Origin of the sequence: Paracoccus onubensis (genome assembly GCF_003591515.1) — a bacterium.
Lineage (GTDB): Bacteria > Pseudomonadota > Alphaproteobacteria > Rhodobacterales > Rhodobacteraceae > Paracoccus > Paracoccus onubensis.
The window spans coordinates 55824-113332 of the sequence record NZ_QZCG01000005.1; the positions used below are offsets into that span (position 1 = coordinate 55824).

Annotated in this window: 52 protein-coding genes (1 of these 52 only partly in view); 35 read left to right on the forward strand and 17 right to left on the reverse strand. The window is 61.6% G+C overall.

The genetic code is table 11. The features are described from left to right. The 4 genes from D3P04_RS08320 to prfB all read left to right on the forward strand — a co-directional run. Positions 1-465: the 3' portion of an NADPH-dependent FMN reductase gene (locus D3P04_RS08320; protein ID WP_119747785.1), read on the forward strand. Its footprint begins 75 nt before the window's first position; 465 of the gene's 540 nt are visible here — the last part of the coding sequence; its start codon lies off the left edge, out of view; it ends in the stop codon at positions 463-465. Between the two features lie 28 nt (positions 466-493). Further along, on the forward strand, positions 494-1258 hold the full coding sequence (locus D3P04_RS08325) for a VOC family protein (protein WP_119747787.1): 765 nt from the start codon (positions 494-496) through the stop codon (positions 1256-1258). Positions 1259-1453: 195 nt separating this feature from the next. Then, positions 1454-3841 (forward strand): phenylalanine--tRNA ligase subunit beta, encoded by a 2388-nt coding sequence (pheT, locus tag D3P04_RS08330; protein ID WP_119747789.1) that lies wholly within the window; start codon positions 1454-1456, stop codon positions 3839-3841. A gap of 188 nt (positions 3842-4029) precedes the next feature. Next, positions 4030-5157 (forward strand): peptide chain release factor 2, encoded by a 1128-nt coding sequence (gene prfB, locus D3P04_RS08335; protein ID WP_119747791.1) that lies wholly within the window; start codon positions 4030-4032, stop codon positions 5155-5157. Positions 5158-5296: 139 nt separating this feature from the next. Here prfB and D3P04_RS08340 read toward each other — a convergent pair whose 3' ends face one another. Continuing rightward, on the reverse strand, positions 5297-5908 hold the full coding sequence (locus D3P04_RS08340) for a GNAT family N-acetyltransferase (RefSeq protein WP_119747793.1): 612 nt from the start codon (positions 5906-5908) through the stop codon (positions 5297-5299). Between the two features lie 200 nt (positions 5909-6108). Here D3P04_RS08340 and hslV point away from each other — a divergent pair, with 200 nt between their 5' ends. From hslV to purU, 5 genes are all read left to right on the forward strand, one after another. Then, entirely contained in the window at positions 6109-6666 is a 558-nt protein-coding gene (gene hslV / locus D3P04_RS08345) for an ATP-dependent protease subunit HslV (RefSeq protein WP_119747795.1), read from the forward strand. 78 nt (positions 6667-6744) lie between these two features. Further along, on the forward strand, positions 6745-8052 hold the full coding sequence (hslU, locus tag D3P04_RS08350; protein WP_119747797.1) for an ATP-dependent protease ATPase subunit HslU: 1308 nt from the start codon (positions 6745-6747) through the stop codon (positions 8050-8052). Between the two features lie 128 nt (positions 8053-8180). Then, positions 8181-9599, forward strand: coding sequence for a M16 family metallopeptidase (locus D3P04_RS08355; protein ID WP_119747799.1), 1419 nt, complete (start codon positions 8181-8183; stop codon positions 9597-9599). Continuing rightward, positions 9596-10942 (forward strand): M16 family metallopeptidase, encoded by a 1347-nt coding sequence (locus tag D3P04_RS08360; RefSeq protein ID WP_119747801.1) that lies wholly within the window; start codon positions 9596-9598, stop codon positions 10940-10942. The genes D3P04_RS08355 and D3P04_RS08360 overlap by 4 nt, the downstream gene beginning before the upstream one ends. A 136-nt stretch (positions 10943-11078) precedes the next feature. Further along, complete coding sequence (gene purU / locus D3P04_RS08365) at positions 11079-11963, forward strand: formyltetrahydrofolate deformylase (RefSeq protein ID WP_119747802.1); 885 nt, start codon at positions 11079-11081, stop codon at positions 11961-11963. Positions 11964-11994: 31 nt separating this feature from the next. Here purU and D3P04_RS08370 read toward each other — a convergent pair whose 3' ends face one another. Next, positions 11995-13305 (reverse strand): aspartate aminotransferase family protein, encoded by a 1311-nt coding sequence (locus tag D3P04_RS08370; protein WP_119747804.1) that lies wholly within the window; start codon positions 13303-13305, stop codon positions 11995-11997. Between the two features lie 86 nt (positions 13306-13391). Further along, positions 13392-14702 carry an MFS transporter gene (locus D3P04_RS08375; protein ID WP_119747806.1) on the reverse strand — a complete coding sequence of 437 codons (1311 nt, stop codon included), beginning with the start codon at positions 14700-14702 and terminating at the stop codon, positions 13392-13394. Positions 14703-14916: 214 nt separating this feature from the next. On the opposite strand from D3P04_RS08375, the gene cyoA reads away from it, so the two are divergent. From cyoA to D3P04_RS08400, 5 genes are read left to right on the forward strand one after another with little or no spacing between them, the layout of a single operon-like run. Next, positions 14917-16107: a ubiquinol oxidase subunit II gene (cyoA, locus tag D3P04_RS08380; protein ID WP_119748186.1), complete on the forward strand. Its 1191-nt coding sequence runs from the start codon at positions 14917-14919 to the stop codon at positions 16105-16107. 13 nt (positions 16108-16120) lie between these two features. Then, entirely contained in the window at positions 16121-18124 is a 2004-nt protein-coding gene (cyoB, locus tag D3P04_RS08385) for a cytochrome o ubiquinol oxidase subunit I (protein WP_119747808.1), read from the forward strand. A 3-nt stretch (positions 18125-18127) separates the two neighbouring features. Beyond that, the gene (cyoC, locus tag D3P04_RS08390; protein ID WP_119747810.1) at positions 18128-18724 is read left to right on the forward strand and encodes a cytochrome o ubiquinol oxidase subunit III; all 597 of its coding nucleotides are present in this window, start codon (positions 18128-18130) and stop codon (positions 18722-18724) included. Further along, complete coding sequence (gene cyoD / locus D3P04_RS08395; protein WP_119747812.1) at positions 18724-19092, forward strand: cytochrome o ubiquinol oxidase subunit IV; 369 nt, start codon at positions 18724-18726, stop codon at positions 19090-19092. The genes cyoC and cyoD overlap by 1 nt, the downstream gene beginning before the upstream one ends. Next, the gene (locus tag D3P04_RS08400; RefSeq protein ID WP_232844932.1) at positions 19089-19808 is read left to right on the forward strand and encodes an SURF1 family protein; all 720 of its coding nucleotides are present in this window, start codon (positions 19089-19091) and stop codon (positions 19806-19808) included. The genes cyoD and D3P04_RS08400 overlap by 4 nt, the downstream gene beginning before the upstream one ends. Here the strand turns inward: D3P04_RS08400 and D3P04_RS08405 are convergent. Continuing rightward, entirely contained in the window at positions 19777-20706 is a 930-nt protein-coding gene (locus D3P04_RS08405) for a LysR family transcriptional regulator (protein ID WP_119747814.1), read from the reverse strand. The genes D3P04_RS08400 and D3P04_RS08405 overlap by 32 nt on opposite strands. A 116-nt stretch (positions 20707-20822) precedes the next feature. On the opposite strand from D3P04_RS08405, the gene D3P04_RS08410 reads away from it, so the two are divergent. From D3P04_RS08410 to D3P04_RS08425, 4 genes are read left to right on the forward strand one after another with little or no spacing between them, the layout of a single operon-like run. Further along, on the forward strand, positions 20823-22022 hold the full coding sequence (locus D3P04_RS08410) for an acyl-CoA dehydrogenase (protein WP_119747816.1): 1200 nt from the start codon (positions 20823-20825) through the stop codon (positions 22020-22022). Between the two features lie 2 nt (positions 22023-22024). Beyond that, complete coding sequence (locus tag D3P04_RS08415; protein WP_119747818.1) at positions 22025-23173, forward strand: CaiB/BaiF CoA transferase family protein; 1149 nt, start codon at positions 22025-22027, stop codon at positions 23171-23173. 59 nt (positions 23174-23232) lie between these two features. Beyond that, positions 23233-23796 (forward strand): DUF4202 domain-containing protein, encoded by a 564-nt coding sequence (locus D3P04_RS08420; protein WP_119748190.1) that lies wholly within the window; start codon positions 23233-23235, stop codon positions 23794-23796. Then, positions 23796-24476 carry a cobalamin biosynthesis protein CbiX gene (locus D3P04_RS08425; RefSeq protein WP_119747820.1) on the forward strand — a complete coding sequence of 227 codons (681 nt, stop codon included), beginning with the start codon at positions 23796-23798 and terminating at the stop codon, positions 24474-24476. The genes D3P04_RS08420 and D3P04_RS08425 overlap by 1 nt, the downstream gene beginning before the upstream one ends. Before the next feature lie 2 nt (positions 24477-24478). Here D3P04_RS08425 and fmt read toward each other — a convergent pair whose 3' ends face one another. Both fmt and dapA read right to left on the reverse strand, forming a co-directional pair. Then, on the reverse strand, positions 24479-25372 hold the full coding sequence (gene fmt / locus D3P04_RS08430) for a methionyl-tRNA formyltransferase (RefSeq protein WP_119747822.1): 894 nt from the start codon (positions 25370-25372) through the stop codon (positions 24479-24481). A gap of 79 nt (positions 25373-25451) precedes the next feature. After that, positions 25452-26327 carry a 4-hydroxy-tetrahydrodipicolinate synthase gene (gene dapA, locus D3P04_RS08435; RefSeq protein ID WP_119747824.1) on the reverse strand — a complete coding sequence of 292 codons (876 nt, stop codon included), beginning with the start codon at positions 26325-26327 and terminating at the stop codon, positions 25452-25454. Positions 26328-26437: 110 nt separating this feature from the next. Between dapA and D3P04_RS23860 the strand changes: the two genes are divergently transcribed. Beyond that, a complete protein-coding gene (locus D3P04_RS23860; protein ID WP_119747826.1) occupies positions 26438-28504 on the forward strand; it encodes a lytic transglycosylase domain-containing protein in 2067 nt (688 codons plus the stop codon). Here the strand turns inward: D3P04_RS23860 and D3P04_RS08445 are convergent. The 6 genes from D3P04_RS08445 to D3P04_RS08470 form a co-directional block, all read right to left on the reverse strand. Then, positions 28470-29444: a DMT family transporter gene (locus D3P04_RS08445; protein WP_269902623.1), complete on the reverse strand. Its 975-nt coding sequence runs from the start codon at positions 29442-29444 to the stop codon at positions 28470-28472. The two genes, D3P04_RS23860 and D3P04_RS08445, sit on opposite strands and share 35 nt — an antisense overlap. A gap of 260 nt (positions 29445-29704) precedes the next feature. Continuing rightward, a complete protein-coding gene (uvrC, locus tag D3P04_RS08450; RefSeq protein WP_119747828.1) occupies positions 29705-31555 on the reverse strand; it encodes an excinuclease ABC subunit UvrC in 1851 nt (616 codons plus the stop codon). Between the two features lie 283 nt (positions 31556-31838). Beyond that, entirely contained in the window at positions 31839-32630 is a 792-nt protein-coding gene (locus tag D3P04_RS08455) for an SDR family oxidoreductase (RefSeq protein WP_119747830.1), read from the reverse strand. Then, positions 32627-33553 (reverse strand): calcium/sodium antiporter, encoded by a 927-nt coding sequence (locus D3P04_RS08460; protein ID WP_119747832.1) that lies wholly within the window; start codon positions 33551-33553, stop codon positions 32627-32629. Before D3P04_RS08460 ends, D3P04_RS08455 begins: the two co-directional genes overlap by 4 nt. Before the next feature lie 105 nt (positions 33554-33658). Next, the gene (locus tag D3P04_RS08465; protein ID WP_119747834.1) at positions 33659-34468 is read right to left on the reverse strand and encodes a S49 family peptidase; all 810 of its coding nucleotides are present in this window, start codon (positions 34466-34468) and stop codon (positions 33659-33661) included. A 96-nt stretch (positions 34469-34564) separates the two neighbouring features. Next, the gene (locus D3P04_RS08470) at positions 34565-35620 is read right to left on the reverse strand and encodes an NAD(P)/FAD-dependent oxidoreductase (protein ID WP_119747836.1); all 1056 of its coding nucleotides are present in this window, start codon (positions 35618-35620) and stop codon (positions 34565-34567) included. 227 nt (positions 35621-35847) lie between these two features. Between D3P04_RS08470 and mnmD the strand changes: the two genes are divergently transcribed. Beyond that, positions 35848-36525: a tRNA (5-methylaminomethyl-2-thiouridine)(34)-methyltransferase MnmD gene (mnmD, locus tag D3P04_RS08475; RefSeq protein WP_119747838.1), complete on the forward strand. Its 678-nt coding sequence runs from the start codon at positions 35848-35850 to the stop codon at positions 36523-36525. Positions 36526-36834: 309 nt separating this feature from the next. On the opposite strand, the gene D3P04_RS08480 is transcribed toward mnmD, so the two are convergent. From D3P04_RS08480 to D3P04_RS08495, 4 genes are read right to left on the reverse strand one after another with little or no spacing between them, the layout of a single operon-like run. Continuing rightward, a complete protein-coding gene (locus tag D3P04_RS08480) occupies positions 36835-37560 on the reverse strand; it encodes a rhomboid family intramembrane serine protease (protein ID WP_119748194.1) in 726 nt (241 codons plus the stop codon). A 7-nt stretch (positions 37561-37567) separates the two neighbouring features. Next, positions 37568-38200, reverse strand: coding sequence for a glycosyltransferase family 29 protein (locus D3P04_RS08485; RefSeq protein WP_119747840.1), 633 nt, complete (start codon positions 38198-38200; stop codon positions 37568-37570). Further along, positions 38197-39234 carry a glycosyltransferase family 4 protein gene (locus D3P04_RS08490; RefSeq protein ID WP_119747841.1) on the reverse strand — a complete coding sequence of 346 codons (1038 nt, stop codon included), beginning with the start codon at positions 39232-39234 and terminating at the stop codon, positions 38197-38199. The genes D3P04_RS08485 and D3P04_RS08490 overlap by 4 nt, the downstream gene beginning before the upstream one ends. A gap of 1 nt (position 39235) precedes the next feature. Further along, complete coding sequence (locus D3P04_RS08495) at positions 39236-40876, reverse strand: MFS transporter (protein ID WP_232844933.1); 1641 nt, start codon at positions 40874-40876, stop codon at positions 39236-39238. A 365-nt stretch (positions 40877-41241) separates the two neighbouring features. Between D3P04_RS08495 and D3P04_RS08500 the strand changes: the two genes are divergently transcribed. The 3 genes from D3P04_RS08500 (at position 41242) to D3P04_RS08510 (ending at position 43983) form a co-directional block, all read left to right on the forward strand. Next, complete coding sequence (locus tag D3P04_RS08500) at positions 41242-42030, forward strand: L,D-transpeptidase (protein ID WP_119747845.1); 789 nt, start codon at positions 41242-41244, stop codon at positions 42028-42030. A gap of 126 nt (positions 42031-42156) precedes the next feature. Then, on the forward strand, positions 42157-43026 hold the full coding sequence (locus D3P04_RS08505) for a hypothetical protein (protein WP_119747847.1): 870 nt from the start codon (positions 42157-42159) through the stop codon (positions 43024-43026). A gap of 30 nt (positions 43027-43056) precedes the next feature. Further along, the gene (locus D3P04_RS08510) at positions 43057-43983 is read left to right on the forward strand and encodes a lytic transglycosylase domain-containing protein (protein ID WP_119747849.1); all 927 of its coding nucleotides are present in this window, start codon (positions 43057-43059) and stop codon (positions 43981-43983) included. A 162-nt stretch (positions 43984-44145) separates the two neighbouring features. On the opposite strand, the gene D3P04_RS08515 is transcribed toward D3P04_RS08510, so the two are convergent. After that, a complete protein-coding gene (locus tag D3P04_RS08515; RefSeq protein ID WP_119747851.1) occupies positions 44146-45225 on the reverse strand; it encodes an alpha/beta fold hydrolase in 1080 nt (359 codons plus the stop codon). A gap of 310 nt (positions 45226-45535) precedes the next feature. Between D3P04_RS08515 and D3P04_RS08520 the strand changes: the two genes are divergently transcribed. The 12 genes from D3P04_RS08520 (at position 45536) to D3P04_RS08575 (ending at position 57475) form a co-directional block, all read left to right on the forward strand. Further along, positions 45536-46453 carry a LysR family transcriptional regulator gene (locus tag D3P04_RS08520; RefSeq protein ID WP_220475291.1) on the forward strand — a complete coding sequence of 306 codons (918 nt, stop codon included), beginning with the start codon at positions 45536-45538 and terminating at the stop codon, positions 46451-46453. A 217-nt stretch (positions 46454-46670) separates the two neighbouring features. Further along, the gene (locus D3P04_RS08525; RefSeq protein WP_182912783.1) at positions 46671-47651 is read left to right on the forward strand and encodes a TRAP transporter substrate-binding protein; all 981 of its coding nucleotides are present in this window, start codon (positions 46671-46673) and stop codon (positions 47649-47651) included. Positions 47652-47656: 5 nt separating this feature from the next. Then, on the forward strand, positions 47657-48424 hold the full coding sequence (locus tag D3P04_RS08530) for a maleate cis-trans isomerase family protein (protein ID WP_220475292.1): 768 nt from the start codon (positions 47657-47659) through the stop codon (positions 48422-48424). Further along, positions 48417-48908, forward strand: coding sequence for a TRAP transporter small permease (locus tag D3P04_RS08535; RefSeq protein ID WP_182912784.1), 492 nt, complete (start codon positions 48417-48419; stop codon positions 48906-48908). Before D3P04_RS08530 ends, D3P04_RS08535 begins: the two co-directional genes overlap by 8 nt. After that, on the forward strand, positions 48908-50188 hold the full coding sequence (locus tag D3P04_RS08540) for a TRAP transporter large permease (RefSeq protein WP_119747859.1): 1281 nt from the start codon (positions 48908-48910) through the stop codon (positions 50186-50188). The genes D3P04_RS08535 and D3P04_RS08540 overlap by 1 nt, the downstream gene beginning before the upstream one ends. A gap of 306 nt (positions 50189-50494) precedes the next feature. Beyond that, positions 50495-51745, forward strand: coding sequence for a flavin-containing monooxygenase (locus tag D3P04_RS08545; RefSeq protein WP_119748198.1), 1251 nt, complete (start codon positions 50495-50497; stop codon positions 51743-51745). A 180-nt stretch (positions 51746-51925) separates the two neighbouring features. Beyond that, positions 51926-52372, forward strand: a complete 447-nt coding sequence (locus D3P04_RS08550) for a type II 3-dehydroquinate dehydratase (RefSeq protein ID WP_182912785.1) — start codon at positions 51926-51928, stop codon at positions 52370-52372. Beyond that, on the forward strand, positions 52369-53304 hold the full coding sequence (locus tag D3P04_RS08555) for a 2-hydroxyacid dehydrogenase (protein ID WP_119747861.1): 936 nt from the start codon (positions 52369-52371) through the stop codon (positions 53302-53304). The genes D3P04_RS08550 and D3P04_RS08555 overlap by 4 nt, the downstream gene beginning before the upstream one ends. A gap of 309 nt (positions 53305-53613) precedes the next feature. Then, a complete protein-coding gene (locus D3P04_RS08560) occupies positions 53614-54639 on the forward strand; it encodes an ABC transporter substrate-binding protein (RefSeq protein WP_119747863.1) in 1026 nt (341 codons plus the stop codon). Between the two features lie 58 nt (positions 54640-54697). Next, positions 54698-55549, forward strand: a complete 852-nt coding sequence (locus D3P04_RS08565) for an ABC transporter permease (protein WP_119747865.1) — start codon at positions 54698-54700, stop codon at positions 55547-55549. Positions 55550-55551: 2 nt separating this feature from the next. Next, positions 55552-56361: an ABC transporter permease gene (locus D3P04_RS08570; protein ID WP_119747867.1), complete on the forward strand. Its 810-nt coding sequence runs from the start codon at positions 55552-55554 to the stop codon at positions 56359-56361. Next, positions 56351-57475, forward strand: coding sequence for an ABC transporter ATP-binding protein (locus tag D3P04_RS08575; protein ID WP_119747869.1), 1125 nt, complete (start codon positions 56351-56353; stop codon positions 57473-57475). The genes D3P04_RS08570 and D3P04_RS08575 overlap by 11 nt, the downstream gene beginning before the upstream one ends. Positions 57476-57509 lie beyond the last annotated feature (34 nt).

Sequence of the window (57509 nt, forward strand, 5' to 3'; positions counted from 1 at the left end):
GACGTCGCGCCCGAAGGTGTCAGCCTTACCATCGGTTCGATTGCGGATGTACCGCTTTACGATGGCGATGCCGAGGTAGCGCAAGGCACGCCCGCTGCCGTGGCCGAATTGAACCGGCAACTGGCCGATGCGGATGGGCTGTTGCTGGTATCGCCGGAATATAACAACGGCATCCCCGGCGTATTCAAGAACGCCATCGACTGGATGTCGCGCGGCGAGGGCGGCAAGAATTTCCGCGGCAAGCCCGTTGCCGTCACCGGCGCCTCGCCCGGCAATTTCGGAACGGCTCATGCTCAAAGCCACTGGCTGCCGGTGCTGCGCACGCTTGGCGCAAGGCAATGGCATGAAGGGCGGCTACTGGTGTCCCGCGCGGGCGATCTGTTCGACGCCGACGGTAATCTTACCGACGACAAGACCCGCCAGAAGCTCGCCGATTTCATTTCGGGCTTCGCAGCCAGCCTTTGACGGATCGCAATTGACCAGGAAAGATGCCATGAGCACGAAAACCATCGATCATATCGCCTTGACGGTGCGCGACCATGCCCGCATGGCGGATTTTTACCGCACCGCGCTGGGCCTCGAGCCACTGGACGAAGAAAACGGAATAACCCGGCTGGGTGCCGGATCGCATGTTCTTCTGGAACTGCGCCATGATCCCGCCGCCACCCCACGCGATCCGCATCAGGCAGGACTGTTCCATACCGCTTTCCTGTTACCCTCGCGCTCCGATCTGGCCGACTGGATGCGCCACGCCGCAGAAAGCGGGCTTCGCCTGACCGGCGCGTCGGATCACGGCGTCAGCGAAGCGATCTATCTTGACGATCCCGAGGGCAATGGAATCGAGATCTATGTCGACCGCCCGGAAACGGAATGGAACCGCGACGGCGACCGGGTCGAGATGTATACCCGGCGACTGGACCTGCAGGAACTGTTGGCGAATGCGACCGGCGCGAACTGGAATGCCGCGCCTTCCGGCACGGTGATCGGCCATGTCCATCTGCAGGTCGGCGAACTCGATACTGCCGATGATTTCTTTCGCAGCGAACTGGGCCTGACCCGCAGCTTCGACGCGCCGGGCGGAGCATGGTACGGCTGGAACGGTTATCATCACCATCTGGCCGGGAATATCTGGAACAGCCGGGGCGCGGGGCCACGCGATCCGAATATGACCGGATTGGCGGAAATCGTGGTGAACAGCCCGGATGCCTCCGGGCAGTTCCTTCAGGATCCTTGGGGCACCCGCTTCCGCATGATTTAAGCGGAAGCGCCCCACCTCCTTTGGCCGGAGATTCTCGTTTCTCCGGACGTATCCGGTATTTCTTCTTTGCCCAAATACCTGAAAACCTCTGCCGGCCGGCGATCGGGTCATTCTCTCGCGGCGATATCAGCCTGCCCCCTACCAATCCCCGCGGCCTTGCGCTAGGAGACCAGGGCAAAACATGACGGTTGCGATATGAAATTCACGCTTTCCTGGCTCAAAGAACATCTCGACACCACAGCGACGCTGGATGACATCACCGAGGCACTGACCGATCTCGGACTTGAAGTCGAAGAGGTCTCCGATCCCGCCTCGAAACTGGCGGCGTTTACGCTGGCCCGCGTCACCCATGCGGAACAGCATCCCGATGCCGACCGGCTGCGGGTTTGCCGCGTGCTGACGGATGAGGGCGAAAAGCAGATCGTCTGCGGTGCGCCGAATGCGCGCGAGGGAATCACCGTCGTGCTGGCCAAGCCCGGCGATTACGTGCCCGGCATCGATGTAACGCTTGGCATCGGCAAGATCCGGGGCGTCGAAAGCCACGGCATGATGGCCTCGGAACGCGAGTTGGAACTGTCGGACGAGCATGACGGCATCATCGAGCTTCCCTCGGGCGAGATCGGGCAGAAATTCGTCGACTGGCTGTCCGCCAATGCGCCGGAAAAGATCGACCCGATGATCTATATCAAGATCACGCCGAACCGGCCCGATGCGCTTGGCGTGCGCGGGATCGCCCGCGATCTGGCTGCGCGCGGTCTCGGCCGGATGAAGCCCCTGCGCGATGCAAAGATCGAACCGGCTTTCCCCTGCCCCGTCAATATCAGCATTCAACCCGAGGTGGCGGACAAGGCACCGTTCTTCTCGGGCCGCACCGTTCGGGGGGTCAAGAACGGTCCCAGCCCGGAATGGCTGCAGAAACGCCTGACCGCGATTGGCCTCAGGCCGATCAGCATGCTGGTCGATATCACCAATTTCTTCACCTATGACCTGAACCGCCCGCTGCATGTCTTCGACGCCGCAAAAGTGAAAGGCGGCCTCACCCTGCGCCCCGCGCGCGAAGGCGAAGAAATCCTTGCGCTTGACGACAAGACCTATCGCCTGCCTGCCGGCGCGGTTGTCATCTGCGACGAGAACGGCCCCGAAAGCATCGCGGGCGTGATGGGCGGCGCGGCCTCCGGCTCGGATAGCGACACCACGGAAGTCTTCATCGAAGCGGCCTATTTCGACCCGATCAGTACCGCCGCCACCGGGCGGGCCCTGAAGATCAATTCCGATGCCCGCTACCGCTTCGAACGCGGCATCGATCCCGAATTCACCCTGCAGGGGCTGGAGCTGGCCACACAGATGGTCATGGAGCTTTGCGGAGGCGAACCCTCCGAGGTGGTGACGGCGGGCGCGGTGCCCGATACGTCCCGCGCCTATCGCCTCGATCCTTCCCGGACCTCCAGCCTCGTCGGGCTCGAGATCCCGGAAGAAACGCAGCGCGCCACGTTGGAAGCCCTGGGTTTCCGGCTCGAAGGCGATATGGCCCATGTCCCGTCCTGGCGGCCCGATGTGTTGGGCGAAGCCGATCTGGTCGAGGAAATCGCCCGCATCGCCAGCCTTTCCGGGCTGGAAAACAAACCCCTGCCGCGTCTCGATGCCGGAGTACCCAAGCCAATTCTGACGCCCTTGCAGATCCGCGAGAATGCCGCCCGGCGTCAGGCGGCCGCGCTTGGCTATAATGAATGCGTCACCTACAGCTTCATCGATCAGGCTTCGGCGGCCTTGTTCGGTGGCGGGCAGGATGCGGTCAGGATCGACAACCCGATCAGCAGCGAGATGACCCATCTGCGCCCCGACCTGCTGCCCGGCCTTCTTGCCGCCGCCGCCCGCAATCAGGCGCGCGGCTTCGCCGATCTGGCGCTGTTCGAGATGGGGCCGGTTTTCTCCGGCGGCGAACCGGGCGAGCAGGCGATCCAGCTTTCCGGCCTTCTGGTCGGCGCGAATGCCCCGCGCGATCCGTTCGGCAGCCGCCGCAAACTCGATCTTTACGACGCCAAGGCCGATGCCGAAGCGGTTCTGGCCGCCATCGGCGCCCCCGCCAAGGCGCAGATCAACCGCAAACTGGATGGCTGGTGGCATCCGGGCCGGGCAGGCAATATTGCGCTTGGTCCCAAGGTGCTGGCAACATTTGGTGACATCCACCCCCGCATCCTGCGTGACATGGATGTCAAAGGCCCTGCGGTCGGTTTCACCATCCGCATCGCCGAGATTCCCTTCCCCAAGACGAAAACCGCAACCCGGTCCGCGCTGGAGAACTCGGAACTGCAGGCGGTCGAGCGCGACTTTGCCTTTGTGGTCGATCCACAGGTCGAGGCCCTGACGCTGGTGAATGCCGCGCAGGGCGCAGACAAGGCCCTGATCGAACAGGTGACGGTCTTCGATCAGTTCACCAGTCTGGAGGACGGCCGGAAATCCATCGCCATCACCGCCCGCCTGCAACCGCGCGACAAGACCCTGACCGACGCCGAGATCGAGGCCGTCAGCCAGAAGATCATCGAAAAGGTCCAGAGGGCGACCGGCGGCGTGCTGCGAAGCTGATGGCGCCCGCGCCTCCTTCCGGCGCGGCGCCTTCCATCAGAATATCCGCCCCCTCCCTTCTTCTTTGTTCAAATACCTCGGGGTTTGGGGGCTGGCCCCCAATTGCCACCGCCCGGGCTATCCCCTTGCCGTAAGCCTTGCCGCGCGGTAACACCCTTGACCTGATCCTGATGAATTGGAGCCTGCCCATGCGCGCCGAGACGCAGTCCACGATCGAAGCGATCCAACGCACCCTGACCCTTCTGGGGCAGCGGATGGACGTGGACACGGCCCCGCACCGCCTGGAAGAGATGAACGCGATGATCGAGGCGGGCGATCTGTGGTCCGATCCCGCGCGGGCGCAAAAGCTGATGCGCGAAAGGCAGGCTCTGGTCGACGCCATCGAGACATTCAAGCGGATCGAAACCGATCTGGCCGCCAATGCCGAGATGGTCGAACTGGCCGAGGAAGAGGGCGACGAGGAACTGGTCTCCGAGGCGGAATCCAACCTGAAATCGCTGGCCGAACTGGCCGCGCAGAAGGAACTCGAAGCCCTGCTGAACGGCGAGGCCGACGCGAATGATACCTTCCTTGAAATCAACGCGGGCGCGGGGGGCACCGAAAGCTGCGACTGGGCCTCGATGCTGGCGCGGATGTATGTCAGATGGGCCGAGAAAAAAGGCTATGACGTCGAACTGATGAGCGAAAGTCAGGGTGAAGAGGCGGGGATTCGCAGCGCGGCCTACAAGATCACCGGGCATAACGCCTATGGCTGGCTGAAATCGGAAAGCGGCGTGCATCGTCTGGTGCGGATCAGCCCCTTCGACAGCTCGGCCCGGCGGCATACCTCGTTCAGCTCGGTCTGGGTTTATCCGGTCGTCGATGAGAATATCGAGATCACGGTGCCCGATAATGAAATCAGGATCGACACCTATCGCTCGTCCGGGGCGGGCGGCCAGCATGTGAACACCACCGATTCGGCGGTGCGGATCACCCATATTCCCAGCGGCATCGTCGTCACCAGCTCCGAGAAATCGCAGCACCAGAACCGCGCCAATGCCATGGCGGCACTGAAATCCCGCCTGTACGAGATCGAGCTGCGCAAGCGGACCGAAAGCATTCAGGCCCAGCATGACGCCAAGGGCGACGCGGGCTGGGGCAACCAGATCCGCTCCTATGTGCTGCATCCCTACCAAATGGTGAAGGATCTGCGCACCTCGCAGGAAACAAGCGACACGCAGGGCGTGCTTGACGGCGATCTGGACGCCTTCATGGCCGCGACGCTTGCGATGGATGTGGCAGGCAAAAGCCGGGCCGAGGCGCAGTCCGACGACTGATTCCTGTCAGAGAGGGTTGCGGTTAACCGGTTTCATGGGATCGCATCCCGCGATGGCCGGGGGCTTTGCCCCCGGACCCCCAAGGTATTTCTGCAAAGAAGAAATGCGGTTATCCGAATCCGGTACCCGGCGACGCGCTTTAGCCAGGCAGAACGGGCAGGCAGGGGATATGCGGTGCCGCTGTTTCCGGCAGCAGCCCGCTGATGCGCGGATCCGGCATGATCTCGATCTGGCGGCGGAACGGCACGAAGCCCGAGCGGCGATAGAACGCGACCGCGCCGGGATGATCCATCGTACAGGTATGTACCCAAAGCCGGGTCAGGGGCCGCGACCACGCGATCTCCAACGCGCGGTTCATCATCCATCGCCCTGCTCCGCTGCCGACAAGCCCGGCGGACAGGCCGAAAAACGCCAGCTCACATTCGCCATCCGTGCGGAAATCCAGCTCTAGCAGGCCGCTGCCCTCGGGTGTGTCCAGCCTGCGGATCTCGACCCGGGGATCGTGAATGATGGAGGTCAGCTTTTCGTCCGTCATCAGCAGCCGTGAACACCACAGCCAATCCTCGCCCACAAGGCGAAACAATGCGCGATAGGCCCCGGGATCGGGATCGCGCCAAAGCGCGAGCCGCAGATCGGATGCCGGATATTCGGGCCGTGGCGCCGGTGCCGCGCGCATTTCAAGCGACGTCACAACCGTCACGATATGATCGTTCAGAACATCGTGGAAACCCGGGCCGAGAATGGGTGGCATTGCTGTCTTTCCTCATGAATCGTATCGGCTGCAAAGCGCTGGCGCAAGCAGGCTTATCACAGATAATATAATGAATTTAAACTATTTTCATCGACCGCCATTTTCCAACCCTAACAGGTTAATTCGCACCCTCCCGGTTATCAACGGGTTGCAGAGCCGCTTTCCCCGCCATATCTGATCCCAAATGACGGAGGTCAGGAATGACGGAAGACAAGTTCCCCGGCTGGCATGGCACGACCATCCTTGCCGTGCGGCGCGGCGGCAAGGTCGTGGTGGCAGGCGACGGTCAGGTCAGCGTCGGCCAGACGGTGATGAAAGGCACGGCCCGGAAGGTGCGCCGGCTCAAGCCGGGCGGGCATGACGTGGTTGCCGGTTTCGCCGGCTCGACCGCGGATGCCTTTACCCTGCTTGAGCGGCTGGAGGTCAAGCTGGAAGCCGCGCCGGGCCAGTTGCAGCGGGCCTGTGTGGAACTGGCCAAGGATTGGCGGACCGACAAGTTCCTGCGCAATCTGGAAGCGATGCTGATCGTGACCGATGGCGAGCAGATTTATGTGGTGACCGGCGCGGGCGATGTGCTGGAACCGGAACATGAGGTGGCCGCGATCGGCTCGGGCGGGAATTTCGCGCTGGCGGCAGCGCGGGGGTTGCTGGACAGCGATCAGGATGCCGAAACGATTGCGCGGAAGGCGATGGCGATCGCGGCGGATATCTGCGTTTACACCAATGGCAACCTGACGGTCGAGACGATCGGCGGGTGAAGGGGCGCTGCCCCGTCGCGCGGATCGCGCGACTCCCCGAGGTATTTGAACAAAGAAGAAGCCAGTTGAGGCAATGACATGACCGACCTGACACCGCGCGAGATCGTATCCGAGCTTGATCGCTTCATCATCGGACAGAAAGACGCCAAGCGCGCAGTTGCGGTCGCTTTGCGCAACCGCTGGCGGCGCAAGCAGCTTGGCGACGATCTGCGCGATGAAGTCTATCCGAAAAATATCCTGATGATCGGCCCGACCGGCGTCGGCAAGACCGAGATCAGCCGCAGGCTTGCCAAGCTGGCCAATGCGCCCTTCATCAAGGTCGAGGCAACCAAGTTCACCGAGATCGGCTATGTCGGTCGGGATGTCGAGCAGATCATCCGCGATCTGGCCGATTCGGCGATGATCGACATGCGGGACCGCATGCGCGAAGAGGTCAAGGCGCGGGCGCATAAAGCCGCCGAGGATCGCGTGATCGAGGCGCTTGCCGGGGACGGCGCGCGCGACGGCACGCGGCAGATGTTCCGCGACAAGCTGAAGCGCGGCGAGTTGGACGATACGGTCATCGAGCTGGAATTGCAGGACAACTCCAATCCGCTTGGCGCGATGGAAATTCCCGGTCAGCCGGGTGCCGCGATGGGCGGAATCATGGATCTGTCGGGACTGATGAAAGCCTTTGGCGGGCGTCGGGTGCGCCGCAAGATAACCGTTTCGGAAAGCTACGATCTGCTGATCGCGGAAGAGGCGGACAAACTGCTGGATGACGAGGTGGTCAAGACGGCGGCGCTTGAATCGGTTCAGGAAAACGGCATCGTCTTTATCGACGAGATCGACAAGGTCTGTGCCCGCACCGATGCCCGTGGCGGCGATGTCAGCCGCGAGGGCGTGCAGCGCGACCTGCTGCCGCTGATCGAGGGCACCACGGTCAGCACAAAATACGGCGCCGTGAAGACCGATCATATCCTGTTCATCGCCTCGGGCGCCTTCCATGTCGCGAAACCGTCCGATCTTTTGCCGGAATTGCAGGGCCGTCTGCCGATCCGGGTGGAATTGCGCGCCCTGACCGAAGAGGATTTCATCCGCATCCTGACCGAGACGGACAATGCCTTGACTCGCCAATACACTGCCCTGATGAAAACCGAAGGCGTCACGGTCGGCTTTACCGAGAACGGCATCGCCGCGCTTGCACGGATCGCCGCCGAGGTGAATGCCTCGGTCGAGAATATCGGCGCGCGCAGGCTTTATACCGTGATCGAGCGGGTTTTCGAGGAATTGTCCTTCGCCGCCCCCGACAAGAGCGGCGAGACGGTCAGCGTCGATGCCGCCTATGTCGAAAAACATCTGGGCGATCTGGCGCGCTCTGCCGACATGTCACGCTACGTCCTGTAGCGCGGCAAGGGGCCGGCGGTTTTTTTCTGACAACCGGTTCACTTTGTCGAAAGCAATGGCAACTCATACTTGCACCCGCCCGTCCCGGCAGTCAGGTTTCGGGTGCAAAAGAGGAGATCGTCCGGAATATGCGTCGCCCTGCCTTGTCCGCTGCGCTGGCTCTGTTGCTGACCGCGCCAGCCGCCCTTGCCGAGATGCCCGAGGGGATCAGTCATTTCACCCTGCCCAACGGCCTGGAAACCGTGGTGATCGAGGATCACCGGGCCCCGGTCGTCGTGCAGATGCTCTGGTACAAGATCGGATCGGCTGACGAGCCGCCCGGCAAATCCGGTATTGCCCATTATCTGGAACATCTGATGTTCAAGGGCACGGATAAGCTGGAACCCGGGGAACTATCGAAAACCGTCACCCGGAATGGCGGCATGGACAATGCCTTTACCTCTTACGACTACACCACCTATTTCCAGCGTATCGCCAGCGACCGCCTGCCCCTGATCATGGAGATGGAGGCGGACCGGATGGCCAATCTGAAGATCGGCGAGGATGACTGGCAGGCCGAACGGCAGGTGGTTCTGGAAGAACGGGCGCAGCGGATCGACAGCGATCCCTCTGCCCTTTTCGCGGAAGAGCGCAATGCCGTTCAGTATTACAACCATCCCTATCGTCGTCCCGTCATCGGCTGGCGTCAGGAGATGATGGCCCTCACCCGCGAGGATGCGATCGCCTGGTATGACGAGCATTATTCGCCCGATGAGGCGGTTCTGATCCTTGCCGGCGATGTCACCCCGGAAAAGGCACGGGAGCTGGCCGAGAAATATTACGGCCCCATCACCGCGAAGGGCAAGCCGGAGCCGCGCGCGCGCCCGCAGGAGCCGATCCAGAACGCGCCGCGCCGGATGGAGATGCAGGACGCGCGAGTGGCCCAGCCGCGCATGACCCGCAGCTATCTGGTACCGGAACGCAATCCGGGCGAACAGGAAAGCGCCGCCGCCCTGACGGTTCTGGCCGAATTGCTGGGCGGATCGATGCAAACCTCGGTTCTGGGGCGCCAACTCGCGATTCCGGGCAAGGCGCTGTGGGTCAGTGCCGATTATGACGGGCTGGCCGTCGATCCGCAGGCATTCTCGATCTCGATGGTTCCCGCATCGGGGATGGATCAGCAAGAGGCCGAGGCAATGCTTGACGAGGTTCTTGAGAAATTCACCGAGACCGGCCCCGACGCCGAGGATCTCGAACGGGTCAAGACCCAGATCCGCGCCTCGCAGATCTATTCTCGCGATTCGGCGCATGGTCGCGCCTATGATTACGGGCAGGGGCTGGCAACCGGCTTGACGGTCGAGGATGTGAATGACTGGCCGGATATCCTTTCCGCCGTCACGGTCGAGGATGTCACCGAGGCCGCAAGGCAGGTTCTGAACAGCAATGCCAATGTCACCGGCTGGCTGCTGCCCGCGGAAGAGGAAACCGGGGGCAACGCGCAACCGGCGGCTCCGGAATCGCAACAACCAGCCCCCGATGAAGCCGCCAAAAGCGAGGTGCAAGAATGATCCGCGCCGCAATAGCCGTTTTCTTCGCCGTTCTGGCCATGCCTGCCCATGCCATCGACATACAGGAGGTCACCTCTCCCGGTGGTGTCAAAGCCTGGCTGGTCGAGGATCATTCGATCCCCTTCACCGCCCTCAGCATCAGTTTCAAAGGCGGCGCCAGTCTGGACGATCCGGCCAAGCGCGGCGCCGTCAACCTGATGACGGCAACCCTCGAAGAAGGTGCCGGCAAGCTGAACGCGACCGAATACGCGCAGGCGGCCGAAGCGTTGGGCGCACAATTCAGCTTTGACGTGGGCGATGATTCGCTGAATGTCTCGATGCGCAGCCTGACCGAGAATCGGGATGACGCCGCCGCGCTTCTTGCGCAGGCCCTGACGCAACCCCGCTTCGAGGATAAGGCGGTCGACCGGGTTCGCGCCCAGGTGCAGGCCGTCATCAAGACAGAAGCCACTGATCCGCAGGCGATTGCCGCCAAGGAAATGGCAAAGCAGGCATGGGGGGATCACCCCTACGCGAGTTCGATCAATGGCACGGCCGAATCGGTGAAAAACCTGACGCGCAACGATCTGGTGGCGGCCAAGAACCGCGTTTTGGCCCGCGACCGGGTGATTGTCGGCGCCGCCGGAGACATAACCGCGGAAGAGCTTGGCGCGCTTATCGACAAGATCGTCGGCGGTCTGCCCGAAAAAGGGACCGCTCCCCTGCCTCAGCCGGCAGAGTTGCAACTGACCGGCGGCGTCTCGGTGATCGACTGGAACAGCCCGCAGACGGTCGTCAGTTTCGCCGGGCCGGGATTGCCCATCGACGATCCGGATTACTTCGCCGCCTATGTGGCCAATCACATCCTTGGCGGCGGCGGCTTCAGTTCGCGCCTGATGGACGAGATCCGGGAAAAACGGGGTCTGACCTATGGCGTCGGTACCGGCCTTGCCAACGGGCTTTACGGCGAGAGCTGGCAGGGCGGCATGGCCGGATCGAACGCCACGGTCGCGCAGGCGATCGATCTGATCCGTCAGGAATGGGATCGCATGGCCACGGATGGCGTCACCGAACAGGAACTGAATGACGCCAAGACCTATCTGACCGGTGAATATCCCCTGCGGTTCGACGGCAATGGCAAGATCGCCTCGCTTCTGACCGGAATGCAACTGGCGGGCTTTCCCATCGACTACCCGAATTACCGCAATGATCTGGTCGAAGCCGTCACTGCCGATGATGTGAAACAGGTAGCGGAACGGCTTCTGGATTCCGACAATCTGCGCTTTATCCTTGTCGGACGCCCCGAGGGAATTACTGGCGATTCCGCCGAATCAGCGGGTGAAAAGACCGAAACCGGAGGGTGATCTTTCCGCCGCATGACGGTTTCCTGCCATATCTGTTCGCCGCCGTGACCGGCATGGGCGCGAGCCCGTGCTAATCGGCGGACGACAGGCAGCCTGTATCCCGGCTTGGCCTCCGGTTTTCAGAAGGATCACCTGAATGAATTCTTACGTCCTGACCGTGCAATGCGAATCCCGTCGCGGAATCGTTGCCGCGATCTCGGGTTATCTGGCCGAGAACGGGTGCAACATCACCGATGCGGCGCAGTTCGATGATGAGTTGACCGGACGTTTCTTCATCCGCATCACGTTCCGCCCCGAAACCGGTACCGGGCTGGAAGAGCTGCGCGAGGGGTTCGATCCGGTCGCACAGCCCTTTGGGATGATCTGGGCAATGCATGATTCCGCGCATCGGATGAAGGTGCTGCTGATGGTCTCGAATTTCGGCCATTGCCTGAATGATCTGCTGTATCGCTGGCGGATCGGGGCGCTGCCGATCGATATCGTGGGGGTGATCTCGAATCACCTGACTTATCAGAAGCTCGTGGTGAATCATGATATCCCCTTTCACCACATCCGGGTGACGAAAGAGAACAAGTCGGAGGCCGAAGCCCAGATGATGGGTCTTGTCGAGGATACCGGCACGGAACTGGTGGTGCTGGCGCGCTATATGCAGATCCTCTCGGATTCACTGTGCCAGAAGATGTCGGGGCGGATCATCAATATCCATCATTCCTTCCTGCCCAGTTTCAAGGGCGCGAATCCCTATAAGCAGGCTTACGAGCGCGGGGTGAAGCTGATCGGCGCGACATCGCATTATGTCACCGCCGATCTGGACGAAGGGCCGATCATCGAGCAGGACATCATCCGGGTGACCCATGCGCAGTCACCCGAGGATTATGTGAGCCTGGGCCGCGACGTGGAAAGTCAGGTTCTGGCACGCGCGATCCATGCGCATATTCACCACCGCGTGTTCCAGAATGGCAACAAGACGGTGGTCTTCCCGGCCTCGCCCGGCTCTTATGCGTCCGAGCGTATGGGATAGCGGGAGAGGATCCTGCCCGCTATCCTTCATGTCAGGCGGTTTCCGCCAGCACCTCGCGCAGCGTGTCCGCCATGAAACCGATATCGGATTCCGACAGGATCAGCGGCGGCGACAATGCCATGATATCCCCGGTCACGCGGATCATCAGCCCTTTGGCCCATGCGCGTTTCATCACCTCGACGGCGCGCGCGCCGGCAGCGCCATCGCGACTGGCAAGCTCGACCCCGGCGATCAGCCCGATGGTGCGGATATCGGTCACATGGGCAGCATCCTTCAGCCCGTGGAACGCATCGCCCCATGCCTGCTCGAGACGGGCGGCATTTTCGAACATCCCCTCTTCGCTATAGGCGCGCAGGGCGGCAAGCGCCGCCGCAGTGGCGACCGGGTGGGCGGAATAGGTGTAGCCGTGAAACAGCTCGATCGGGGTTTCGGAATTCTCGACCACCGCATCATAAATGAACTGCGCCGCAGCGACCCCACCCATCGGGATCGTGCCGCTTGTAACTCCCTTGGCGAAGGTCATCAGATCCGGCGTCACACCGAAATATTCCGAAGCCGTCGCACGGCCCATACGCCCGAAACCAGTAATCACCTCATCGAAGATCAGCAGGATGTCATGCCGGGTTGCAATCTCGCGCAGGCGTTGCAGATAGCCTTCGGGTGGCGGCAGAACACCGGTGGAGCCGGCGACAGGTTCGACGATCACCGCCGCGATCGTCTCGGCGCCGTGCAGGGTCACCAGCCGTTCCAGATCATCGGCCAGTTCGGCGCCATGCGGAACCGCGCCACGGGTAAAGCTGTTGCGGGCCGGATCATGGGTATGGCGCATGTGATCGACGCCAGGGAGATGGGTCGCGAATTGTTTGCGATTCGCCACGATGCCGCCAACCGAGATACCGCCGAAACCGACCCCGTGATAGCCCCGTTCACGCCCGATGAAACGGTTCTTGCCCGCCTTGCCGCGCGCCTTGTGATAGGCCAGCGCGATCTTGAGCGCCGTATCCACGGCTTCCGAACCGGAATTGGCAAAGAAGATCCGATTCAGCGGATCCGGGAACAGGGCGGCAAGCTGACCTGCCAGCCGGAAGGGCTCGGGATGGCCGAAATTGAACATCGGCGCGAAATCCAGCGTTTTGGCGGTGGTGGCAATCGCCTCGACAATCAGCGGGTGGCTGTGTCCGGCATTGGCGCACCACAGACCGGCGGCGCCGTCCATGATCTGCCGCCCATCCTCGGAAGTGTAATACATTCCCTCGGCAGACACGACCATGCGCGGACCGGCCTTGAAGTCGCGGTTCGCGGTGAACGGCATCCAGTAGTTTTCGAGCGTATTCGGATTCATCGAACCCTCCCTGACAATCCATAGGCTCTTTCTGAACCGTTTGGTCAGGAAAATGAAGGGGGGATCAGGCGCTCCCTTTCATCACGTCACGATTTTCCGAATTCCAGCCGGGTCGCCAGCCACAGCGCCAGAAAGGTGCAGACCGCGCCCGACAGCAGATACAGGCCCGAGGCGGGCAGACCGCCCCATGCCGACAGGGCAAGAGCGGCAAGCGGCGCGAAGCCCGCGCCGAACATCCATGCCAGATCCGACACGATGGCCGAGCCGGTATACCGGTGATGGCGTTCGAACAGCGAGGCAACCGCACCCGAGGATTGTCCGAAATTCAGCCCCAGGATGATGAAGCCCATGATCATGTAGATCGCCTCGCCCAATCCCTGCCCGGCCAGAAGCAATGGCGCGAGGATGGCGTAACCGGCGATATAGACCGCACCCTGAAACAGGAATTTCCGGTGCCCCATCCGATCGGCCAGAAAACCCGAAAAGACGATCGAGACGATCCCGAAGACTGCGGCGAATGATTCGATCAGCAGAAAGCGGGACAGGCTTTCATCGGTGTAAAGATATACCCATGACAGCGGAAAGACCGTGACCATGTGGAACAGTGCGAATGTCGCCAATGGCACGAAAGCACCGACAAGGATGGTCTTGCCGTCACGGGCAATAGCCTCCCGCATCCGGGAAGGCTCAAGCTCGCGAGCATGGAACATCTGGTCATATTCCGGAGTCACCACGATTCGCAGCCGCGCGAACAGGGCGACGACATTGATCGCGAACGCGACAAAGAACGGGTAGCGCCAGCCCCAGTCAAGAAAATCCTCCTGCGACAGCTGCGAAACGAGATAGGCGAAAAGCAGGCTTGCCACGATCAGGCCCAGCGGTGCGCCAAGCTGCGGCACCATGGCATAGAAACCCCGTTTCCCTTCCGGCGCCGTGACCGCCAATAGCGAGGGCAGCCCGTCCCAGGCGCCGCCAAGCGCCATCCCCTGCCCGATTCGCAGGATGCAAAGCACCACGATCGAGGCCGCGCCGATATTCTCATATGACGGTATCAGCCCCATGGCGACGGTCGAAGTTCCCAACAAAAGCAATGCGATCGTCAGTTTGACTCCCTTGCCGTAGGCGCGGTCGATCGCGGTGAAAACCGCCGTTCCGATCGGCCGCGCCAGAAAGGCAAGCGCAAAGATCGTGAAGGACCACAGGGTCGCCCTCACGGGTTCTTCGAACGGGAAATAACGCATCGGAAAAACGATCACCGAAGCGATCGCGAAGACGAAGAAATCGAAGAATTCCGATGTGCGTCCGATGATCACCCCCACGGCGATATCGGACGGGGACACCGCATGCCCGCTGTCCGGGCCGGGGCGCGCAGACTTTGCCGTAGATGCGTCATTCATATCCTGCGGACTCCTTCGTTCCGGCCAAAACCCATGCGCATGGGTCGCCCATAGCCTATGGTGATCCCGCTCATGGCCTCATTTCAAGCCGGAAAACTGTTAAAATTGTATGTGTCAAATTGTCCGATGCCGGTCTCATGCGGTAGGATCTAGAACAGCTTCGTGACGCATACTGCACGCGTCGTTACGGGATTCGGCGGCCATGACCACTTCGATGAAAGTTTTCCGATATGCAATTCCGGTGCCGGTAATCGCGGCATTGTCGGGATGTGAGGCAGTTGTTCTGTCCCCTGCGGGCGATATCGCGGAACGCCAGAAGGATCTGCTTCTGGCCGCGACCGGCCTGATGCTGATCATCATCATTCCGGTCATGGCGCTGGTCGTATTCTTCGCATGGAAATACCGCGCGGACCGCAAGGCGACCTATCAGCCCGAATGGGCCCATTCGACGAAAATCGAACTGGTCATCTGGGCCGCGCCGCTGATGATCATCATCTGCCTGGGCGCATTGACATGGGTCGGAACGCATCTTCTGGACCCCTATCGCCCCCTGGACCGGATCAGCAAAACCGCGGAAATTCCCCCGGATCATCAACCGCTTGAGGTTCAGGTCGTGGCGCTGGACTGGAAATGGCTGTTCATCTATCCCGAACAGGGTGTCGCCGCGATCAACGAACTCGCCATTCCCGCGAACCGGGAAGTCGAGTTCAGGCTGACATCCTCATCGGTGATGAATGCGTTCTATATCCCGGCAATGGCAGGCATGATCTACGCCATGCCGGGGATGGAGACGAAACTGCACGGGGTCTTCAACAATCCCGGAAGTTATCAGGGGCTTGCCTCGCATTACTCTGGCTGGGGCTTTTCCGGAATGCGGTTCAAGGCGCATGCCGTGGACGAGGCCGGCTTTCAGGACTGGGTGGCCGACGCCCGGGCGAAAGGCGGCGACCTGACGCGCGAGGAATATCTGAAGCTGGAGGTGCCCAGCCAGAACGAATCGCCGCGCACCTATGCCTCGGTCGACCCCGAGCTGTTCAACCGCGCGGTCAATCTGTGCGTCGAGCCGGGCAAGATGTGCATGGCCGAGATGATGGCCATCGACGACAAGGGCGGGCTGGGTCTTGAAGGCAGTATCAATATCCAGTCGTTGACGCATGACAAACATGCCCGGCGCGGCAACACGGAACCGGTTCTGGGCGTGACGCCCTTCGCGGTGTCCTCGATCTGCACCCCCGGCGATATTGCCCTGATGCTGACCGATACCGACGAGAAACCGGAACGGCGCAGCAATCCCGAACGGATGCATGGACATGCCCTGCCGGTACCTACCGGAGTATTCGGGCGGATGAGCTCTCCGGCGATTCGCGACGCCAGCCGTTCCGCCTTGCCGGAACCCAAACTTTGAACGGAGCCCAGCAATGGCCATCCCCGACAATGTCGAGACCACTTTCCTGCTTGGCCGCCTGAACTGGGACGCCATCCCCCGGGAGCCCATCGTATTGGCGACCTTCGCAGTCGTCCTGCTTGGCGGGCTTGCGATGCTGGCCCTGCTGACCCGTTACCGGTTATGGGGATGGCTGTGGCGCGAATGGTTCACCTCGGTCGATCACAAGAAGATCGGGATCATGTATATGGTGCTGGGCCTGGTGATGTTCGTGCGCGGTTTCGCCGATGCGATCATGATGCGGCTGCAGCAGGTCATGGCGTTCAACGGCTCGGAAGGCTATCTGAACGCGCATCACTATGACCAGATCTTCACCGCGCATGGCGTGATCATGATCTTCTTCGTGGCGATGCCTTTCGTCACCGGCCTGATGAACTATATCGTACCGCTGCAGATCGGCGCGCGCGACGTTTCCTTCCCTTTCCTGAACAATTTCTCGTTCTGGATGACGACGGGCGGCGCGGTGATCGTGATGGCATCGCTGTTCCTGGGCGAATTCGCACAAACCGGCTGGCTGGCCTTTCCGCCGCTATCCGGGTTGTCCTATAGTCCGTGGGTCGGTGTGGATTACTATATCTGGGGGCTTCAGGTCGCAGGCGTGGGCACGACGCTGTCGGGGATCAACCTTCTGGTGACGATCCTCAAGATGCGCGCGCCGGGCATGACCATGATGCGGATGCCGGTCTTCACCTGGACATCCTTCTGCACCAATATCCTGATCGTCGCCTCTTTCCCGGTCCTGACCGCAACGCTCGTGCTGCTGACGCTGGACCGCTATCTGGGAACGAATTTCTTCACCAACGATCTTGGCGGCAATCCGATGATGTATATCAACCTCATCTGGATCTGGGGCCACCCCGAGGTTTATATCCTGATCCTGCCGCTGTTCGGCGTGTATTCGGAAGTCACCTCGACCTTCTCGGGCAAGAAGCTGTTCGGCTATACCTCGATGGTCTATGCGACGATCTGCATCACCGTTCTCAGCTATCTCGTCTGGCTGCACCATTTCTTTACCATGGGGTCGGGCGCCTCGGTGAACTCGTTCTTCGGGATCACGACAATGATCATCTCGATCCCGACAGGAGCGAAGATCTTCAACTGGCTGTTCACCATGTATCAGGGCCGGTTGCGTTTCGAATTGCCGATGATGTGGACAATTGCCTTCATGCTGACCTTTGTGGTGGGGGGAATGACCGGCGTGCTTCTGGCGGTCCCGCCGGCGGATTTCGTCCTGCATAACTCGCTGTTTCTGGTGGCGCATTTCCACAATGTGATCATCGGCGGGGTGCTGTTCGGCATCTTTGCGGCGATCAATTTCTGGTGGCCCAAGGCCTTCGGCTACAAGCTGGACGTCTTCTGGGGCAAGGTTTCGTTCTGGTTCTGGGTCGTCGGCTTCTGGGTCGCTTTCATGCCGCTCTATATTCTTGGCCTGATGGGCGTGACGCGCCGGATGCGGGTTTTCGATGATCCCGGGCTGCAGATCTGGTTCGCCATCGCAGGCTTCGGCGCGGTTCTGATCGCGCTTGGGATTGCCGCAATGTTCGTGCAATTCGGTGTCTCGATCATGCGCCGGGACCAGAATCGCGACCTGACCGGCGATCCATGGGATGCGCGCTCCCTGGAATGGGCGACCTCATCACCGCCCGCCCCCTATAATTTCGCCTTCACGCCGGTGATCCACGGGTTGGATGCCTGGGCCGAGATGAAGGCGCAGAATGCCGCCCGCCCCGATGCCCCCTATCTGCCGATCCATATGCCGAAGGGAACCGGCGCGGGGGTGATCCTTGCGGCGCTGTCCACCATCTGCGGGCTGGCGCTTGTCTGGTATATCTGGTGGCTGGCGGCACTGTCCTTTGCCGCGCTTGTCGTGGCGGCCATTGCCCATACGTTCAATTACGACCGCGATTACCACATCCCCGTCGACGATATCCGCCGGACCGAGGATGACCGCGCACGCCTGCTGGCACAGGGGGCCTGAGGAATGAGCACAACTTATTGGGAAACCGAACCGCATCATCACGAGGAAGGCGCCTCGACCAATATCGGCTTCTGGGTCTATCTGATGAGCGATTGCCTGATGTTCGCGGTGCTTTTCGCGACATTCGGGGTGCTGCATGGTAGTTATGCCGCGGGGCCGGGACCGCAGGATCTGTTCGATCTGAAACTGGTCGCGGTGAATACGGCGATGCTGCTGCTGTCATCGATCACCTATGGGTTCGCGATGCTGTCCATGGCGCAGGGCCACAAATCCGCGACACTTCGCTGGCTTGGGATAACACTGGTCTTCGGGCTGTGCTTTCTGGGGATCGAACTCTACGAATTCAATCACATGATCCATGAAGGGGCGGGGCCGCAGCGTTCGGCCTTTCTGTCGGCCTTTTTCACATTGGTGGGCACGCATGGGCTGCATGTCACGTTCGGTTCGCTGTGGCTGGTGGTGCTGATGGTGCAGGTCGCGCAGCGCGGGCTGATCCCCGCCAACCAAAGGCGGTTGTTATGCCTCAGCCTGTTCTGGCATTTCCTCGACATGATCTGGATCGGGGTTTTCACATTGGTCTATCTGCTGGGGGTGATCTGATGTCGGCACATTCGCAACACTCCGATCACGGGCATGGCAGCTATCGCAGCTATCTGACCGGCTTCCTGCTGTCGGTGGTCCTGACCGCGATCCCCTTTGGCCTTGTCATGGCGGGCGGGTTTGAAAACCGGTTCCTGACGGTCGGCGTCGTGATTGGATGCGCAGTGATCCAGGTGCTGGTCCATATGGTCTGTTTCCTGCATATGAACAGCCGCGCCGAAGAGGGCTGGACGCTGCTGTCCACCCTGTTCACGGTGATTATCGTGGTGATCATGATCGCCGGGTCGCTTTGGGTCATGTTCCACCTGAACACCAATATGATGCCACAGATGGATCACGATCTGCTGCCCGAAAGGCTGCGGGGGTGACCATCCCGAAATCGCGAAAACGGCGGGGAAAGCTGCTGATCGGGCTGCTGGTGGCCGGGCTTGTGGTGGTGCTGACCGGCCTTGGTATCTGGCAGGTGCAGCGGCTGGGCTGGAAAACCGATCTGATTGAAAGGGTCGAGGCGCGGCTGGCCGCGCCGGTCAGCGACGCCCCCGGCCCGTCCGTCTGGCCCGCTCTCGATCAAAAGGCCGATGAATATACCCGGGTCACCGTCACAGGCGAATATCTGCCCGGATCGGACGCGTTGGCGATGGCCGTTACGGAACATGGCGGCGGCTATTGGGTGATGTCTCCGCTGCGCACAGCCGACGGCTGGATCCTTTGGATCAATCGCGGTTTTGTTCCACAGGATCGCAGCGCCCCCGCCGATCGGCCCTTACCCGATGGCGAACAGCGGATCGCCGGGCTGCTGCGGATGAACCAGCCGGGCGGCGGGTTTCTGCGCAGCAATGATCCCGCCGGCAATCGCTGGTATTCGCGGGATGTCGTGGCCCTTTCCACCTCTCGCGGGATTGATGAGGCCGCGCCTTATTTCATCGATGCTGCGCGCGAAAACGGCGACGCTTTGCCCATCGGCGGGCTGACCGTGGTCACATTCCGCAATGCGCATCTGGGCTATGCGATCACATGGTTCGCTTTGGCTGCCGGGCTGACCGTGGCCAGTTTCATCTTTCTGCGGCGGGAATGGCGGGGCTGAACTCCTGCGCGATCTGCGCGGTGATCCAGTTGCTGAAGACCTGAAACGGTTTCAGCCCCTGACGGGCGGCGGGACATGCCAGCCAATAGGCCCCGGTTCCGGGCACGGCGGGGCGCAGGATCGGCTGAAGACGACCGCCGGCAATCTCGATCTGCGCCAGATAATCGGGCAGAAGCGCCACTCCCAGCCCGGAAATCGCGGCCTGTATCATCATCGAGAACTGATCCATCAGCATTCCGTTGCGGATCGGCACCGCCCCTGCCCCCTGCCCCTGAAACCAATCCGCCCAGGCGGTCAGCCGGGTTTCCAGTTGCAGCAGCACCAGATCATACAGATCCTCGGCCCGCGCCACCGGATTTGCCCGCAGGAATTCCGGCGCGGCGCAAGCGGTGTATCTCTCGTTGAACAGCTTGACATGAACCGCGCCCGGCCAGTCATCCCGCCCGAAATAGATCACCGCGTCGAACCTTTCGGCATCGAAGCTGAAGGCAGTAAAGCGCGTCGCCAGATTGACCGAAACGCCCGGATTGACCGACAGGAAATCGGGCAGCCTCGGGGCCAGCCAGCGGGTGCCGAATGTCGGCAGCACGGCAAGGTCCAGAGTACCGCCCTCGGGGTTAGCGATCAGCGACATGCTGGATCGCTGGATCAGGTCAAGCGCCTGCGAAATGTCGCGGACATAGCGATGCGCGGCCTCGGTCGGGATCAGCCGCTTGCGATGGCGGATGAAAAGCGGCTGGCCCAGTTGCTGTTCCAGCGACTGGATCAGGCGGCTGACCGTGCTTTGCGTCAGCGACAGGTCCTGCGCCGCCCCGGTGACCGAACCGTTGCGCATCACCGCATCGAAGGCCATCAGCAGGCTGAGATTGGGAAGAAAACGTCTTTGCCGCAACTTCATTCATCCCATACATGAACTAATGCGGATTATCCGATTTTACCACGGGTTGCAAAGCGATATGAGCGACTGCAAGAATATCTTGCGCGGCGATTGGCCGCCCAAAGGGAGTTAACCGCATGTCCACCAAATCGCATAAAGGCGTGCCCTTCTCGTGGTCGGATCCGTTTCTGCTTGAGGATCAACTGACCGAAGAAGAGCGGATGATCCGCGATTCCGCTGCCGCCTTCGCTGCAGAAAGCCTCACCCCGCGAGTGCAGGACGCTTATCTGAACGAACATACCGACCCGGAAATCTTCCGCGAGATGGGCGCCGCCGGCATGCTGGGCGTCACCGTGGCCGAGGAATATGGCGGCGTCGGCGCCTCTTATGTGGCCTATGGTCTGGTCGCCCGCGAGATCGAGCGGATCGATTCCGGTTATCGTTCCATGGCGTCGGTGCAGTCGTCGCTGGTGATGTTCCCCATCGAAGCCTATGGCAGCGAAGAACAGAAGCGGAAATACCTGCCGAAGCTGGCAAGCGGTGAGTTCATCGGCTGTTTCGGCCTGACCGAACCCGACGCGGGTTCCGATCCTGCCGGAATGCGCACGCGAGCGGTCAAGACCGATGGCGGTTATCGGCTGACGGGCGCGAAGATGTGGATCTCGAACGCGCCGATTGCCGATGTGTTCGTCGTCTGGGCGAAATCCGAAGCTCATGACGGCCATGTATGCGGATTCATCCTTGAAAAGGGTATGAAGGGACTTTCCGCACCGAAGATCGAGGGCAAACTCAGCTTGCGCGCCTCGATCACCGGTGAGATCGTCATGGATAATGTCGAAGTCGGCGAGGATGCTCTGCTGCCGAATGTTCAGGGCATGGGCGGGCCGTTCGGCTGTCTGAACCGCGCGCGCTACGGCATCAGCTGGGGTGCGATGGGTGCGGCCGAAGACTGCTGGTTCCGCGCCCGCCAATACGGGCTGGACCGGCATCAGTTCAATCGCCCGCTGGCCGCGACGCAGCTTTTCCAGAAGAAACTGGCCGATATGCAGACCGAAATCGCCCTTGGCCTGCAAGCCAGCCTGCGTGTCGGGCGGCTGTTCGACGAAGGCAAATTCGCGCCCGAGATGATCTCGATCGTCAAGCGCAACAATTGCGGCAAGGCGCTGGATATCGCCCGGATGGCGCGGGACATGCATGGCGGCAATGGCATCCAGATCGAATATCATGTGATGCGCCACGCCCAGAACCTTGAGACTGTGAACACCTATGAGGGCACGCATGACGTCCACGCCCTGATCCTTGGCCGTGCGCAAACCGGTTTGCAGGCATTCGGCTGACCATGCCTGACGCGCCGCTGAAAGGGGTGAAGGTCGTCGAACTCGCCCGGATCCTTGCCGGGCCGTGGATTGGCCAAACACTGGCCGATCTGGGGGCCGAGGTCATCAAGGTCGAATCGCCCGAGGGCGACGATACCCGCCGCTGGGGTCCGCCCTTCATCGACCGCCCCCGCGCCGATGGCACGACCGAACAGGTCGCAGTCTATTTCCACGCCGCCAACCGGGGCAAACGCTCGGTCACCTGCGATTTCCGCGACGAACGGGATCTTGCGCGTCTGAAGCGCCTGATCGACAGTGCCGATGTGGTGATCGAGAATTTCAAGCTGGGCGGGTTACGCCGCTACGGGTTGGATTATGACACGTTATCGGCCAGCAATCCGGGCCTCGTCTATGCCTCGATCACCGGCTTCGGGCAGGACGGCCCCCGCGCCGCGCAACCGGGCTATGATTTCCTCATACAGGGGATGAGCGGCATCATGGATCTGACCGGCGACCCCGGAGGCGAGCCGCAAAAGGTCGGTGTCGCATGGATCGACATTTTCACCGGGCTTTACGGTGTCATCGCCGTGCAGGCGGGTTTGGCCGAGCGGGCGCGGTCGGGGCGCGGACAGCATATCGACCTGTCGCTGCTGGATTGCGGCGTGGCGGTTCTGGCCAATCAGGCGACGAATTATCTGTTGGGCGGGACCGTGCCGCACCGTTTAGGCAATGCGCATCCGAATATCGTGCCGTATCAGCTTTTCGCCGCTTCGGACGGGCATGCGATCATCGCCTGCGGCAATGACCGGCAATTCACAGCGCTTTGCCGGGCGCTGGGCCTGCCCGATCTGCCCGATGATCCCGATTTCGCCACCAATCCCGCCCGCGTCGCCAATCGTGACAGGCTGGTCCCGCTGCTTGCGCAGGCGACCGGGCGGCATACCCGCAAGGAACTGATTTCCCTGCTGGAGGAAGCGGGCGTTCCCGCCGGGCCGGTCAATGACATCTCGGAAGCGCTGTCCGACCCGCAGATCAAGGCGCGGGGCTTGCAGATCGCGCCAGAGGGCATTCCCGGCCTGCGCAGCCCGATCCGCTTTTCACGCAGCGATATCGTTACGGAATACGCTTCTCCGGCATTGGGGGAAGGCGCATGGGAATTCGCCGGGAATTAGAGGGCTTGCAGCGGGTGGCCCGGACGGGCGAAACTGGCCGCAACCAACCGGGGCAAGCCATGACTACTCAGCTCGATCAAGTCTTCATCGCCATCGACGCCGCCAATGCCAAGGATCCCACGCTGGAAGACGGCCAGCCCGCCGCCCTTCTTTACGGCCAAAGGATGACGGCGGAACAGCAGCGCCTGTTTCCGGACGCCTCCGATCCGCTGCGCATCGCCTGCCGGGGCCAGCATATCGAACGCTGGCTTTTGCCGCGCCGCGATTTTCCGATGGACCGGGCGGGCTATCTGCAATGGCGTCAGGAACAGGGCCGCCGCCACGCCGAACGGCTTGCCGGGATCATGGCCGGGGCGGGTTATCCGCAGGATCACATTGACCGCACGCGCAGGATGCTGATGAAACAAGGGATCAAGCGCGATGAAGAGGTGCAGGCGCTCGAAGATGTCATCTGCTTCACCTTCATCCGCTGGTATCTGGGCGATTTCGCCGCCGAGCAGCCCGACGAAAAGATGCCCCGTATCATCGAGAAAACCACCCGCAAGATGTCTGCCGATGCACGCGCGAAAGCATTGAAGGAATTCGATATCCCCGAAGCCTTCGCGCCCTATTTCCGCGATTGATGCGCCGGGCCGTCATCGTCTCGCATGGCCAGCCCGGCGATCCGGAGCCGCAGCAACGCGCCATCGAGGATCTGGCGGCGCAGGTCTCGCGGCATGATCCCGGCTGCCCGGTTCTGGGCGCAACCCTTGCCATGCCCGGCGCGCTTGCCGCCACTTGCGATGATGACTGCCTCATCTACCCGATGTTCATGGCCGAGGGCTGGTTCACCGGTACCGAACTCCCCCGTCGTCTCACCGAAGCCGGCGCCCCTCATGCCCGGATCATGCGCCCTTTCGGCACCGATCCCGCCCTGCCCGGCCTGATCGTCACCAAGGCAGGACAGGCCGCCGCCGCGGAAGGCTGGCAATCGCAGGAAACCACGCTTCTGCTGACCGCGCATGGATCGGGGCGCTCGCAGGCCAGCTTTGATATCACCAACAGGCTCGCGGCTGGAATCGCGCCCCGTTTCGCCCGCGTCGTCACCGCTTTCGTCGAACAGAAGCCCTTCATCGCCGATGCCGCCCACGACCTTGGCCGCGCCGTCAGCCTGCCGCTTTTCGCACTGCAGGCCGATCACGTGCTGAACGATCTGCCCGACGCGTTGGACAAGGCCGGTTTCACCGGCCCGCGCCTGCCCCCGATCGGCCTTGCCCCAGAAGTTCCGGCACTTATCGCCAAGGCGATCCGCGAGGCAGGCTGACCCTATCCCAATCGCTCGGGCAGCGTCCAGCCGCGCAGCAATTCCCCGGCGCTCATCGGCTTCTTCCCCGCCCGCTGCGCCTGCAGGATCTCGACCGCGCCCGTACCGCAGGCCACAAGGAACCCTGGCAGCACCTGTCCGGGCCTGCCCTGTCCCTCGGCCAATCTGCTGCGCAGCAGCTTCACCCGCTCGCCACTGATATCGCACCACGCACCGGGGAAAGGCGACAGCCCCCTGATCTGGCGATCGACCTCGACCGCAGAGCGGCTCCAATCGATCCGCGCCTCGGATTTGTCAATCTTGGCGGCATAGGTGACGCCATCCTCCGGTTGCGGCCATGCGGGCATCGGCAATCCGGCCAGAACCTCGGCAATCAACCCGGCCCCCATTTGCGACAGCCGGTCATGCAGATCCGCCGTGGTCTCTTCCGCCCCGATCCCTGTCCGCGCCTCGGCCAGAACCGGCCCGGTATCCAGCCCTGCCTCCATCTGCATGATCGCCACCCCGGTCTCGGCATCGCCCGCAATCACCGCGCGATGGATCGGCGCGGCACCCCGCCAGCGGGGCAGCAGTGACGCGTGGATATTCAGGCAGCCAAATCGCGGCGCGTCCAGCACCGCCTGCGGCAGGATCAACCCATAGGCAACCACGACCGCCACATCGGCGCGCAGCGCCGTAAACTCCGCCTGCACCCCCTCATCGCGCAGCCCGGGCGGCACGCGCATCTCAAGTCCCAGTTCATTCGCTGCCGCATGAACCGGCGAGGGCCGAAACTTCTGCCCCCTGCCCGCCTGTCGTGGCGGTTGCGAATAAACCGCCACGACCTCATGCGCCGCCGCCACCGCATGCAGCGCAGGCACGGAAAAATCCGGAGTTCCCATGAAGATTACCCGCATCTGACCCCTTCTTCTTTGCATAAATATCTCGGGGGTAAGGAGCGTCAGCGACGAAGGGGGCAGCGCCCCCTGCCTGCCCTTACAGCAACCCGGCGTGCTCCAACGCGGCATCGATCCGGCGGCGCGTGGAGTCCTCAAGCGCCACCAGCGGCAGGCGCACCCGCTCATCGCACAGGCCAAGGCGTGACATCGCGTATTTCACACCGACCAGCCCCGGCTCGATGAAGATCGCGATATGCAGCGGCATCAGCCGGTCCTGATATTCCAGAGCGGTTTTGTAATCGCCGCGCAGCGTCGCCGCCTGAAATTCGGCGCAAAGCTTCGGCGCGACATTCGCGGTCACGCTGATACAGCCCACCCCGCCATGCGCGTTGAAGCCAAGCGCCGTCGCATCCTCGCCCGACAGTTGCACGAAATCCGCCCCGCAGGTGATCCGCTGCTGGCTGACCCGTTCCAGCTTGCCGGTCGCGTCCTTGACACCGACGATATTGGGCAATTTCGCCAATTCTCCCATCGTCTCAGGCAGCATGTCGATGACCGAACGCGGCGGGATGTTGTAAATGATGATGGGCAGATCGACCGCTTCGGTCAGGGCGGTGAAATGCGCGATCAGTCCGGCCTGATTTGGCTTGTTGTAATAGGGCGTCACGACAAGCGCGGCATCCGCCCCCACTTCAGCGGCATGGCGGACAAGCCCGATCCCCTCGCGCGTCGAGTTCGACCCCGCCCCGGCGATCACCGGAATCCGGCCCGCCGCGGTCTTCACGACCTCTTCCACGACGATGCGGTGTTCGTCATGCGTCAGCGTCGGGCTTTCGCCCGTAGTCCCGACGGGCACAAGCCCGTTGCTGCCCTGTTCGATATGCCATTCGACCAGCTTCTTCAGCGTGTCCAGATCCAGTTCGCCGTCCGCTGTGAACGGCGTGACGAGGGCGGGCATCGACCCTTTGAACATGACACGCTCCTGTTAAGATTCCATGAAGTCGCGCGAACCTAATCCCATCGGAACGTCTTGCCAAGGATGTGAATTGCGCTTTCCTCGCAAGACTGTGACACAGGGAAGTGATGCGACATATGCGCGACATGCTGGCGGCAGCCGTTCTGATCGTCCTGCCCGTCTCGGCTTCGGAAGCCGAGGATGCCGGGGCGATGGCGCTTGCCCTTTCGGCGGCCGAGGTTCGCGACTGGGTCACGGCACGCGATGCCGCCGCGATCTCGGGTCCGACGGCGGAGGCTCTGGTGGGCTGGCAGGTCTTGCAGGCGGGGCATGGCGAATTTGCGGATTACCTTGCCTTCGTCGGAAAGAACCCCGATTGGCCGGGACTTGACCGAATTCGCCTGAATGGCGACAAGAAGCTGACCCCTGACCTGCCCGCCGGTGATATCCTGCAATGGTTCGGGGATCGCCGGCCCGATACGCTGGTTGCCGAAACTGCCTATCTGACCGCGCTTGACGGTGATGAGGCCAAGGCCGAACGGGCGCGTTTCTGGACTGAAACACCGCTTGATCAGGCTTCGGTGACCGCGTTCATGACTGCTTACGGCGATGAATTGAAGCCGCTTCACCTCACCCGCGTCACGCGCATGCTGGACAAGCAGGAATGGCAGCAGGCCGAGCAGCTTCTGCCCGAATTGCCCGAGGCGCAGCGTGCATTACCGGCCGCCCGGATTGCCTTGCAGGCACGGCGCGCGGGCGTCGACGATCTGATTCTCGCTCTGCCGGAAAATCGGCGGAACGATCCGGGCCTGACCATGGATCGCTTCCTGTGGCGTGTCGGGGCCAAGCAGCATGCGGGCGCGCAGGAACTGATGCTCGGGGCATCGACCAGCGCCGAAGCCCTTCGCGACCCGGCGCTTTGGGCGCAGATGCGGGTCGATTATTCGCGGCTGGCGATGCGCAACGGCGACTGGCGGCTTGCCGAACGGCTGGCGTCGCCGCATTTCCTGCCGCCCGAGAATGAGCATTATTCCGATCTGGAATGGCTGGCCGGTTTCGCCGCATTGAAATCCGGGGCTCCGGACCGTGCATTGGGACATTTCCAGCATCTCGAAACCGTGGTCGGCAGCGCGATCAGCAAGGCGCGGGCCTTCTACTGGCAGGGCCGGGCGCATGAAGCGCTGGGCGATGACGCAGCCGCCCGCGCCGCCTATGCCAGCGGAGCGGAATTCCCCGGCGTCTATTACGGCCAGCTTTCGGCGGAAAAGACCGGCGCGCAGATGCCCGCCGAATATGCCATTCCGGGCAAGGGGATCGAGACCCTGCCCGACTGGCGTGGCAGCGCATTGCGCGAGAACGGGATTTTTCGCGCCGGTCTCTGGCTGCTGGCGACCGGGCGGCCCGATCAGGCTCAGCGGTTCTTCCTGCATCTGTCGGAAACCGCCCAGCCCGAGGATATCGCCCGCATGTCGCGGTTGATGATCGAAGCGAGGACACCGTGGCACGGATTGCGGCTTGCGAAACGCGCGGCGAATCTGGGCGTGATCTATCCCGCCGCGCATTTCCCGCTGACCGGATTGGAATCCGCCGATCTGAAACTGCCGCCCGAGCTTGTCCTGTCCATCGCCCGGCAGGAATCCGAGTTCAACCATACCGCCAGCAGCCATGTCGGTGCTCAGGGCCTGATGCAGCTCATGCCCGGAACCGCCGAGGAAATGGCCCGCAAGCTTGGCGAACCTTATCGCCGTGACCGACTGTCCGCCGATCCCGCCTATAATGCCCGGCTGGGCGCAGCCTATCTTGGCGGATTGCGCGACAGGTTCGGGGCATCGACCGCACTCACAGCGTCGGGCTATAACGCCGGGCCGGGCCGACCGGTTCAGTGGCTGGCGGCTTTCGGGGATCTGCGAAAGGATTTCGATCCCGTCGAGTGGGTGGAGCTGATTCCCTTCGACGAAACCCGCAACTATGTCATGCGCGTGACCGAGGCGATGCCGATCTATCGCGCCCGGATCATGGGCAAGCCCGCGCCACTGGTGCCGACATGGGATCTGACCGGCGGCGGGCTGATACCTGCGCCCCCGTTACGGCTGACACTGGCATTGTCGCCGCATCCGCCGGAAAAACCGTTCATCGGACCGCGCCTGCCAGAAGGCTGGGTCAAGCCGACCGAACGCGCTGACGCCACAGAGTGAACAGCCCCGCCGCCACCACGATCACCGCGCCCACCACGACATTGGGCCGGAGCACATCGCCGAAGGCCAGGATCCCGATGATGCTGGCCCAGGCAAGCTGCGTATAGGCAAAGGGTTGCAGCGCCGAGGCTTCGGCAAGCTCGTAGGCGCGGATCATCAGGTAATGCGACGTCATCCCGAACAGGCATAGTGCCGCCATCCAGATCCAGTCGCCCGGGGCGAGCCACTGCCATTCCCAGATCCCGAATAACGTGACCGAGAATGCCCCGGCCACGCCCGACCAGAAAAAACTGACCATCGACGGATCATCGCGAGAGACCTTCCGCGTCAACAATCCGTAAAGCGCAAACATCAATGCCGCGCCAAAGGGAAGCAGTGATTCCAGCGAAATCACCCCGCCACCGGGTTGCAGAATGACAAGGATGCCCAGAAATCCGGCCCCGATCGCCGCCCATCTGCGCCAGCCGACCTTTTCGCCCAGGATCGGGCCCGACAGCGCCGCGATCAATAGCGGACAGGCCGCGAAAACGGCATGGGTTTCGATCAGTCCCAGCCGTACGAATGCCTCGACCATCAGCACGGTTTCCATGCCCAGCAACGCCCCGCGGATCATCTGCGTCACCGGGCGCTTGGTGCGAATGGCGCGTTTCAGCCCTCCGGGCTGACGCGAGACCATGGCGATGACGAAAACCGCAAAGACCCAGTAGCGGATCATCACCACCAGAAATGCCGGATATTGCTGCCCCAGCACACGCGAAAACCCGTCCTGCACGGCAAAGATCAGACAGGTCAGGCACATCAGCAGGATGGCAAGCCCGGTGCGATCAACGGCCGGGGCCGTTTTCGGCGGCATCGGAGGCGGCGCGGATGCTGTCGCGGCAGAGGCCGCATAGGGCGGCTGCTGTTCAGCATTTGCGGGGGAATCGTCACGATTGGTCATGATCCCGGCCATGCCCTCGCACAGGCGCGACGTCAAGTCATGGCTGCAATGCAAAATCCCAAAGTCGCGGCGCGTGGCAACTTGCCAGCGGCAGGTCTTTCGAACCGGAGGCTCTGCCCCCGCCACGCTCTGCGCGGCTCCCCCGGGATATTTGGGTGAAGAAGAAGAACGCCGTTGCGGAATCGAGGCTCAACGGACGGGGATATAAGGGATCCCCGCACCGCGATGAATGAGCTGCCTGCCCGGTCATCCTCCTGTGATCATGCCTTGGCGTGGAAATGATCGTAGATTTTCTGCGCCATTGCCGCAGAGATTCCCTCGACCGCCTGCAAATCCGGCAGCCCCGCACGGCCGACCGCCTTCGCGCTGCCGAAATGCGCCAGAAGCGCGCGTTTGCGGGCCGCTCCGATCCCCGCGACCTCGTCCAGCGGGTTCGCCATCGCCGTCTTGGAGCGTCGCGCCCGATGGGTGCCGATGGCCCAGCGATGCGCCTCATCCCGCAGCCGTTGGATGAAATACAGAACCGGGTCATTCATGCGCAGGGCGAAGGGGCGTTTTCCGGGGCGGTGGAATTCTTCCTTGCCGTGATCGCGATCCACGCCCTTGGCGACGCCGATGATCGGGATATCGGTGACGCCCAGTTCCGTCAGGATCGTCTCGACCGCGGATACCTGCCCCGCGCCGCCATCGATCAGCAGCAGATCGGGCCATGTCTCGCCCTCGCGGTTCGGATCCTCTTTCAGCAGACGCTGGAAACGGCGGGTCAACACCTCTTTCATCATGCCGAAATCGTCGCCCGGTGTGATCTCGGTGCCCTTGATGTTGAATTTGCGGTACTGGCTTTTGACATAGCCTTCGGGGCCGGCCACGATCATCCCGCCCACGGGACTGCTACCCTGAATATGGCTGTTGTCGTAAACCTCGATCCGGCGCGGCGCAGCCGGCAGCCCGAACGCCTCCGCCAGCCCTTCCAGCAGCCGGGCCTGAGCAGCGCTTTCCGACATCCGCCGCGCCAGACTTTCACGGGCATTGCGCAGGGCATTGGTGACAAGCTCGAATTTCTCGCCCCGCTGCGGAGCCAGCAATTCCACCTTGCGCCCCGCCCTTTCGCCCAGAACATCCGCCGTCAATTCGGGATCTTCGGGCGGATGCGACAGCAGGATCATCCGGGGCGGTGGCTTGTCGTCATAGAATTGCATCAGAAAAGCCTGCATCACCTCATCATGCGATTCCGCGCCGCCCAGACGCGGATAGAAATCCCGGTTGCCCCAGCTTTGGTTGCCGCGGATGAAAAAGACCTGAACGCAGGCCTGCCCGCCCTCGATATGCAGCGCGACGATATCCGCCTCGGCCACGCCGCGCGGATTGATCGCCTGCACCGACTGCACCGCCGTGAGGGCCTTGATCCGATCGCGCAGGGCTGCCGCGCGTTCATATTCCATATCCGCCGAGGCTGTCGCCATCTCTTCGGCCAAACGCGCCTGAATATCTGTGGATTTGCCCTGAAGAAACCGTTCGGCATCGCGGACCAGTCCGGCGTAGTCCTGACGACTGATCCGGTCCACGCAGGGCGCGCTGCAGCGCTTGATCTGATACAGGAGACAGGGCCGCGTCCGCGATTCAAACACCGCGTCCGTGCAGTTGCGCAGCAGAAATACCCGCTGCAACTGATTCAGCGTCCGGTTGACCGCGCCCGCGCTGGCGAAAGGTCCGTAATAATCGCCCTTTTCCGACTTCGCCCCGCGATGCTTCTTGATCTGCGGAAATTCATGCGCCTTGGCGACAAGGATATTCGGAAAGGATTTGTCGTCGCGCAGCAGCACATTATAGCGCGGCTTGAGCTGCTTGATCAGGTTCTGCTCCAGCAACAGCGCCTCGGTCTCGGTGCGCGTGGTCAGGAACATCATCGAGCAGGTCTCGCGGATCATCCGCGCAATCCGGGCGGAATGCCCGGTGGGACGCGCATAATTCGACACCCGCGCCCTCAGGTCGCGCGCCTTGCCGACATAAAGTACAGCCCCCTGCGCATCCAGCATCCTGTAGACGCCCGGGCTGCGGTCGAGGGAGCGGAGGTAATCATGTATCAGTGCGTGTCCGGTCTTTGCAGTCATGGTACCAGAGTGGTGATTCCCGCCCGGGGCTGCAAGCGCCGTTCAACGATTGCAAGTTAAAAGCTTTCCACGGAATCTGTGGATAACTTTGTGGACGGGCTGTGAGGGAGTATACATTTATGCTGTAATTGTTACGGTTTTGTTACCTTGCCTAATTATTAAGCAAATATTAATGTGATTGATAACAAAGGATTTTTTACCTTACAGCAATAAGGGGCTGAAAAACCGGTAATAATCCGTTACAGTCTTGTTCGTTCTTTCCGACGGTGGACAAAATGTCATATCAGCTGCGGTTTGATCCCGTCAGACCCTGAACATCCGGCGTTTGCCAGCACAGATGTTGCCCGCCATCGACACAGATCAGCTGACCCGTGACCGCCTTGGCATCAAGGAAATATCCAAGCGTATCAATTATATCCTTCGGATCTGCCCCCCGCTGCAGAATCGTCGCCGCGCGCTGCGCCGCATAATGCTCCGGGCTTTGGCGGGCACCGATCAGGGTCGGCCCGGGACCGATCGCATTCACCCGGATCGCGGGTGCCAGCGCCTGCGCCGCGGTGCGTGTCAGCGACCATAATCCGGCCTTGGCCAGCGAATAAGTCATGAATTCCGGGGTCGGCTTCAGAACCCGCTGATCGACCATATTCACCACCAGCCCGGTCGCGACCGGCTCACCCGCATCATCCGTGTCCACAGCCGCTGCTTGCGCGGCAAAAGCCTGAATCAACTGGAGCGGCGCCCTGAGGTTCGAGCCGATGTTACGATTCCAGCTCTCCATCGTCGCGCTGTGGATATTATCGTAATCGAAGATCGAGGCATTGTTCACCAGAACCGACAGGCGGCCCAGCTCTTCGGTCACATGCGGGATCAATCCGGCCGTCGCCGCCTCGTCCAGCAGATCGGCCTGGACCGTGATGGCCGACACGCCCAGCGTTCTTGCCCGCGCCGCAACCTCTTCGGCCTCGCTGGCCGAGCGGTCGTAATGCACCGCAACGTCATAGCCGCGCCCGGCCAGATACAATGTCATGGCGCGGCCAAGCCGCTTCGCCGCGCCCGTCACCAATGCAGCGCTCATAACAGCACCCAGACATAGACCGCATAGCCTGCCAGCCCTACCAGCCCGGCCATGCGCGTTATCGATATGCCGCGCAGCAGAAAAGGCCCAAGCAGAAGCGCGGCGCCCAGCATGACCCATAAATCAAGCTGCAACATCTGTTGGGGCACAGGCAAGGGCGCAAGAACAGAAGTGATACCCAGTATCGCCAGAATATTGAAGATATTCGAGCCGACGACATTGCCAAGCGCAAGATCCGCCCGACCGCGCAACGCAGACGCCACCGAGGCCGCCATCTCGGGCAGAGAGGTTCCGACCGCGACCAGCGTCAACCCGATGACCGCCTCGCTTATGCCCATCAACCGGGCGATATCGGCTGCCCCGGTCACCAGCAATTGCGCACCCACGGGCAAGGCGATCAGCCCTCCGGCCAGCCAGAACGCGATCTTTCGCGATGTCGCGCCAGGTTCGGTGCCTTCTATCTTTTTCGGCCGCTCGGCACGTGCCACCGAAATCTGCCGCCACAGAACCAGTCCGAACACGATCAACAGGATGAAGCCTTCCATCCGGCCGATCGCGCCCGTGAAGCTCAGCAGGATCAGCAGCAGCGAAACCCCTGTCATCATCATCCAGCTATGGCGCAGGTCGTGTTCTTTGGTGACGATTTCCGAGACGACCGCCGACGCCCCGAGTATCACCAGCACATTCGCGATATTCGAGCCGACGATATTGCCCAGCGCGATATCGGTCGACCCCGACAGCGCCGCGGAGAGCGACACCAGCAATTCGGGGGCAGAAGTCCCAAAGGCGACCACGGTCAATCCGACGATCACCGGCGCGACTCCCAGCCGCAGCGACAGATTCACCGCGCCCTTCACCAGAAGATCGCCGCCGGCTACCAGAAGAACCAACCCGGCGATCACCAGCAGAATATCAACGATCACGCCGGTCGATCCCCAGCATCTTCAACAGGAACCTGCGGAATCCCGGTCCACTGACAAGGGCCAGAACAACTATGATCAGCAGGAACAGAGCAACCGCGCGAATGCTCATCCCCGTGCCCCGAAACTGGCGAATGCCGCCCGTTCCTCGGCGGCATCAAGGAATGCATCCGCAGACAGGCCAAGACGGCGGAACAGGGGACGGCGCGGACTGAGGACCGAGAATTTCACCTTGTCGCCGTAAAGCTCTTTGATCTTTGGCGCCAGATGGCCGATCCCATCGGCAAGCCCCAGTTCGACCGCCTCGCGCCCGGCCCAGAATTCGCCGGTGAACAGGTCGCGATCCCCCGGCAGCCGCTTGCCGCGCCGGGCGGTGACATGCGCCTTGAAGGCCGCATGGATAGGTTCAAGCACATTGCGCAGCCGCTCGACATCCTCGGGGTTTTCGGGGCGGAACGGGTCCAGGGTGGATTTCGACCGCCCGGCGGTATGCACCCGCCGTTCGATCCCCCAGCGGCCGATCAGTTCGTGAAAGCCGAAGCCCGCCGAAATGACCCCGATCGAGCCGAGAATGGATGCCTCGTCAGCCCAGATATCGTCCGCCGCACAGGCCAGCCAATAGCCGCCGGACGCCGCGACATCCTCGACAAAGGCGTGAACCGGCACCCCTTTTTCATCCGCCAGCCTCCGGATACGCGCCGCGATCAGCGACGATTGCACGGGCGAGCCGCCGGGAGAGTTGATCGCCAGGGCGACCGCAACGGGCTTGCCCCGCGAAAAGGCGCGCTCGATCAGCGGAGCCAATGTCGCGTCGTTCAATCCACCGGCACGTCCGGACATGCCGATCGCGCCCTGCATCCGGATGACGGGCACGCGCGGGTTTCGGGTCAGAAATCGACTGATAAACGGAATATGCATGTCGCCTCACATATGTGTACGGGATGCGGGCGGCAAGCCACCGGGGCGATTTTATGACCGCTCGCCGCTCTGCGGGTTCCGTCAGGCACGGTTGGTTCAGATCAAACGGAACCCGTCGGGGATCCGGTCGTGATTTTCCAGTATCAGATCGGCCATGACAAAGGCGATTTTGGGCGCCATGCCAAAGCCGATCTTGAACCCGCCATTCGCAACGAAATGCCCTGCCCGCCCCGGCCAAGGCCCCAGCAAGGGCGCGCGGCTTCTGGCCCGTGGGCGCAGCCCCGCCCAGCGATCCAGCACCGGCGCGGATGCGAGCTCTGGGCAGATATCGCGGGCCTGGGCGATGATCTCATCAAGACGCGCGTCGGTTTCGCAATGGGCATACTCATTCTCCGAGGTCGAGCCAACCGCCACCGTGCCATCGTCATGCGGCACGATATGCACGCCATGCGCGAATATCTGCGGCATGCCCGCCGCGTCATATCGCAACAGCGCCGACTGGCCCTTGATGCCCTTGCCGACCGGGCGATCCAGATCGCGTGACAGCATCTCCAGCCCGGGGGTTCCCGTGGCCCACAGGACGGTGCCGGACAGGTCAGGCGGACGGGTGGGCGAATGTTCGAGGATCTCACCGCCTTCGGCCCGAATGGCCGCTGCAAGTGCGGCAAGGGCGGCGCGCGGATTGATCCGGGCGGTCAACCCATCCCGCAACCAGATTCCGGAAGGACTCGCCGGAAACAGCGCCACGCCGGGCCGGGCCGTCAGACGCATCCCCATCCCCTCAGGCCAGCGCTGCTTTGACGCCGCGATACGGTCGCGCAGCCTTTCGGCGGTCTGCTCATCCTCGACCGGTTGCAGCCTGCCGCTGCGTGCATAACCGGTCGGCAGGCCCGATGCCTTACCGATGCCGGCCCAGAAATCCCCGGCCATCAGCAGGCTGTCCAGTTGGAATGCCTTCTTGTCGTTCCAGTTCTCCGGCGCGTGCGGCGCCAATGCGCCCACATGCCCGCCCGAGGATCCCGCGCCGATAGCTGCGGCCTCGATCAGCCGGACCTTCGCACCGCGACGAAGACATTCCCAGGCACAGCACAGGCCAAGGATCCCGCCGCCAATGACGGTTACGGCTTCGGATGATGTGAAGGAATCGGACAAGAGAGGAATGGCCTTTCAGTAAACTGCATACGCCCCCGGATATTCGTCCGGCGCTTTGCAAGCAAGCTGTTGGCCGTTCGGGAATATCCTTGCGGACTCGTCCCGGGGGCTTTTATGACGCGAAGCCGAGACAATCCGCATCCGGCGGTCACGATTGCCCCCTGATGTCAAGGTGAGCCGAATTAAGATGAACGGTCCGTTTGAACCTGCGGCCGGAGGGAACGCATATGGTTGCGAATGATAGTGACGGGAACGGCAAAGCCGAGGGCCCCGCGTTGGAATGGCGCGAAGGCGGCGTGCCGGTCGCCACCGCTTTCGACGATCCATATTTCAGCATCGCCGACGGATTGGCGGAAACCCGGCATGTCTTTCTGGCGGGGAGTGATCTTCCCGCCCGGCTGCGCCCCGGTTTTCATGTGGCAGAGCTTGGCTTCGGCACCGGGCTGAACTGTCTCGCATTGGCAGCAATGACCCAGGTTCCGGTCGTCATGACCAGTTTCGAGGCTTTCCCCCTCAGCCTGTCCCAGCTTGAACAGGCCCACGCCGCTTTTCCCGAACTGGCCGGGCTCGCGGCTGAACTTCGCGCGGGATGGGGCGCCGATACGATCTTTGTGGGGCAGGTGGAATTGCGGCTGATGCTTGGCGATGTCCGCGATACCCTGCCCCTTTGGCAGGGGCGCGCGGATGCATGGTTTCTGGACGGTTTCTCGCCGGCCAGAAATCCCGAGATGTGGTCCGAAGCCGTGCTGACGGAGGTCGGAGGGCACACGGCAAAAGGCGGCAGTTTCGCCACCTATACCGCCGCCGGACATGTGCGGCGCGCGCTTGAGGCCGCCGGCTTCACCGTAGAGCGCCGCCCCGGTTTCGGTCGCAAACGGCATATGAGCCGTGGCGTCATGACCTGAGTTTCAGGCGGAAAGGCCAATCGCCGCAGGATCGGTGACGGCCACGCGCCAAAGCGTTTCGGGTTTTGATTGAGACACCGATAGTCCAGCTATATCCCCACGCGGAACCAAGGGCCGCAGGCCCGCCGCGCAGCGCCCGGCCGCCGCACCGGACGGGCGCTTTGGTGCCGTTATCCTGCGGGTTCAGCTTCGTGCGGGACTGCACAATAAAGCGTGGACCACCGCCGTCATGCGCCCATCCGCGGCCGGGCACTGTGCGGCTCTGACGGGCTGCAAGGAGTATCTGGTTCATGTCAAACCCGACACGCTTTAACGCCGCACCTTCGGAATCCGGCTCGGCCCATAGACCGCATCGTCATGGGGCGGCTTGCCGTGGTTGCGGTTCCAGAAATCCGGTCCTCCACGCCGCAGGAAAACCGGGATCGTCAGGATCAGGCCGGCGATGAATCCTCCGGCATGGGCCCAATAGGCAACGCCCCCCTCGGCCCCCACCATGCTGAAGCCGCCAAAAATCTGAATGGCGAACCACAGGATCAGCATGGTCCATGCGGGCAACGTGAAGACCTTGAAGAACACCACGATGATCAACAGGATATCGATCCGCGCGCGCGGAAACAGCAGCAGGTAACCGCCCATCACACCCGCAATCGCCCCCGAGGCGCCGACCATCGGCACCGATGCCAGAGGGTCGGCGGCGATCTGCGCGAAAGCCGCCCCCAGCCCGCAGGCAAGATAGAAACACAGGAAGCCAAGCCTGCCCATCTGGTCTTCCAGATTGTCGCCGAAAATCCACAGGAACAGCATATTCCCTGCAATATGCATGATCCCGGCATGCAGGAACATATGAGTCAGCAATCCCCAGATCAGCTCGCCATGCGAAATGGCCACCGGATAAAGCGCAAGCCAGACCCACAGGGTCTGCCCCCCTTCGAAACCGGGCAGCGTCAGAAGATACATCGCTACATTCGCGGAGATCAGCCCATAGGTGACCACCGGCTTTCTGGTTGACGGATTATGGTCGCGGATCGGAAACAGCATCCGGCTATCCGCTCCTTTCCGACCTGGTCAGCATCAACCGCTCATCGCCTTGCGCCAGAGTGGCGACCCATGCGGCTTCGGCCCCGAAATCATGCGGCACCTGTTCGGCGGTCCGGCGGCCCGACAGACTTTGGCTGGCGAAGAAGTCGAAGCCGTACAGGGTGAGACGCGCAAGTTCCGAGCGCATCAGCAGGTCGATCAGCATCGCTCCGGTGCTGGGCGGCGCGGCCAGCCGGGTTTTCAGGGCCCGGTAATCCGGCAGGGGATGCAGGTAGAAACCGTCGCTGCTGGCGCTTTGCCAATCCAGCCGTTTCCGCTTATGCGACATCCACAGGATACGCCCCGGTGCGATCCGGGCGCGGTCCCGTTCGGACAGGCGGACGGCCAGCGCAAGCCAGTCGGTTCGGCTGCCATGACTGCGCGGCGAGGGCATGGGCGCGCGATTGATGCGCACCACCAGATCGGCGCTGTCGATCTGCGCGCCCTGCTCCCCTTCGCTCAGGGTCCGCGCATTGCCGACCAATGCCACCGATTTGCCTGCCAGCGCCCCAAGCAAATCCCCTTGCGACACGGAAAGAGACAGCAGCGCCGCCTCGTCCCGTAACAGCCGGGCGATATGGAAGCGCAGCGGGGTCATGGCCGCGCCAGCAATTCGCTATAGACCTGAACAAGCGCCCGCGCCTCGGTTTCGATCCCGTGATGCTGGACCGCATGGGCGCGCGCGGCTTGTCCTGCATTGGCCAATGCGGCAGGATCGTCCAGCCAATGCGCGACGGCCCGCTGCATCTCGGTACCGTCTTGCGGGGGGATCAGCGTTCCCGCCTGCGGCACGATCAGTTCTTCGAAGGCGCCAACACGCGTTGCCACGACCGGCACGCCGCAGGCCATCGCCTCCAGCGGAGTCAGCCCGAACCCTTCCCAGCGCTGCGGCGCGACATAAAGGTCAAGCGCGCCGTACCAATCCGCCATCTGGTCAACCGTCACCTCGGGCAGAAACCGGATGCGCCCGGTCAGGCCCGCCGCTTCCACCTGCCGTTTCAGATCGGCCAGATAGGTCTGATGCTTCTCGGTCGCGCGGCCCATGACAAGCGCTGTCGCATTCGGACGCGACGGCAAAAGCGCGATCATCGCCTGCACGAAATCGCCGGTGCCCTTCTGGGCGCGGATGCGGCCATAGCAACCGACCAGCAGATCCGCTTCGGGAAGCCCCAGCCGGGAGCGCAGCGCGGCCCGATCCGCAGGCGGCGCGAAACCATCCGTGTCGATGCCATGATGGATCACCTGCGCCGGATGCTCCAGATAGGCCGCCCCCTTGGCCGAGGTGGCGATCAGGGCATCCATCTGCGCGATCAGCCATTTGGTATAGCCGCTATGCCTGCGCTGCGAGGCCGAGGTGAACAGCAGCCGGTATCTGCGCCGCAAAATCCGGACCAGCAACAGCCCCAGCAGCATCTCGGTATTGCGTCTTGCATGCCAGACCCGCCAGCGGTCGCGCGGCATGAAAGCGGCCTTCAGCAACGGAATATGCGGCAGGCTCGCAGGCAGGCCGGGGCCGGTCGCGACGATGGGGATCATCCGCGCCTGCACCGGGATCAGACGAACCACCGTGGCCGTCACCCCGGACAGGCGCCGCTTGAGATTGGGGGCGACAACCAGCGGGTTCCGGGTCATCTCATGGCACCTCGAGCTTGCCGATCAGCGGAGCGTCATCCTCAAGACTGACCGAATGCCGCTCGATCATGCGATGCACGACCGGCTCGCCCTCCCCGCGATGCAGGGCGCGAAGCGCCGGCATCTTCTCGGCATCCGTTTTGGTTCGGCGCAGGTTATGACGGATATATTCGTCCCATGTGGCAAGATGATAGCTTTCCGTCCAGAACTCGGGATGTTCCAGATCGCGAAGCAGGGCCCAGTTCCGCGCCCCGTCGCGCCGGCGTATATTGCGGCGCTCCTGCATCAGGCGCAGGAATTCCGGCACATCCGTCTGCGCGATCTTGTAATCGATCATGATCATGATCGGCCCCGAGCGCCCCCGCAGATCCAGCCGCAGCGCCGGTTCCTGAAAGCGGTTGACGGGATCGAAATTCGCCTTGCCGAATTCGGGCGCACGGAACCACAGGCCGATCAGGGCGCCCGTCGACATCATGATGCCCGCCGCAGTCAGGGAGATGCCCAATCCTTCGGTGCCGGCAATTGCGCCCCAGATCCAGGATCCTGCGGCCATGCCGCCGAAAGTCGCCGTCTGATATAGCGCCAGCGCCCGCGCCACGACCCAGCGAGGCGTCGAAAGCTGGACGGTCACGTTGAACAGCGACAATGCCAGCACCCAGGACGCCCCGGCAGGCAGCATCGCCAATGCATGCAACCAGACGGATCCGGTCTGGCCCAGGATGGCCAGCGCCAGCGCAAAACCAAGGAAGGCACAGCGGGTCACGATCTCATTATTGTAGCGAGCCCTGATCCGCGGATTCATTATTGCCCCGACAATCGCGCCGACCCCGAAGCACCCCAGCAATCCGCCGAACAGCAGCGAACCGCCTTCGGGATGGCTTTTGGCGACCAGCGGCAACAGCGCCAGCACGGCGACACCGGAAAAGCCGAACAGCGCCGCCCTCAGAATGACCCGCAGCAGGTTGGGCGACAGCGCGACATAGCGCAGCCCCGCCCCCACCGCCGAAAAGAACGGCTCGCGGCTCATGGTGCGGGGGGCTGTGTTCGGTTTCCACCGCGCCAACGTGCCCAGCAGCGGAATATAGCTGACGGCATTGACGGTGAAAGCCGCCGCCGCACCAAGTGACGCGACGATAAGCCCGCCCGCCGCCGGCCCGATGCTGCGCATCAGGTTGAAGCCGACCGAATTCAGAGTCACTGCGGCCGGCAAATCCTCGCGCGGGACCAGATCACCCATACTGGCCTGCCAGGGCGGATTATACAGTGCCTGCCCCGACCCGATCAGAAAGGTAAAACCAAGAAGCACCCAGGGGGTCAGTGCATCCTGCCACGCCACGATTGCCAGAACGAGCGAGGATAACAGCATCAGGCCCTGCGCGACCAGAAGCAGCAGCTTGCGGTCGAACATATCCGCCAGGGCGCCCGAGATCAGTGCCAGCAGCATGATGGGCAAGGTGTTCGAGGCCTGCACCAATGCGATCAGCGTCGCGCTTTCGGTCAGTTGCGTCATCAGCCATGCCGCACCCACCGCCTGCACCAGCCCGCCGAAATTCGACGCGAGCGTCGCCGCCCAAAGAACACGGAAATCACGATGCCGGAATGGCGAAAATGCCGAAGGCTGGGAATTGGCTTTATCTGTCACGTCAAATTTCATTACCGATTTCGCATCAGCTTAGCATGCGCAGCCGGAAGGGCAATCGGGGCATCGGAACAGGCGCCGCATGGCCCGGGCAGTTGTGGAAATAACGGGAGTGTGAGCTATTTACGTCTTAAAATTGTTTAAAACTTCAATAAAACAACTATAAGGAGATCAAACTAGGTTAGATTAGCCACAATCCTTAACCAAATATTAGCATAGCCCTGTCGCGGGGTTGACTGCCCAAGCGCGTGACAGGCTGATGGAGGCATCTCGAGTCTTGCAAGGTTCTGCTGCCATGCCGGATTCGCAACCCTCTATGTTTCGGATGCCCTCCACGGGCATCTGCTGCCGAATAAGGATAATTAAAGATGCGCTTCGCTTACCTGTTTGCTGTTGCGGCTCTGGGCCTTGCGGCCTGTACGCCCGCTCAACGCGCGACAATCAATCTCGATGCCGGGCATGTTCCGGCCGAATATCAAGCCCGGACCGATACCGGACCGAACGGCGAGCCGATCGACATCCCCGCTGTTCGCGCCGCCTATCTGAATGATCGCAACAAGCGTCAGCGTGTTCCCTTCAACGGCCCTGAAAGCGAGGGCAGCATCGTCGTCGATCCCTATGCGCGCGTGCTTTACCACGTTCTCGGGAATGGCGAGGCGATGCGCTATGGCGTAGCCGTCGGCCGGGCCGGCAAGGGCTTTGCCGGCAATGCCGAAGTCGCATTGAAGAAAAGATGGCCAAGCTGGACCCCGACCCAGAACATGATCAACACCGAGCCCGATCTTTACGCCCAGTTCGCCGGCGGCCTGCCAGGCGGCGTGGACAACCCGCTGGGTTCCCGCGCGCTTTACCTGTATCGCGGCGGGCGAGACACCTATTACCGGATTCACGGTACCATGGATCCGTCCTCGATCGGCAAGGCGACCTCTGCCGGATGTATCCGCCTATTCAACCAGGACATCATGGATCTGTTCGATCAGGTCAAGCCGGGCGCCCGTGTCACGGTTCGCAGCCAGGCAGACAGCCTCCGCTACGAAGGACCGCTGATCGAGACTCCCGAGGGTTATGTCATTCCTGAACGGGAACAGGCATTGGCAACGGGGGAAGTGCCGGCCGGTCTTCCATCGCCGGTTGAAAGTGCAGTGCCGGCTCGCTGACAGCGGTAGATATTATATGTGTTTTTAGGCCCCGGTTTACCGATCGGGGCCAATTCAATTGCAAATTGACGCAGACTACCGCAATCTGCGCGCCACAATTCAATCTGATATCCTCAGGGGACCATAATGCCGAATTTTCAGAAACTCGAACAGGACATTCTACCTGCGAAAGAGAAGACGCTGGCCGCAGCCAGCCGGAAACCGGCCATCACCGATCTGACCAACGAGAAATTGCTGAAACTCATTGTCGATCTGGACAAGGCGCTGAAATCCGCAGGTGATCCCGGACAGGGTGACAATGTGACAAGGGCCGACATCCTGGGCGCCGCGCTTCGCCGCACGCATAACGAACGCCGCCGCCGTGGCATAAAGGCCGACAGCGAGGCTACAGCCACAACCAGCCCCGCCAGCAAGGCCAGCTCCACCACCAAGACCGCGGCAACCCGTACTGCGCCCGCCTCGAAATCCGCAGGCCCGGCGCGCAAGCCTGCAACACGCAAGCCCGCAGCACGCAAACCGGCAAAGGCCCGTTCGTCGGATCAGCGGACCGCATCGCGCCGCGTCGCCAAGCGTCCTGCGAAACCGGCAGCGGCGGCAAAGCCCGCGTCCGCAGCAAAACCCGCCTCTCCAGCCACGGCCGCATCAACGGCGAAACCCGCCCCCGCGACCAAGCCCAAACCGACTGCCTCGGTCGCGCCCGCCGCACCGGCAACCGTCGTCAAGTCGGCTCCGCCCGCCGCAGCCCGACCTGAAACGGATCCCGACAAAGAAGCCCGCAGAGCCGCAAGAAAAGCCGCCAAGCAGGCAGCGAAACAGCTTGAGAAAGAAGCCAGAAAAGCGGCAAAAAAAGCCCAGAGAGAGGCAGAGAAGGCCGCAAGACAGGCTGAGAAAGCCGCCCTCAAGGCCGAGAAAGCCGCAGAACGGGCCGCAAAGAAGGAAGCGAACAAGGCCGCACGCAAGAAAGCCAAGGCCAAGGAAAAGAAGAAGGACGACTGATACCGATCCCGCCAAGCTCATTTTCCGTACATGCGCCATTTCATCGGGCTTTTAGCAATTTTCCTTATCCTGTCCAGCGCTGCCTCGGCGCGCCCGGCAGTGGATGCGATAATCGGTCTTCCTCCACCACCGCATGCCAGCGAAGATCAACGCTGCTCGGATGACGGGCGCGACTGTGTCCGGCTGAAACGTTACGCCAGCGATGTCTGCCTGCTGATCGAGAGAAACGCGGCCGAGCATAAGCTTGATCCGAATTTTCTGGCGCGGCTTCTGTGGAAGGAAAGCCGGTTCGAACCCGGCGCGGTCAGCCCGGCAGGTGCGCTGGGTATCGCCCAGTTCATGCCGGGCACCGCCGATCTTTACGATCTCGACGATCCGTTCAACCCCGCCAAGGCCATTGGCAAGGCGGCGTGGTATCTTGCCTATCTGCGCGACTATTTCGGCAATATCGGCCTTGCCGCCATCGCCTATAACGGCGGCGAAAACCGGGCAGCGCGCTTCGTCGGCGGACAAATTTCGACGCTTCCCTATGAAACGCTGGATTATGTCGAGGCGATCACCGGCTACAGCGCCCTTCGCTGGCGCGACAACCCTCCGGCCGATGGCGATCTGAAACTGGAACTGACCCCGGGCATGCCCTTCATCGCGGCCTGCGAAAAAATGGCGGGCGATCGCAAACTGCGCGAATTCATCACGCAGCCCCCGGTTTCTCCATGGGGCGTGATCATCGCCAGCCATCCAAGCCGGTCGGGCGCAATGCAGCAGGTCACCCGCCTGAATCGCAGCCTTCATCCAATTCTCGGCGGCAAGCGCGTCGGCTATGTCCGCAAGAAACTCAGGGGCTTGCCGCGCACCGTCTACACCGCTCAGGTCGGTTATGACAGCAGGCGCGAGGCGGCGACCTTCTGCCTGAAATTCAAGCAGCTCGGTGGCCGTTGTATCGTGCTCAAGAATTAGTGGTGGAGGTTGTCGCCAGAGCGTGTCGTGTTACGTCGGAAATGCCGGTTGCTTGCGTCCCGCGATGGCCGGGGGCGCTGCCCCCTGGACCCCCGAGGTATTTGGACAAAGAAGAAGCAGAGGAGGAGGAAAGGAAGCGAAGCCGGGCTGGCGCGCCGGGCTCTAATCCGTCCCCTGAGTCTGCCAGGCACATATTCCCAAGAATTCACCCTCATCCACGTCCTTGTTGGGGATGAGTCTGCTTGCCCCCTCGCGGCAGGTGACCGTGTAGTCATCATATCCCGCCATATCGGCAAGGATCTGGTCCCAGTGCCGATATTGTACGGTATGGCCCTCGCCTGGATAGACAACGGCTTTCACGACATTGGAGAACGCGGATTGCCACTGCCGCATCTCTTCGACAGGCACCGCCTCATCGGCTTCACCGTAATAAAGGTAGACAGGCGCCTGAATTTTCGTTGTGTCGGCCACTGCATCCTGACCGCAAACCAGCATGGATTCATGCGTCAGTGCAGCCGGATCGCCCAATTGCCCGCCAACATAGAAAGAGCGCGTTCCGTCGGCATAGGCTTTCGTCTGCCAGCCCGGAATGACCAGCACCGGTGATCCGGGCACGCCCCACCAGTCCTTGGGGTTATGGGTATAGGCGGCAAGGCTTTCGTTCCAATCTTCCGCGCTGCGCGAACAATCCGGCTCTGTCCGGGTCGGAAGGGTTCGGGACACCGCGGCGCCCGCATGGATCGAAATGACCCGGTCCGGGACGGCTTCCGCAAGATGCGCCGCATAGGCCCCGCCGCCTGAAATCGCCATGATCGCAAATTTGTCGATGCCGAGATGATCCAGCACAGTCAGCACCTCGTCTGCGTAATCCGTATATCCCAGGCTTGGGTCGAATTCGGATTCCCCGAAACCGTTCCGCTCGACAGAGATGATCCGAAGCCCGAGTTCCTCCCGCATGGTGCGGGCGAACTCGGTCAGCTGGAATGCCTCGAGACTGGTACCCTGCCCTCCGATGAACACGACAGGCCGATCTTGCTCGTTTCCCTCATCGATATAGAAGGAGACCCGCCCATCCTTTGACAGCGAATGCACTTCCGCCCCGATATGGTCGAATTCATCCTGAAGCCGGAACGCTTCAGGATCGCGTGGCGGCAGATCCGCTGCCACGATGTCGTCGGATATCGCCGGGGTTGCGCCTCCGATGCCATAGGCGGCAATCGCGGCGAGATGCAGTCTCTTCATCTGGGATACCTCCGTAAGGAAATCCGCATAGCCGACAACAGACCTGCCGGCGCGGAAGAATTGCCGAAAATGTGCAAGCCTCCTGCAGTTTAAACAGGGTGGCCGGCAGCAGCAGGCAAAAAGCGCAGAAAAATAGACAGAATACGCAAACTCATGCTGTTCTGGCTTTCGTAGGATCTTGCAAGAAGATCATGCCTGCGGGTGACGGAGCGACAAGGGGCCATCGGCCGGAAAATACTTGGTTTGCGGCCCCACCTGCTTCATGCTTGCGGCACGAATATCTGCAATTCCCTGCAACGCGGAAGTGATCATGCATCTGCAACTTTCCTTTCGGACACTCCGCTACATCGTGGAAACGGCGGATTGCGAAAGCGTGACCGAAGCTGCACGAAGACTGAACGTCACCCAGCCCTCGGTTTCATCCGCCGTGGCACAGGCTGAAAAGGAACTTGGCGTTCAGATTTTCATACGCCACCATGCGCGCGGAATGACCCTTTCCGTCGCGGGGAAACAGCTGGTCGACGAAGCCCGGCTGCTGCTGGCGCAGGCAACCGAATTCGCACGCCTGACGCAGTCCCTTGGCGACCCGCTTAGCGGCGAGATCGTCGTCGGCAGCTTTCCGACCCTTGCGATGCGCTACATGCCGCAGATCATCGGCGGGTTCGCCAAACTGTTTCCCAATATCAGCGTCCGACTGATCGAAGGCGATCAAAACGAGATCCTGTCGGCACTTGCCAGTGGCCGGATGGAGGTCGCGCTGGCCTATGATTTTGCACTGCCGCCCGAGATTCACGGGCACGAGCTGGCTGCCTTGCCGCCCTTTGCCCTGCTGGCCCCGGATCACCGGCTTGCAGGCGAAAAGGCCGTGCGGCTGGCGGATCTGGCAGATGATCCTTTCATCCTGCTGGATCTGCCCCATTCACGCGATTACTTCAGTAGTCTGTTCGCGGCCTGCGGTTTGCGGCCGAATATCGCTTTCCGCACCCGCTCGCCCGAACTTGTACGGGGGCTGGTGGGCAATGGCAGGGGATTTTCCCTGCATAATGTGCTGCCGCTTGGCCCGGTTGCTTATGATGGCAGCCGCATTGCGATGCTGCCTGTCCATGATGATCTGCCGCCTGCGCGCGCGATGCTGTTGCATCTGGCCCGTCAGGATCTGCGTCCGGCGGTCCGGGCGTTTTCGGACCATTTGCGCAACGCATTTGCCGCCGGTGCATTCGCTGCGTAGCCAATGGCTTTTTCCTGCATAGATTCGACCCGCCCCAACATTGAATAGCGTCAATTTATGCGCCGCATAGGCAGTCGTTTTCTCGATGGCCAAACTTCTTAAACTGCTGCGATTAAAGGCAGTTTTTTTGGCATTTGCTGCGATTTTGCAGCCAGTTTTCTGTTGCGGAAAAGGTATCGCGCATCCGATCATCATGAAAACACAACAGGAGGTTCGGATGAAAAGACTTGCCAGGAATACGCTGGTTTCGGCAATTGCGATGCTCATGATCGGAACGGGCGCCACGGCTGAAACGAAGATGCGGCTTGCGGTCGAAACCACCAGTGGCGATCCGACGCATGTCATGCTTTCGACCTTCCGCGACGCGCTGGCGGAAAGTGCGGGCGATGAGGTGTCGTTCGTGTTCAACGATGGCGGCTCTCTGGGCGACGAACACGCCCTGAGCGAGTTGATCCGCGCGGGCGCCGTCGATGTCATCCCGATGGGAACAGACGGCGTTGCGGCGCTTGATAATCATTATGCGATTTTCGACACGCCATTTCTGTTTGCCAGCAAGGAACAGGCGCGCAGCGCGCTGGATGGTGAATTCGGCGAGGCCATGGCCTCATCGCTGCGCGAAAAGGCCAATCTGGAGGTCCTGGCTTTTGGCGAGTTGGGCGTACGCGTCATCAGCAATTCCAAGCGCGAGATCAGCACTCCCGCCGATTTGTCGGGCCTGAAACTGCGCACCCCCAGCAGCCCCACGCGGATGATGGCGTTCCAGACTTTGGGTGCCGCGCCCACGAATCTGCCTCTGGGCGAGGTCTATATGGGCCTGAAGCAGGGCGTCATCGACGGGCAGGAAAATCCCCTGTCGGTCATCAAGGAATTCTCATTGCATGAAGCGCAGCCTTATATCTCGCTGACGAACCACATCTACACGCCGATCACGCTGGTCATGAATGGCGCTGCCTATGACGCGCTGGACGATGAGATGAAAGCCAGCGTCAAAAGCGCCGCCGAAGCCGGGGTCGCCGCAACCCGCACCTTGTCGGACGAAAGCGACGCATTGCTGGTCAAGGAATTCCGTGATGCGGGCATAACCGTCACCGAACCCGACATCCCCGCCTTCCAGAAAGCCGCAGAGCCCGTGCGCGCCAAAATCGCCGAGGTCGTCTCGGTCGAATTCATGGACGCGATCGAGGGCATGATCCAATGAATCATATGCAGAAAACCTACCCGCAATTCATGCCCGACGGCTCGGGCGATCTGGCACGGATCGGCCTGATCTACATCGCATCTTCCGTCGTTATGGAGGAAGAGATGTGGGCCATGTCGGCGCGGGGCGTTTCCACCCATACCGCGCGCATCCGTCTGCCCAAGGTCACCGTCGAGGGGATCGAAGAGATGATGAACGCGCCCGAACTTGAAACCGCGGCGCGTCATGCCGCCGCGCCGCCCATCGACGTTTTGTGCTTTGGCGGCACAAGCGCTTCGTTCCTGCATGGAACCGCCTACGACAAGGCGTTGATCCAGAAGATCGAAGGCTGGGTTCCGGGGCCTAAGGTCACTACCGCCTCGACCGCAACACTGGCCGCGCTTCGGCAGGTCGGCGCCGGCAAGGTGGCACTCGCGACCCCCTATGTCAGCACGATCCACGAACGCGCCATCCGTTTTCTGTCGGAAAACGGTCATGAGGTGGTAAAAAGCGCGCATCTCGACATCACCGACGACCATGCGCTGGCCGAAGTTCCGCTGGAAAAGGTTTATGATCACGTTCTGTCGGTCGATCATCCCGATGCAACGGCGATTTTCGTCTCCTGCACGAATTTCCGTACTGTCGGCGCGATTGCGGCGCTGGAAGAACGGCTGGGCAAACCCGTGGTCTCTGCCATTCAGGCGTCGTTCTGGCACTGCCTGGATCTGGCGGGCGTGAAAGGGGCAAAGCCCGGATATGGAAGCCTGTTCAAGGGGTACGAAGAAGATGTCTGACAGTGTTACTGCCGATCGCCCGCGCGGCGCGGTGCGGCGCCATGCCTTGGCAATTGTCGAGACCGCCGCCATTCTTCTGCTGGTCATCCTCGTGACGCTTGTTCTGTGCAATTCGATCGGGCGATACCTGTTCTCGCGCTCGCTGCCCTGGACCGAGGAGATCGTGACAGCCCTGCTGATGTGGCTTGGCGGACTGGGCATTACGGTGGCCGCGCTGCGCAACGGGCTGATATCCTGCGCGATCTGGACGTCGCGGCTTGGCGTCGCTGCACAGAATCGCCTTCGGATAGCGCAAAATCTGTTCGGCATCGCGACGATGGCCGGGCTTGCATGGTTTGCCTGGCAATATCTGGGAATCTTCGGAGGCGATATCACTCCGCTGATCGGAATGCCCAAGGCCGTGCCGATCAGCGGCATCATCGGCTGCGCGGCGGGGATGTCGCTCGCCTTCGTCATCGACCTGATCGCACCGGAGGATCTGTAATGCTGGGCCTTGCTGCTATAACACTCGGTGTTCTGTGCGTTCTGGTGCTGCTTGGGCTGCCGGTGGTGATATCGCTGGTCGCGTCGGTCCTGATGTTTCTGGCATTCTCGGGCGGATGGGCGCTTGCCCTGCCCCAGCAGGTGCTGGCGGGCGTCGGGGATTACCTGCTGATTACTTTGCCCCTGTTCATTCTGGCCGGGGGTATCATGAACACCACCGGCATCGCGGACAAGCTGTTCGATTTCGGCGCGGCTCTCGTGGGATGGATGCGGGGCGGCCTGGCGCATGTCAATGTCGCTTCCAGCGTCATGTTCGGCGGCATGATTGGCACATCGGTCGCCGACCTCGCGGGAACCGGGTCGGTGATGATCCCGAAAATGAAGTCCAGCGGCTATCCCGGCCCCTTCGCGGCTGCGGTCACGGCGACCTCTTCCGGGATCGGGGTGCTGATCCCGCCAAGCTCACCGATGATCCTGTATTCGGTGGTGACCGGCACATCCCTGGGGGCGCTGTTTCTTGCCGGAGTCGTTCCCGGAATATTGATGGCCGGGGTGTTGATGATCACCATTTCGGTCCTTGCCCGCAAAAGCGGCTGGCAACCGATGAATTCGTTCGAATGGTCGCGGGTCACGCATACAGGTATTCATGCGATCCTGCCGCTTGGTATGCCGGTCATGATCCTCAGCGGGCTCATCTTCGGCATCTTCACCGCGACCGAAGCCGGAGCCTTTGCCGTGGCCTATGCCCTGGCGCTTGCGGGACTGGTTTACCGCACCCTGACACTGACGAAGCTGCGTCAGGCATTGGTGGATTCGGCCATCCTGACGGGTGAGGTTCTGATGGTCGTGGGTTTCTCTACCGCGCTTGGCTGGGCCTTGTCGCAGGCGGGCGTGCCATCGGCACTTGCTCTTGGGGTCGACGGCTTGTTCCCGTTCGAAAGCGTGACGATGCGCATCTTTGTCTTGCTGCTGCTGGCCCTGATCGCCGGCATGGTGCTTGACCCTCTGATTCCCATGATCATGCCGGTGCTGCTGCCGGCGCTTTTGGCGATGGATGTGGATCTGGTGCATTTCGGCGTATTGATGGTGATGACCGTCGTGATCGGACAGGTTACGCCGCCGGTCGCCATCGCGCTGCTTGTCGCGGCCAAGATCGGCAAGGACGATGTCTGGGCAGTAACCCGCGCGAACATGCCGTTTCTTTACGCACTGGTCATCGCGCTGGTGATCCTGACATTGTTCCCGGCCCTGTCGACGACCCTGCCTGCACTGATGAACTAGACTGCGGGCAGGTGCCGGAACGGCATCCGCGCGGGCAGGAATATCCGCGCGGCGATCCGGAAGACCGGAAGAAAGGCATCCGCACCGCAAAGCAGCGGTGTCATGATGCATATTTTCCGATCATCGCAGCTTGAGGCGGGTTTTTCCTGCCTTCTACCACGGAATTTACTTCTTTTCTCTGCGGGACACTTCGCGCAGTTCTGAATTGGACAACGGTTCCGCCAGCCATTCTGCGCCCTCGCGGCGCGCGCGATACGGACATTCCAAATCGCTTTGCCAAGATGACCCAAATCCAAGGAAATGAATATGACAGCCGAAAAAACTGATACGCTGGTTGTTGGCGCAGGTCAGGCCGGAATCGCCATGAGCGAGCATCTGACCGATATGGGTATTCCTCATCTGGTTCTTGAACGGAACCGCGTCGCCGAACGCTGGCGGTCCGAGCGGTGGGATTCCCTGGTCGCCAACGGCCCCGCGTGGCACGATCGTTTTCCCGGTCTTGAATTCGACGATATTCCCCCCGACACCTTCCCCCCGAAAGAGCGGATGGTCCGCTATTTCGAAGATTACGCGACGATGATCGATGCCCCCATCCGCACGAATGTCGAGGTCAGACGCGTCCGGCGCTGCGAAGGGCGTCCGGGCTTTCTGGTGACCACATCTCAGGGCGATATCGAGGCGCAGCGGGTCGTCGTCGCCACCGGTCCGTTCCAGCTTCCGTCATTCCCGCAGATCGTCCCACAGAATTCCGGCATCACCCAGATCCACTCATCCGCGTACAAAAACCCGGATGAACTGCCCGAGGGACCGGTGCTGGTCGTCGGCGGAGGCGCATCGGGCTCCCAGATCGCCGAGGAATTGCAGCGTGCCGGCCGCAAGGTCTTTCTGTCCATCGGAGAGCATTATCGCCCTCCGCGCTCCTATCGCCAGCGCGACTATGTCTGGTGGCTTGGTGTTCTGGGCAAATGGGACGAGATCACGATCCAGGCCAAGAAGAAGCATGTCGCCTTTGCCGTCAGCGGCTATGACGGCGGCAAGACCATCGATTTCCGTCGTCTGGGCAATGCCGGCATCACCCTGCTTGGCATGACCACGGGCTACGAGGATGGCGTATTGAAGATCGCCGGTGATCTGGTCGAGAACATTGCCGAAGGGGATCGCGCCTATCTGGACGTGCTGCGCGAGGCCGACGCATATGTCGAACGCAACGGAATCGACCTGCCGCCGGAACCCGAGGCGTGGATCATCCAGCCCGATCCGCCCAGCGTGAAAAATCCGATTCATGAACTGGATCTGAAACAGACCGGCATCATGACGATCATCTGGGCAACAGGCTTCAAATTCGATTTCAACTGGCTCGAGGTCGACGCGTTCCATCCCAACGGCATGCCATTCCACAAGCGCGGCATCTCGGCCGAGCAAGGAGTTTACTTCCTCGGCCTGCCAGAATTGACGAACCGGGCATCATCCTTCATTTACGGATGCTGGTATGATGCCAAATACATCGCGACCCATATCGGGATTCAAAGAAACTACGTTTCCTACAGGAAAGCATAGCCTGCCGTGCCCGGTATTGCGGCAAGCCATCACGCAACGAGGTTTCATTCACGGCGCAGGGCTTGCCGCCGGCCGGGCGCGCCAATGAATGCACAGCGCAGGAAACGGTGACATCGCGCGTTTGGATCCGTGCAATTGCCCGCTACCCGCGCCGTGCCGCCCAGCAACAAGGATCACATCATGCAGAACGTCATGTTCCTCAACGGCCCCAATGCCAATCTTTACGGGCTTGACCCCAAAGGCACATACGGGACCGACAGCTTTCCCCAGATCGAGGCCGCCTGCATGGCCCGCGCCGCCGAACTTGGCTTCACGCTGGATTTCCGCCAGTCGAACCATGAAGGCGTGCTGATCGACTGGATTCAAGAGGCGCGGCAAAGCTGTGACGGGCTGCTGATCAACGCCGCCGGTCTGACCTATACGTCAATCGCCATTCTGGACGCGCTGCTGGCATTCGACGGGCCGATCATCGAATGCCACATGAGCAATATCTGGAAACGGGAAGCGTTTCGCAGCCACTCGTTCATCTCGAAGGCGGCAACCGGGGTCATCGCGGGTCTGGGCGTGCAGGGCTATCTGCTGGGCCTGACTGCGATAGGCACGCTGATCGCCGAGCCTGCGGCATGACGGACACATTGGTTTTCTATAGTGGCCCGGATCCCTTCGAGCCATGGCGGGATGCGCTTGCCCCGCATCTGGGCAGCGATGTGCGGATCGAAGAGGCTGATGCCGTCACCGATCCCGAAACCGTCCGCTTTGCCCTTGTGTGGATGCCGCCCGAGGGGTTCTTTGCGCGCTTTCCCAACCTTCAACTGGTGATCAATCTGGGCGCGGGTGTCGATCGGCTGGTCGCGCGGAACGATCTGCCCGACGTGCCCATCACCCGATTGTCGGATCCCGAGATGGGCCGGATGATGGCCGGCTATGTGCTGTTTTCCGTGCTGCGTCACGCCCGCGACATCCCGCATTTCGAGGCGGCGCAGGCCCGGCGCGAATGGGCCTACAAGCATCCCCGCGCAGCTTCCGAAATCACCGTCGCCATCCTTGGTCTGGGCGAACTCGGCGCGCTCGCCGCCACCGAGATCGCCCGTCAGGGATTCGATACCCACGGATGGGCAACCCGTCCCAAGGATCTGCCCGGGGTCACCGTGCATTGCGGCGACGATGCGCTGGACGATGTGCTGGCGCAGGCCGATATCGTGGTCTGCATGCTGCCGCTGACGCCGGATACCTGCAAGCGGCTGGATGAAAACTGCTTCGGCAGGATGAAACCGGGGGCGGCTTTCGTAAATGTCTCGCGCGGGGAGGTCGTCGATCAGGATGCGCTGGTGATTGCACTGCGCGATGGGCGGCTGTCGGGGGCGACACTCGACGTCTTCGAAACCGAGCCTCTGGCCCCGGATCATCCGCTGTGGTCACTTCCGGGTGTTCTGATCACGCCGCATCTTGCCTCGGTCGCGCTGCCGAACAGCGCAGCGCCCCAGATCGCCGCCAATATCCGGGCAACCCAAACCGGCCGAGCATTGGCGAACGAGGTTTCGCGATTGCGCGGTTATTAGGCAATGCGCCGTTCGCCCAAGCATTCATACAGATCTGCATCGCAGATCCTCGCAGTTTTTAACCTTCATGGTCAGTTAGTTAATATGAAAATCCCGTAAAACCTTCGCATTGGGTAGGTATTTACAAATATGACCAAGCGGTTTCGTCCGGGCAATCTTCCAATATGCGAAAACCATACGGGCGGACGAAATCAAGATGACGCGGGTCACGGAATCATGCTGCGACAGCCAGTTCCGGGATGCGGTCCGATCTCGAAGCGGCGCGAATAAACAGAATGCCGCACCACACCAACAGATGGGAACATATTGATGAAACCTCTTCTTATGACTGCCATGGCGCTAAGCCTGCTGGCCCCTGCCGCCTCTGCCGAAACCCTTGTCGTCAGCAGCTGGGGCGGAAGCTTCCGGGACCTGATCGACGAGGCCATTGCCACGAAATTCACCGAGGAAACCGGTGTCGAGGTGGAATTCATCACCGGCGGCACCATCGACCGGCTGAATCAGGCGAATCTCAGCCGCGGCGCCCCGGAAAGCGACGTGACCTTCACCACTTCGCATATCGGCTGGCTCTATCGCAATCAGGGGCTGTTCGAGGAACTGGACATGTCCAAGATTCCGAACGCCGAGAACCTGGTTGAGCAAGCCAGGATCAGCCCCTCGCATATCGGCGCATGGGCCTATGTCTACACGATCGGCTATCTACCCGATCTGGTCCCCGAAGGCATCAGCTTCGACAGCTGGAACGACCTGTGGTCACCCGAACTCGAGGGGATGCTCGCCGCGCCGGATTTCGATCCTTCGCATATCATCGCGGTCGCGGCCAAGCTGGAAGGCGTCGATATCGAGAATTGGATGGACGCGTCGGACAAGCTTCTGGCACTGAAGCCGAATTTCAACGCCTTTTACACCAATGACGCCAACTCCCAGCAATTGCTGTCTACCGGCGAGACCCCGGTGCAGATCGTGCTGTCGATGAACGCCTATCACATGCAGTCAGAGGGGCTGGATGTGCAGCTTGCGATTCCCGAAGAGGGTGCCGTGCTGGGTATCGACACCATGGGCATAAATGCGGGTACCGAAAAGCAGGATCTGGCCTATCAATTCATCAACGCCGCCCTTGATCCCGAAGTGCAGGCAAAGATCGCCGAAATCAAAAAGGGCAGCCCGGTCGTGTCGAATGCCGAACTGCCGCCCGAGCTGGCAGAGCTTCCCGGCATCTTCACCACGCCCGAGCAATGGGAAAACCAGACCCTCATCATTCCCGATGAGCTGCGCGCCGAGAAAACCGCCGAATGGCGTCAATGGTTCTCGGAAAACATGATCGCCGACAACTGAGACCATACCGCCTTGGCGATTGCGCTGCCGGGGCAAAACACAAGAGCATATCTTCCTGATGTCGAAGCGTCCTTTTCTTGGCTGGTTTGCCTCTCCGTCGATCCTGATCGCATTCGGGATCGCAGCCTCTTTCCTTGCCATCGTGCAATTCAGCCTGCGCGCGCATGTTCCGGGCGCGCTTGATCCCGGCGGTTTCACGCTGGACAACTTCACGACGCTTTGGAAAACCGTCTACGGCAAGGCCTTCGTGACCACGGTATTGCTGTGCTGGTGGACCGCCCTCTTTACCCTGCTGATCGGCTATCCGCTGGCCTATGCCATGGTTCGCGCCAAATCCGCACGGCTTCGCAGCGCGATCCTGCTGATCTCGCTGACGCCGCTGTTTCTGGGTGAAATCGTCCGCACCTATTCGTGGATGATCGTGCTTGGAAACCGCGGGTTTCTAAATGCGACACTGATGCAGCTTGGCGTGATCGACCGTCCGCTGGACCTTATGTTCACCATGACCGGGGTCGTCATCGCGCTGGTGCATTTCACCCTGCCGATCGTGGTCGTGATGCTGGCCGCCGCGCTGTCGCATATCGACCGCAATCTGGAACGGGCCGCGACCTCGCTTGGCGCCGGGCGGATCCGGTGTTTTCTGACCGTGACGCTGCCATTGTCGATCCCCGGTATCGTCGCCGCCACGTCGACCGCCTTCGCCTGGACATTTTCGGCCTTCGCCACACCCCAGATGATCGGTGGCGGCAAGGTGCAGACGATCTCGACACTGGTCTATCAGGTCGGCTTCGCCTCGTTCAACTTCCCGCTGGCGGCATCGCTGTCACTGGTGGGGCTGCTGTTCACCATCGCTGTGCTTGCCCTGTTCAACACGGGCATCCGCAAGCTCGAACGGATCGGAGCGCATTGATCATGAAGAAATCCGCCCTTGATCACCTGCTGGACTGGAGCGGCCGGATCCTGCTCGCCGCAATACTCGGGTTCGTTCTGCTGCCTTTCGTAGTTGTCGCAATCGCATCGTTCAACGACGGCGCGATCCTGTCCTTTCCGCCCAAATCATGGTCGTTCCGCTGGTATGCGAATGCATTCGAATATCGCGATTTCGGCTCGGGATTGGTCAACTCGCTCAGGATCGCCGCAATTGGGGCAAGCATTGCCCTGATCGCCGGGGCCGGTTTTGCCTATGTATTCAACCGGTATGACTTCATGTTCAAGAGGCTTCTGAACACGGTGCTGATGTCGCCGCTGATCATTCCCAATTTCACCATCGGTCTTGGCCTGCTGATCCTGTCGGCGGCGGTGCAACTGCCAAGATCGATCTGGCTGGTGATCGCGGTGCATGTCGTCATCGTGCTGCCTTTCGTGGTGCGGTCGGTCTATGTGTCGCTGAAGAATTTCGAGCGCCGTTACGAACAGGCCGCGGAAAGTCTTGGCGGCACGCCCCTGCATGTGCTGCTGACGATCACGCTGCCCCTGCTGCTGCCGGGACTGATTTCGGGGGCCTTGTTCGCCGCGATCCTGTCGTTCAACGAATTCACCGCATCGCTATACGTCGTCAACCAACGCACCCAGACATTGCCGGTCGCCATGTACAACTATGTTCGCGAATATGCCGATCCCACGCTCGCCGCGCTATCCGTCATCTATGTGGCGGCGGTCGCCGCGATGCTGCTGCTCGTCCACAAATTCTTCCGTCTCGAAAAGGTTCTGAATGTTGACTGAGATCTCCGCAATAGCGCCGCAAGACACAAGGGACGACGTCGCGGTCCAGATCGACGGCGTCAGCAAGTCCTTCTCTGGAACCGTCGCGCTCGAACCGATCCGGCTTAAGGTTCGCCGAGGTGAATTTCTGACTCTGCTTGGGCCGTCGGGCTGTGGCAAGACCACTTTGCTCAATCTGATCGCAGGCTTTCTCGAGGCGGATGAGGGTGAGTTATTCATCGATCGCGATCTGGTCACTCAGGTGCCGCCGCATCAGCGCAAAATTGGCATCGTGTTCCAGAATTACGCGTTGTTCCCGCATATGAGCGTGGCGCAGAACGTCGCCTATGGGCTGCGGACGCGGCGGGTGCCCAAGGCCGAAACCGCCGAACGGGTCCGCGAGGTGCTTGCATTGGTGAAGCTTGAAGATTTCGCCGATCGCCGGCCGCGCCAGTTGTCCGGCGGCCAACAACAGCGTGTCGCGCTGGCGCGTGCGCTGGTGGTCCGGCCTCGTGTGCTGCTGCTGGACGAGCCGTTCTCGGCGCTGGACCGCAATCTGCGATCCGCGATGCAGGTCGAGCTCAGGGAAATCCAGTCGCGGCTTGGTCTGACGACGGTCTTCGTGACGCATGACCAAAGCGAGGCGCTCAGCATGTCCGACCGCATTGCGGTGATGTCGCGCGGTCGCATTCGTCAGATCGGCACCCCGTCCCAGATCTATGACCGCCCGGAAAATCATTTCGTTTCGACCTTCGTGGGCGATGCGAACCTGTTCGCGGCGACATTGCTGGAAAAAACGGATGCAACCGCCAGCCTGGACATAGGCAAGACCCGCCTGTCCCTGACCACCTTTCAGGAAGAGCTGCCGGAACCCGGCCCGGTGACACTGTTCGTGCGCCCCGAACAATGCAGCCTGACCGGTCTCGACCAGCCGGGAGCCATTGCGGCAACCGTCGCGCTTTCGGTCTATCAGGGCAGCTATGCAGAACTGCATCTTGACTGTTCCGTCGCAGAAAACGGACGTGTGATGCTGCGTGTTCCCGCAAGCGAGGCGATGGAACCGGGGACCAACGTTGGCATCGCCCTGCCGGAACGCGGCCCCGCGATCTATACGACCACAGAAAGAGAGACCTGATGTCTTACGCTTCATCCGTCCTTCCGTCCCATTC

Excerpts from the sequence above, each read along its gene's own strand:
- D3P04_RS08325 (WP_119747787.1), top strand. The coding sequence starts at position 494 with ATGAGCACGAAAACCATCGATCATATCGCCTTGACGGTGCGCGACCAT.
- pheT (WP_119747789.1), top strand. The coding sequence starts at position 1,454 with ATGAAATTCACGCTTTCCTGGCTCAAAGAACATCTCGACACCACAGCG.
- prfB (WP_119747791.1), top strand. The coding sequence starts at position 4,030 with ATGCGCGCCGAGACGCAGTCCACGATCGAAGCGATCCAACGCACCCTG.
- D3P04_RS08340 (WP_119747793.1), bottom strand. The coding sequence starts at position 5,908 with ATGCCACCCATTCTCGGCCCGGGTTTCCACGATGTTCTGAACGATCAT.
- hslV (WP_119747795.1), top strand. The coding sequence starts at position 6,109 with ATGACGGAAGACAAGTTCCCCGGCTGGCATGGCACGACCATCCTTGCC.
- hslU (WP_119747797.1), top strand. The coding sequence starts at position 6,745 with ATGACCGACCTGACACCGCGCGAGATCGTATCCGAGCTTGATCGCTTC.
- D3P04_RS08355 (WP_119747799.1), top strand. The coding sequence starts at position 8,181 with ATGCGTCGCCCTGCCTTGTCCGCTGCGCTGGCTCTGTTGCTGACCGCG.
- D3P04_RS08360 (WP_119747801.1), top strand. The coding sequence starts at position 9,596 with ATGATCCGCGCCGCAATAGCCGTTTTCTTCGCCGTTCTGGCCATGCCT.
- purU (WP_119747802.1), top strand. The coding sequence starts at position 11,079 with ATGAATTCTTACGTCCTGACCGTGCAATGCGAATCCCGTCGCGGAATC.
- D3P04_RS08370 (WP_119747804.1), bottom strand. The coding sequence starts at position 13,305 with ATGAATCCGAATACGCTCGAAAACTACTGGATGCCGTTCACCGCGAAC.
- D3P04_RS08375 (WP_119747806.1), bottom strand. The coding sequence starts at position 14,702 with ATGAATGACGCATCTACGGCAAAGTCTGCGCGCCCCGGCCCGGACAGC.
- cyoA (WP_119748186.1), top strand. The coding sequence starts at position 14,917 with ATGAAAGTTTTCCGATATGCAATTCCGGTGCCGGTAATCGCGGCATTG.
- cyoB (WP_119747808.1), top strand. The coding sequence starts at position 16,121 with ATGGCCATCCCCGACAATGTCGAGACCACTTTCCTGCTTGGCCGCCTG.
- cyoC (WP_119747810.1), top strand. The coding sequence starts at position 18,128 with ATGAGCACAACTTATTGGGAAACCGAACCGCATCATCACGAGGAAGGC.
- cyoD (WP_119747812.1), top strand. The coding sequence starts at position 18,724 with ATGTCGGCACATTCGCAACACTCCGATCACGGGCATGGCAGCTATCGC.
- D3P04_RS08405 (WP_119747814.1), bottom strand. The coding sequence starts at position 20,706 with ATGAAGTTGCGGCAAAGACGTTTTCTTCCCAATCTCAGCCTGCTGATG.
- D3P04_RS08410 (WP_119747816.1), top strand. The coding sequence starts at position 20,823 with ATGTCCACCAAATCGCATAAAGGCGTGCCCTTCTCGTGGTCGGATCCG.
- D3P04_RS08415 (WP_119747818.1), top strand. The coding sequence starts at position 22,025 with ATGCCTGACGCGCCGCTGAAAGGGGTGAAGGTCGTCGAACTCGCCCGG.
- D3P04_RS08420 (WP_119748190.1), top strand. The coding sequence starts at position 23,233 with ATGACTACTCAGCTCGATCAAGTCTTCATCGCCATCGACGCCGCCAAT.
- D3P04_RS08425 (WP_119747820.1), top strand. The coding sequence starts at position 23,796 with ATGCGCCGGGCCGTCATCGTCTCGCATGGCCAGCCCGGCGATCCGGAG.
- fmt (WP_119747822.1), bottom strand. The coding sequence starts at position 25,372 with ATGCGGGTAATCTTCATGGGAACTCCGGATTTTTCCGTGCCTGCGCTG.
- dapA (WP_119747824.1), bottom strand. The coding sequence starts at position 26,327 with ATGTTCAAAGGGTCGATGCCCGCCCTCGTCACGCCGTTCACAGCGGAC.
- D3P04_RS23860 (WP_119747826.1), top strand. The coding sequence starts at position 26,438 with ATGCGACATATGCGCGACATGCTGGCGGCAGCCGTTCTGATCGTCCTG.
- D3P04_RS08445 (WP_269902623.1), bottom strand. The coding sequence starts at position 29,444 with ATGACCAATCGTGACGATTCCCCCGCAAATGCTGAACAGCAGCCGCCC.
- uvrC (WP_119747828.1), bottom strand. The coding sequence starts at position 31,555 with ATGACTGCAAAGACCGGACACGCACTGATACATGATTACCTCCGCTCC.
- D3P04_RS08455 (WP_119747830.1), bottom strand. The coding sequence starts at position 32,630 with ATGAGCGCTGCATTGGTGACGGGCGCGGCGAAGCGGCTTGGCCGCGCC.
- D3P04_RS08465 (WP_119747834.1), bottom strand. The coding sequence starts at position 34,468 with ATGCATATTCCGTTTATCAGTCGATTTCTGACCCGAAACCCGCGCGTG.
- mnmD (WP_119747838.1), top strand. The coding sequence starts at position 35,848 with ATGGTTGCGAATGATAGTGACGGGAACGGCAAAGCCGAGGGCCCCGCG.
- D3P04_RS08485 (WP_119747840.1), bottom strand. The coding sequence starts at position 38,200 with ATGACCCCGCTGCGCTTCCATATCGCCCGGCTGTTACGGGACGAGGCG.
- D3P04_RS08490 (WP_119747841.1), bottom strand. The coding sequence starts at position 39,234 with ATGACCCGGAACCCGCTGGTTGTCGCCCCCAATCTCAAGCGGCGCCTG.
- D3P04_RS08500 (WP_119747845.1), top strand. The coding sequence starts at position 41,242 with ATGCGCTTCGCTTACCTGTTTGCTGTTGCGGCTCTGGGCCTTGCGGCC.
- D3P04_RS08505 (WP_119747847.1), top strand. The coding sequence starts at position 42,157 with ATGCCGAATTTTCAGAAACTCGAACAGGACATTCTACCTGCGAAAGAG.
- D3P04_RS08510 (WP_119747849.1), top strand. The coding sequence starts at position 43,057 with ATGCGCCATTTCATCGGGCTTTTAGCAATTTTCCTTATCCTGTCCAGC.
- D3P04_RS08515 (WP_119747851.1), bottom strand. The coding sequence starts at position 45,225 with ATGAAGAGACTGCATCTCGCCGCGATTGCCGCCTATGGCATCGGAGGC.
- D3P04_RS08520 (WP_220475291.1), top strand. The coding sequence starts at position 45,536 with ATGCATCTGCAACTTTCCTTTCGGACACTCCGCTACATCGTGGAAACG.
- D3P04_RS08525 (WP_182912783.1), top strand. The coding sequence starts at position 46,671 with ATGAAAAGACTTGCCAGGAATACGCTGGTTTCGGCAATTGCGATGCTC.
- D3P04_RS08530 (WP_220475292.1), top strand. The coding sequence starts at position 47,657 with ATGCAGAAAACCTACCCGCAATTCATGCCCGACGGCTCGGGCGATCTG.
- D3P04_RS08535 (WP_182912784.1), top strand. The coding sequence starts at position 48,417 with ATGTCTGACAGTGTTACTGCCGATCGCCCGCGCGGCGCGGTGCGGCGC.
- D3P04_RS08540 (WP_119747859.1), top strand. The coding sequence starts at position 48,908 with ATGCTGGGCCTTGCTGCTATAACACTCGGTGTTCTGTGCGTTCTGGTG.
- D3P04_RS08545 (WP_119748198.1), top strand. The coding sequence starts at position 50,495 with ATGACAGCCGAAAAAACTGATACGCTGGTTGTTGGCGCAGGTCAGGCC.
- D3P04_RS08550 (WP_182912785.1), top strand. The coding sequence starts at position 51,926 with ATGCAGAACGTCATGTTCCTCAACGGCCCCAATGCCAATCTTTACGGG.
- D3P04_RS08555 (WP_119747861.1), top strand. The coding sequence starts at position 52,369 with ATGACGGACACATTGGTTTTCTATAGTGGCCCGGATCCCTTCGAGCCA.
- D3P04_RS08560 (WP_119747863.1), top strand. The coding sequence starts at position 53,614 with ATGAAACCTCTTCTTATGACTGCCATGGCGCTAAGCCTGCTGGCCCCT.
- D3P04_RS08565 (WP_119747865.1), top strand. The coding sequence starts at position 54,698 with ATGTCGAAGCGTCCTTTTCTTGGCTGGTTTGCCTCTCCGTCGATCCTG.
- D3P04_RS08570 (WP_119747867.1), top strand. The coding sequence starts at position 55,552 with ATGAAGAAATCCGCCCTTGATCACCTGCTGGACTGGAGCGGCCGGATC.
- D3P04_RS08575 (WP_119747869.1), top strand. The coding sequence starts at position 56,351 with ATGTTGACTGAGATCTCCGCAATAGCGCCGCAAGACACAAGGGACGAC.